54 protein-coding genes, 34 tRNA genes, 1 pseudogene and 1 riboswitch (1 of these 90 running past the window's edge) are annotated in these 57,671 nt (G+C 31.6%); of the genes and pseudogenes, 70 read left to right on the forward strand and 19 right to left on the reverse strand.

Annotated elements, in window-relative coordinates:
- The first annotated feature begins 26 nt into the window (after positions 1 to 26).
- The 35 genes from KA926_RS09325 to fumC all read left to right on the forward strand — a co-directional run bounded on the left by KA926_RS09325 (position 27) and on the right by fumC (position 11,505).
- Positions 27 to 102, forward strand: a tRNA-Val gene (locus tag KA926_RS09325).
- An 8-nt stretch (positions 103 to 110) separates the two neighbouring features.
- Positions 111 to 186, forward strand: a tRNA-Thr gene (locus KA926_RS09330).
- Between the two features lie 6 nt (positions 187 to 192).
- A tRNA-Lys gene (locus KA926_RS09335) sits at positions 193 to 268 on the forward strand.
- 13 nt (positions 269 to 281) lie between these two features.
- Positions 282 to 363 (forward strand) — tRNA-Leu (locus tag KA926_RS09340).
- A 3-nt stretch (positions 364 to 366) separates the two neighbouring features.
- Positions 367 to 441 (forward strand) — tRNA-Gly (locus tag KA926_RS09345).
- A gap of 7 nt (positions 442 to 448) precedes the next feature.
- A tRNA-Leu gene (locus KA926_RS09350) sits at positions 449 to 537 on the forward strand.
- Positions 538 to 549: 12 nt separating this feature from the next.
- Positions 550 to 623: transfer RNA gene (locus KA926_RS09355), tRNA-Arg, on the forward strand.
- 26 nt (positions 624 to 649) lie between these two features.
- A tRNA-Pro gene (locus KA926_RS09360) sits at positions 650 to 723 on the forward strand.
- Between the two features lie 25 nt (positions 724 to 748).
- Positions 749 to 824, forward strand: a tRNA-Ala gene (locus KA926_RS09365).
- Positions 825 to 853: 29 nt separating this feature from the next.
- Positions 854 to 927, forward strand: a tRNA-Met gene (locus KA926_RS09370).
- Positions 928 to 953: 26 nt separating this feature from the next.
- Positions 954 to 1,027, forward strand: a tRNA-Ile gene (locus KA926_RS09375).
- A gap of 9 nt (positions 1,028 to 1,036) precedes the next feature.
- Positions 1,037 to 1,129, forward strand: a tRNA-Ser gene (locus KA926_RS09380).
- A 39-nt stretch (positions 1,130 to 1,168) separates the two neighbouring features.
- A tRNA-Ser gene (locus tag KA926_RS09385) sits at positions 1,169 to 1,261 on the forward strand.
- A 13-nt stretch (positions 1,262 to 1,274) separates the two neighbouring features.
- Positions 1,275 to 1,348: transfer RNA gene (locus KA926_RS09390), tRNA-Met, on the forward strand.
- An 11-nt stretch (positions 1,349 to 1,359) separates the two neighbouring features.
- Positions 1,360 to 1,435 (forward strand) — tRNA-Asp (locus tag KA926_RS09395).
- Positions 1,436 to 1,450: 15 nt separating this feature from the next.
- A tRNA-Phe gene (locus KA926_RS09400) sits at positions 1,451 to 1,523 on the forward strand.
- Between the two features lie 10 nt (positions 1,524 to 1,533).
- Positions 1,534 to 1,609, forward strand: a tRNA-Thr gene (locus tag KA926_RS09405).
- A 7-nt stretch (positions 1,610 to 1,616) separates the two neighbouring features.
- Positions 1,617 to 1,700 (forward strand) — tRNA-Tyr (locus KA926_RS09410).
- An 11-nt stretch (positions 1,701 to 1,711) separates the two neighbouring features.
- Positions 1,712 to 1,785, forward strand: a tRNA-Trp gene (locus tag KA926_RS09415).
- A gap of 2 nt (positions 1,786 to 1,787) precedes the next feature.
- Positions 1,788 to 1,860 (forward strand) — tRNA-His (locus KA926_RS09420).
- Between the two features lie 12 nt (positions 1,861 to 1,872).
- A tRNA-Gln gene (locus tag KA926_RS09425) sits at positions 1,873 to 1,944 on the forward strand.
- Positions 1,945 to 1,951: 7 nt separating this feature from the next.
- Positions 1,952 to 2,025 (forward strand) — tRNA-Cys (locus tag KA926_RS09430).
- 8 nt (positions 2,026 to 2,033) lie between these two features.
- A tRNA-Gly gene (locus KA926_RS09435) sits at positions 2,034 to 2,108 on the forward strand.
- A gap of 16 nt (positions 2,109 to 2,124) precedes the next feature.
- Positions 2,125 to 2,199, forward strand: a tRNA-Gly gene (locus KA926_RS09440).
- 17 nt (positions 2,200 to 2,216) lie between these two features.
- A tRNA-Gly gene (locus KA926_RS09445) sits at positions 2,217 to 2,291 on the forward strand.
- Between the two features lie 41 nt (positions 2,292 to 2,332).
- Positions 2,333 to 2,415 (forward strand) — tRNA-Leu (locus KA926_RS09450).
- 473 nt (positions 2,416 to 2,888) lie between these two features.
- A complete protein-coding gene (locus tag KA926_RS09455) occupies positions 2,889 to 3,956 on the forward strand; it encodes a PTS sugar transporter subunit IIC (protein ID WP_210144176.1) in 1,068 nt (355 codons plus the stop codon).
- Positions 3,957 to 4,284: 328 nt separating this feature from the next.
- The gene (locus KA926_RS09460; RefSeq protein WP_064263714.1) at positions 4,285 to 5,748 is read left to right on the forward strand and encodes an ABC transporter substrate-binding protein/permease; all 1,464 of its coding nucleotides are present in this window, start codon (positions 4,285 to 4,287) and stop codon (positions 5,746 to 5,748) included.
- Positions 5,741 to 6,463: an amino acid ABC transporter ATP-binding protein gene (locus KA926_RS09465; RefSeq protein WP_210144178.1), complete on the forward strand. Its 723-nt coding sequence runs from the start codon at positions 5,741 to 5,743 to the stop codon at positions 6,461 to 6,463. The genes KA926_RS09460 and KA926_RS09465 overlap by 8 nt, the downstream gene beginning before the upstream one ends.
- A gap of 159 nt (positions 6,464 to 6,622) precedes the next feature.
- Positions 6,623 to 7,750, forward strand: a complete 1,128-nt coding sequence (gene queG / locus KA926_RS09470) for a tRNA epoxyqueuosine(34) reductase QueG (protein ID WP_210144180.1) — start codon at positions 6,623 to 6,625, stop codon at positions 7,748 to 7,750.
- 5 nt (positions 7,751 to 7,755) lie between these two features.
- Positions 7,756 to 8,226, forward strand: a complete 471-nt coding sequence (gene trmL / locus KA926_RS09475) for a tRNA (uridine(34)/cytosine(34)/5-carboxymethylaminomethyluridine(34)-2'-O)-methyltransferase TrmL (RefSeq protein WP_107386552.1) — start codon at positions 7,756 to 7,758, stop codon at positions 8,224 to 8,226.
- Between the two features lie 179 nt (positions 8,227 to 8,405).
- Entirely contained in the window at positions 8,406 to 9,005 is a 600-nt protein-coding gene (locus KA926_RS09480) for a sugar phosphate isomerase family (protein ID WP_107384706.1), read from the forward strand.
- Between the two features lie 24 nt (positions 9,006 to 9,029).
- Entirely contained in the window at positions 9,030 to 9,215 is a 186-nt protein-coding gene (locus KA926_RS09485) for an SAS053 family DNA gyrase inhibitor (RefSeq protein ID WP_107384707.1), read from the forward strand.
- A 292-nt stretch (positions 9,216 to 9,507) separates the two neighbouring features.
- Positions 9,508 to 9,921, forward strand: a complete 414-nt coding sequence (locus KA926_RS09490) for a hypothetical protein (RefSeq protein WP_181187692.1) — start codon at positions 9,508 to 9,510, stop codon at positions 9,919 to 9,921.
- A gap of 198 nt (positions 9,922 to 10,119) precedes the next feature.
- Positions 10,120 to 11,505 carry a class II fumarate hydratase gene (gene fumC, locus KA926_RS09495; protein ID WP_210144182.1) on the forward strand — a complete coding sequence of 462 codons (1,386 nt, stop codon included), beginning with the start codon at positions 10,120 to 10,122 and terminating at the stop codon, positions 11,503 to 11,505.
- 168 nt (positions 11,506 to 11,673) lie between these two features.
- Here fumC and KA926_RS09500 read toward each other — a convergent pair whose 3' ends face one another.
- A complete protein-coding gene (locus KA926_RS09500; RefSeq protein ID WP_210144183.1) occupies positions 11,674 to 12,501 on the reverse strand; it encodes an RluA family pseudouridine synthase in 828 nt (275 codons plus the stop codon).
- A gap of 191 nt (positions 12,502 to 12,692) precedes the next feature.
- Between KA926_RS09500 and KA926_RS09505 the strand changes: the two genes are divergently transcribed.
- From KA926_RS09505 to KA926_RS09515, 3 genes are all read left to right on the forward strand, one after another.
- Positions 12,693 to 13,802 carry a GAF domain-containing sensor histidine kinase gene (locus KA926_RS09505; RefSeq protein ID WP_107386063.1) on the forward strand — a complete coding sequence of 370 codons (1,110 nt, stop codon included), beginning with the start codon at positions 12,693 to 12,695 and terminating at the stop codon, positions 13,800 to 13,802.
- 21 nt (positions 13,803 to 13,823) lie between these two features.
- The gene (locus KA926_RS09510) at positions 13,824 to 14,447 is read left to right on the forward strand and encodes a response regulator (RefSeq protein ID WP_210144185.1); all 624 of its coding nucleotides are present in this window, start codon (positions 13,824 to 13,826) and stop codon (positions 14,445 to 14,447) included.
- Between the two features lie 121 nt (positions 14,448 to 14,568).
- On the forward strand, positions 14,569 to 15,852 hold the full coding sequence (locus tag KA926_RS09515) for a dicarboxylate/amino acid:cation symporter (RefSeq protein WP_210144186.1): 1,284 nt from the start codon (positions 14,569 to 14,571) through the stop codon (positions 15,850 to 15,852).
- Positions 15,853 to 16,051: 199 nt separating this feature from the next.
- On the opposite strand, the gene KA926_RS09520 is transcribed toward KA926_RS09515, so the two are convergent.
- From KA926_RS09520 to KA926_RS14195, 4 genes and pseudogenes are all read right to left on the reverse strand, one after another.
- A complete protein-coding gene (locus tag KA926_RS09520) occupies positions 16,052 to 16,366 on the reverse strand; it encodes a hypothetical protein (protein WP_224396796.1) in 315 nt (104 codons plus the stop codon).
- A gap of 184 nt (positions 16,367 to 16,550) precedes the next feature.
- Positions 16,551 to 17,300: a pyruvate formate-lyase-activating protein gene (gene pflA / locus KA926_RS09525; RefSeq protein ID WP_210144188.1), complete on the reverse strand. Its 750-nt coding sequence runs from the start codon at positions 17,298 to 17,300 to the stop codon at positions 16,551 to 16,553.
- A gap of 23 nt (positions 17,301 to 17,323) precedes the next feature.
- On the reverse strand, positions 17,324 to 19,573 hold the full coding sequence (gene pflB, locus KA926_RS09530) for a formate C-acetyltransferase (RefSeq protein WP_210144190.1): 2,250 nt from the start codon (positions 19,571 to 19,573) through the stop codon (positions 17,324 to 17,326).
- A gap of 285 nt (positions 19,574 to 19,858) precedes the next feature.
- Positions 19,859 to 20,051 (reverse strand): annotated as a pseudogene (locus KA926_RS14195) (IS3-like element ISLmo1 family transposase); the annotation flags it as partial.
- 725 nt (positions 20,052 to 20,776) lie between these two features.
- Here KA926_RS14195 and KA926_RS09535 point away from each other — a divergent pair.
- Complete coding sequence (locus KA926_RS09535) at positions 20,777 to 20,974, forward strand: hypothetical protein (RefSeq protein WP_107384716.1); 198 nt, start codon at positions 20,777 to 20,779, stop codon at positions 20,972 to 20,974.
- 598 nt (positions 20,975 to 21,572) lie between these two features.
- On the opposite strand, the gene purU is transcribed toward KA926_RS09535, so the two are convergent.
- A complete protein-coding gene (gene purU, locus KA926_RS09540) occupies positions 21,573 to 22,424 on the reverse strand; it encodes a formyltetrahydrofolate deformylase (protein ID WP_210144192.1) in 852 nt (283 codons plus the stop codon).
- A 413-nt stretch (positions 22,425 to 22,837) separates the two neighbouring features.
- Between purU and xdrA the strand changes: the two genes are divergently transcribed.
- The 6 genes from xdrA (at position 22,838) to yhaM (ending at position 30,789) form a co-directional block, all read left to right on the forward strand.
- The gene (gene xdrA, locus KA926_RS09545) at positions 22,838 to 23,302 is read left to right on the forward strand and encodes an XRE family transcriptional regulator XdrA (protein ID WP_210144194.1); all 465 of its coding nucleotides are present in this window, start codon (positions 22,838 to 22,840) and stop codon (positions 23,300 to 23,302) included.
- Between the two features lie 416 nt (positions 23,303 to 23,718).
- On the forward strand, positions 23,719 to 24,849 hold the full coding sequence (locus KA926_RS09550; RefSeq protein ID WP_210144195.1) for a DUF445 domain-containing protein: 1,131 nt from the start codon (positions 23,719 to 23,721) through the stop codon (positions 24,847 to 24,849).
- A gap of 69 nt (positions 24,850 to 24,918) precedes the next feature.
- Positions 24,919 to 25,263 carry a YlbF/YmcA family competence regulator gene (locus KA926_RS09555; protein ID WP_019468127.1) on the forward strand — a complete coding sequence of 115 codons (345 nt, stop codon included), beginning with the start codon at positions 24,919 to 24,921 and terminating at the stop codon, positions 25,261 to 25,263.
- 465 nt (positions 25,264 to 25,728) lie between these two features.
- Positions 25,729 to 26,913 carry a metallophosphoesterase family protein gene (locus tag KA926_RS09560; RefSeq protein ID WP_210144197.1) on the forward strand — a complete coding sequence of 395 codons (1,185 nt, stop codon included), beginning with the start codon at positions 25,729 to 25,731 and terminating at the stop codon, positions 26,911 to 26,913.
- Position 26,914: 1 nt separating this feature from the next.
- Positions 26,915 to 29,848 (forward strand): ATP-binding protein, encoded by a 2,934-nt coding sequence (locus KA926_RS09565; RefSeq protein WP_210144199.1) that lies wholly within the window; start codon positions 26,915 to 26,917, stop codon positions 29,846 to 29,848.
- Positions 29,848 to 30,789, forward strand: coding sequence for a 3'-5' exoribonuclease YhaM (yhaM, locus tag KA926_RS09570; protein WP_107385246.1), 942 nt, complete (start codon positions 29,848 to 29,850; stop codon positions 30,787 to 30,789). The genes KA926_RS09565 and yhaM overlap by 1 nt, the downstream gene beginning before the upstream one ends.
- Before the next feature lie 346 nt (positions 30,790 to 31,135).
- On the opposite strand, the gene prsA is transcribed toward yhaM, so the two are convergent.
- From prsA to KA926_RS09590, 4 genes are all read right to left on the reverse strand, one after another.
- Entirely contained in the window at positions 31,136 to 32,128 is a 993-nt protein-coding gene (gene prsA, locus KA926_RS09575) for a peptidylprolyl isomerase PrsA (RefSeq protein ID WP_019468046.1), read from the reverse strand.
- A gap of 184 nt (positions 32,129 to 32,312) precedes the next feature.
- Entirely contained in the window at positions 32,313 to 32,879 is a 567-nt protein-coding gene (locus tag KA926_RS09580) for a DUF3267 domain-containing protein (protein WP_107385244.1), read from the reverse strand.
- 280 nt (positions 32,880 to 33,159) lie between these two features.
- Complete coding sequence (locus KA926_RS09585) at positions 33,160 to 33,531, reverse strand: YtxH domain-containing protein (RefSeq protein WP_210144200.1); 372 nt, start codon at positions 33,529 to 33,531, stop codon at positions 33,160 to 33,162.
- Between the two features lie 77 nt (positions 33,532 to 33,608).
- On the reverse strand, positions 33,609 to 34,034 hold the full coding sequence (locus KA926_RS09590; RefSeq protein WP_210144201.1) for an HIT family protein: 426 nt from the start codon (positions 34,032 to 34,034) through the stop codon (positions 33,609 to 33,611).
- 127 nt (positions 34,035 to 34,161) lie between these two features.
- Here KA926_RS09590 and ecsA point away from each other — a divergent pair, with 127 nt between their 5' ends.
- Positions 34,162 to 34,899, forward strand: a complete 738-nt coding sequence (gene ecsA / locus KA926_RS09595) for an ABC transporter ATP-binding protein EcsA (RefSeq protein ID WP_210144202.1) — start codon at positions 34,162 to 34,164, stop codon at positions 34,897 to 34,899.
- On the forward strand, positions 34,896 to 36,119 hold the full coding sequence (ecsB, locus tag KA926_RS09600) for an ABC transporter permease EcsB (RefSeq protein WP_210144203.1): 1,224 nt from the start codon (positions 34,896 to 34,898) through the stop codon (positions 36,117 to 36,119). The genes ecsA and ecsB overlap by 4 nt, the downstream gene beginning before the upstream one ends.
- Before the next feature lie 53 nt (positions 36,120 to 36,172).
- On the opposite strand, the gene KA926_RS09605 is transcribed toward ecsB, so the two are convergent.
- Positions 36,173 to 36,676 (reverse strand): signal transduction protein TRAP, encoded by a 504-nt coding sequence (locus KA926_RS09605; RefSeq protein ID WP_107385222.1) that lies wholly within the window; start codon positions 36,674 to 36,676, stop codon positions 36,173 to 36,175.
- Between the two features lie 259 nt (positions 36,677 to 36,935).
- On the opposite strand from KA926_RS09605, the gene hemE reads away from it, so the two are divergent.
- The 12 genes from hemE (at position 36,936) to KA926_RS09665 (ending at position 42,200) form a co-directional block, all read left to right on the forward strand.
- Positions 36,936 to 37,970, forward strand: a complete 1,035-nt coding sequence (gene hemE, locus KA926_RS09610; protein WP_210144204.1) for a uroporphyrinogen decarboxylase — start codon at positions 36,936 to 36,938, stop codon at positions 37,968 to 37,970.
- An 83-nt stretch (positions 37,971 to 38,053) separates the two neighbouring features.
- Complete coding sequence (hemH, locus tag KA926_RS09615) at positions 38,054 to 38,977, forward strand: ferrochelatase (protein ID WP_181187703.1); 924 nt, start codon at positions 38,054 to 38,056, stop codon at positions 38,975 to 38,977.
- Positions 38,978 to 38,994: 17 nt separating this feature from the next.
- On the forward strand, positions 38,995 to 40,389 hold the full coding sequence (gene hemY / locus KA926_RS09620) for a protoporphyrinogen oxidase (protein WP_210144205.1): 1,395 nt from the start codon (positions 38,995 to 38,997) through the stop codon (positions 40,387 to 40,389).
- Between the two features lie 141 nt (positions 40,390 to 40,530).
- Positions 40,531 to 41,088 (forward strand): alpha/beta hydrolase, encoded by a 558-nt coding sequence (locus tag KA926_RS09625; RefSeq protein ID WP_107385218.1) that lies wholly within the window; start codon positions 40,531 to 40,533, stop codon positions 41,086 to 41,088.
- Between the two features lie 393 nt (positions 41,089 to 41,481).
- A tRNA-Met gene (locus KA926_RS09630) sits at positions 41,482 to 41,555 on the forward strand.
- A gap of 11 nt (positions 41,556 to 41,566) precedes the next feature.
- A tRNA-Asp gene (locus KA926_RS09635) sits at positions 41,567 to 41,642 on the forward strand.
- 18 nt (positions 41,643 to 41,660) lie between these two features.
- A tRNA-Phe gene (locus KA926_RS09640) sits at positions 41,661 to 41,733 on the forward strand.
- A gap of 11 nt (positions 41,734 to 41,744) precedes the next feature.
- A tRNA-His gene (locus tag KA926_RS09645) sits at positions 41,745 to 41,820 on the forward strand.
- A gap of 13 nt (positions 41,821 to 41,833) precedes the next feature.
- Positions 41,834 to 41,907, forward strand: a tRNA-Gly gene (locus KA926_RS09650).
- Between the two features lie 10 nt (positions 41,908 to 41,917).
- Positions 41,918 to 41,992, forward strand: a tRNA-Asn gene (locus KA926_RS09655).
- A gap of 1 nt (position 41,993) precedes the next feature.
- Positions 41,994 to 42,065, forward strand: a tRNA-Glu gene (locus KA926_RS09660).
- Between the two features lie 46 nt (positions 42,066 to 42,111).
- A tRNA-Ser gene (locus tag KA926_RS09665) sits at positions 42,112 to 42,200 on the forward strand.
- 300 nt (positions 42,201 to 42,500) lie between these two features.
- On the opposite strand, the gene KA926_RS09670 is transcribed toward KA926_RS09665, so the two are convergent.
- Positions 42,501 to 42,671, reverse strand: a complete 171-nt coding sequence (locus KA926_RS09670) for a hypothetical protein (RefSeq protein ID WP_181187705.1) — start codon at positions 42,669 to 42,671, stop codon at positions 42,501 to 42,503.
- 602 nt (positions 42,672 to 43,273) lie between these two features.
- On the opposite strand from KA926_RS09670, the gene menE reads away from it, so the two are divergent.
- Positions 43,274 to 44,662 carry an o-succinylbenzoate--CoA ligase gene (gene menE, locus KA926_RS09675; protein ID WP_107384993.1) on the forward strand — a complete coding sequence of 463 codons (1,389 nt, stop codon included), beginning with the start codon at positions 43,274 to 43,276 and terminating at the stop codon, positions 44,660 to 44,662.
- Between the two features lie 12 nt (positions 44,663 to 44,674).
- Entirely contained in the window at positions 44,675 to 45,679 is a 1,005-nt protein-coding gene (gene menC / locus KA926_RS09680; RefSeq protein ID WP_210144206.1) for an o-succinylbenzoate synthase, read from the forward strand.
- Here menC and yidD read toward each other — a convergent pair.
- Positions 45,676 to 45,912 carry a membrane protein insertion efficiency factor YidD gene (yidD, locus tag KA926_RS09685; protein WP_206748476.1) on the reverse strand — a complete coding sequence of 79 codons (237 nt, stop codon included), beginning with the start codon at positions 45,910 to 45,912 and terminating at the stop codon, positions 45,676 to 45,678. The two genes, menC and yidD, sit on opposite strands and share 4 nt — an antisense overlap.
- A gap of 61 nt (positions 45,913 to 45,973) precedes the next feature.
- Between yidD and ytkD the strand changes: the two genes are divergently transcribed.
- Together ytkD and KA926_RS09695 are read left to right on the forward strand one after the other, a co-directional pair.
- Positions 45,974 to 46,456, forward strand: coding sequence for an RNA deprotection pyrophosphohydrolase (gene ytkD / locus KA926_RS09690; RefSeq protein ID WP_107384996.1), 483 nt, complete (start codon positions 45,974 to 45,976; stop codon positions 46,454 to 46,456).
- The gene (locus KA926_RS09695; protein ID WP_181187706.1) at positions 46,440 to 47,243 is read left to right on the forward strand and encodes an alpha/beta hydrolase family protein; all 804 of its coding nucleotides are present in this window, start codon (positions 46,440 to 46,442) and stop codon (positions 47,241 to 47,243) included. Before ytkD ends, KA926_RS09695 begins: the two co-directional genes overlap by 17 nt.
- Before the next feature lie 31 nt (positions 47,244 to 47,274).
- On the opposite strand, the gene pckA is transcribed toward KA926_RS09695, so the two are convergent.
- A complete protein-coding gene (gene pckA, locus KA926_RS09700) occupies positions 47,275 to 48,861 on the reverse strand; it encodes a phosphoenolpyruvate carboxykinase (ATP) (protein ID WP_107384997.1) in 1,587 nt (528 codons plus the stop codon).
- 156 nt (positions 48,862 to 49,017) lie between these two features.
- A riboswitch (SAM riboswitch) is annotated at positions 49,018 to 49,130 on the forward strand.
- 111 nt (positions 49,131 to 49,241) lie between these two features.
- On the opposite strand from pckA, the gene metK reads away from it, so the two are divergent.
- The 3 genes from metK (at position 49,242) to KA926_RS09715 (ending at position 52,733) form a co-directional block, all read left to right on the forward strand.
- Positions 49,242 to 50,438 (forward strand): methionine adenosyltransferase, encoded by a 1,197-nt coding sequence (gene metK / locus KA926_RS09705; RefSeq protein WP_107384998.1) that lies wholly within the window; start codon positions 49,242 to 49,244, stop codon positions 50,436 to 50,438.
- 93 nt (positions 50,439 to 50,531) lie between these two features.
- Positions 50,532 to 51,440 (forward strand): nuclease-related domain-containing protein, encoded by a 909-nt coding sequence (locus KA926_RS09710; RefSeq protein ID WP_019468065.1) that lies wholly within the window; start codon positions 50,532 to 50,534, stop codon positions 51,438 to 51,440.
- A gap of 456 nt (positions 51,441 to 51,896) precedes the next feature.
- On the forward strand, positions 51,897 to 52,733 hold the full coding sequence (locus tag KA926_RS09715; RefSeq protein WP_107385361.1) for an aldo/keto reductase: 837 nt from the start codon (positions 51,897 to 51,899) through the stop codon (positions 52,731 to 52,733).
- Positions 52,734 to 52,817: 84 nt separating this feature from the next.
- Here KA926_RS09715 and KA926_RS09720 read toward each other — a convergent pair whose 3' ends face one another.
- The 3 genes from KA926_RS09720 to KA926_RS09730 are packed head-to-tail and all read right to left on the reverse strand — an operon-like array spanning position 52,818 to position 53,902.
- Positions 52,818 to 53,174: a fluoride efflux transporter FluC gene (locus tag KA926_RS09720; protein WP_210144207.1), complete on the reverse strand. Its 357-nt coding sequence runs from the start codon at positions 53,172 to 53,174 to the stop codon at positions 52,818 to 52,820.
- Positions 53,171 to 53,536: a fluoride efflux transporter CrcB gene (crcB, locus tag KA926_RS09725; RefSeq protein ID WP_107521382.1), complete on the reverse strand. Its 366-nt coding sequence runs from the start codon at positions 53,534 to 53,536 to the stop codon at positions 53,171 to 53,173. The genes KA926_RS09720 and crcB overlap by 4 nt, the downstream gene beginning before the upstream one ends.
- A gap of 60 nt (positions 53,537 to 53,596) precedes the next feature.
- Positions 53,597 to 53,902: a hypothetical protein gene (locus tag KA926_RS09730; protein WP_107521381.1), complete on the reverse strand. Its 306-nt coding sequence runs from the start codon at positions 53,900 to 53,902 to the stop codon at positions 53,597 to 53,599.
- Between the two features lie 285 nt (positions 53,903 to 54,187).
- On the opposite strand from KA926_RS09730, the gene KA926_RS09735 reads away from it, so the two are divergent.
- Together KA926_RS09735 and KA926_RS09740 are read left to right on the forward strand one after the other, a co-directional pair.
- Positions 54,188 to 54,901 carry a transaldolase gene (locus KA926_RS09735; RefSeq protein ID WP_210144208.1) on the forward strand — a complete coding sequence of 238 codons (714 nt, stop codon included), beginning with the start codon at positions 54,188 to 54,190 and terminating at the stop codon, positions 54,899 to 54,901.
- Positions 54,902 to 55,283: 382 nt separating this feature from the next.
- Complete coding sequence (locus tag KA926_RS09740; RefSeq protein ID WP_107384754.1) at positions 55,284 to 55,733, forward strand: hypothetical protein; 450 nt, start codon at positions 55,284 to 55,286, stop codon at positions 55,731 to 55,733.
- Between the two features lie 4 nt (positions 55,734 to 55,737).
- Here KA926_RS09740 and KA926_RS09745 read toward each other — a convergent pair whose 3' ends face one another.
- Both KA926_RS09745 and KA926_RS09750 read right to left on the reverse strand, forming a co-directional pair.
- Positions 55,738 to 56,160 (reverse strand): competence protein ComK, encoded by a 423-nt coding sequence (locus KA926_RS09745; RefSeq protein WP_107505405.1) that lies wholly within the window; start codon positions 56,158 to 56,160, stop codon positions 55,738 to 55,740.
- A 10-nt stretch (positions 56,161 to 56,170) separates the two neighbouring features.
- On the reverse strand, positions 56,171 to 56,650 hold the full coding sequence (locus tag KA926_RS09750; RefSeq protein ID WP_107521422.1) for a sigma-70 RNA polymerase sigma factor region 4 domain-containing protein: 480 nt from the start codon (positions 56,648 to 56,650) through the stop codon (positions 56,171 to 56,173).
- Positions 56,651 to 56,871: 221 nt separating this feature from the next.
- Between KA926_RS09750 and KA926_RS09755 the strand changes: the two genes are divergently transcribed.
- The gene (locus tag KA926_RS09755) at positions 56,872 to 57,096 is read left to right on the forward strand and encodes a hypothetical protein (protein WP_019468074.1); all 225 of its coding nucleotides are present in this window, start codon (positions 56,872 to 56,874) and stop codon (positions 57,094 to 57,096) included.
- Positions 57,097 to 57,260: 164 nt separating this feature from the next.
- Positions 57,261 to 57,671, forward strand: partial view of a peptidoglycan release complex glucosaminidase SagB gene (sagB, locus tag KA926_RS09760; protein WP_210144209.1) — the 5' end (the start) only. Its footprint extends 444 nt past the window's final position; the window shows 411 of its 855 coding nt (coding positions 1-411); the start codon lies at positions 57,261 to 57,263; its stop codon lies beyond the right edge, outside the window.

The following is a 57,671-nucleotide window of genomic DNA, read 5'->3' on the forward strand; positions in this document are numbered from 1 at the left end:
TAGGACGTTGCCAGGCAATTATAAATGGAGGATTAGCTCAGCTGGGAGAGCATCTGCCTTACAAGCAGAGGGTCGGCGGTTCGAACCCGTCATCCTCCACCATTTAATTTGCCGGCCTAGCTCAACTGGTAGAGCAACTGACTTGTAATCAGTAGGTTGGGGGTTCAAGTCCTCTGGCCGGCACCATGTTTAGAGCCATTAGCTCAGTTGGTAGAGCATCTGACTTTTAATCAGAGGGTCAGAGGTTCGAATCCTCTATGGCTCACCATTAAACAAATATCGCGGGTGTGGCGGAATTGGCAGACGCACTAGACTTAGGATCTAGCGCCTTACGGCGTGGGGGTTCGACTCCCTTCACCCGCATTTGCAGAAGTAGTTCAGCGGTAGAATACGACCTTGCCAAGGTCGGGGTCGCGGGTTCGAATCCCGTCTTCTGCTCCATTATTTTGCCGGGGTGGCGGAACTGGCAGACGCACAGGACTTAAAATCCTGCGATGAGAGATCATCGTACCGGTTCGATTCCGGTCCTCGGCACCATCTTTGAATTAAGCGCCCGTAGCTCAACTGGATAGAGTGCTTGACTACGGATCAAGAGGTTATGGGTTCGACTCCTATCGGGCGCGTAATTAATGCTTCATCCTATGAAAAACGGGAAGTAGCTCAGCTTGGTAGAGCACTTGGTTTGGGACCAAGGGGTCGTAGGTTCGAATCCTGTCTTCCCGATATCTGCTAAAATAAATTTTAAAATGGGGGCTTAGCTCAGCTGGGAGAGCGCCTGCTTTGCACGCAGGAGGTCAGCGGTTCGATCCCGCTAGTCTCCACCATTTATTATTGATTCAAACTAAATTACAACGGCGGTGTAGCTCAGCTGGCTAGAGCGTACGGTTCATACCCGTGAGGTCGTGGGTTCGATTCCCTCCACCGCCACTATTATTAGTTGTAAATTATACTCTGGACCTTTAGCTCAGTTGGTCAGAGCTAACGGCTCATAACCGTTCGGTCGCAGGTTCGAATCCTGCAAGGTCCATATAATTTTGGAGGAATACCCAAGTCCGGCTGAAGGGATCGGTCTTGAAAACCGACAGGGGCTTAACGGCCCGCGGGGGTTCGAATCCCTCTTCCTCCGCCATTTTATTACAATTTAATAATTTTATTATCATATATTTATGGAGGAATACCCAAGTTCGGCTGAAGGGATCGGTCTTGAAAACCGACAGGAGCTTAACGGCTCGCGGGGGTTCGAATCCCTCTTCCTCCGCCATTAATATCATTATCGCGGGATGGAGCAGTTCGGTAGCTCGTCGGGCTCATAACCCGAAGGTCGGTGGTTCGAATCCGCCTCCCGCAATTACATAATTTGGTCTCGTAGTGTAGCGGTTAACACGCCTGCCTGTCACGCAGGAGATCGCGGGTTCGATTCCCGTCGAGACCGCCATTATTTTAATATTATGGTTCAATAGCTCAGTTGGTAGAGCAATGGATTGAAGCTCCATGTGTCGGCAGTTCGACTCTGTCTTGAACCATTTTATACAAGCCGGCCTAGCTCAACTGGTAGAGCAACTGACTTGTAATCAGTAGGTTGGGGGTTCAAGTCCTCTGGCCGGCACCATTTTCATGGAGGGGTAGCGAAGTGGCTAAACGCGGCGGACTGTAAATCCGCTCCTTCGGGTTCGGCAGTTCGAATCTGCCCCCCTCCACCATTTAATTTAATAGGGGCATAGTTCAAAGGTAGAATAAAGGTCTCCAAAACCTTCGATGTGGGTTCGATTCCTACTGCCCCTGCCATGGCGGTTGTGGCGAAGTGGTTAACGCATCGGATTGTGGTTCCGACACTCGTGGGTTCGATTCCCATCAGCCGCCCTTATTTATTAATGGGCTATAGCCAAGCGGTAAGGCAACGGACTTTGACTCCGTCACGCGCTGGTTCGAATCCAGCTAGCCCAGTTTTATTGGCGGCATAGCCAAGTGGTAAGGCAGAGGTCTGCAAAACCTTTATCACCGGTTCAAATCCGGTTGCCGCCTCCATGAATTATGCGGGAGTAGTTCAATTTCTAGAACACATTCCTTCCCGGAATGAGATATAGGTGCAAGCCCTATCTTCCGCTCCATTTAATTTAATATCATGCGGGAGTAGTTTAACTCTTAGAACACATTCCTTCCCGGAATGAGATATAGGTGTAAGTCCTATCTTCCGCTCCATTTAATTTTTATATTATGCGGGAGTAGTTTAACTCTTAGAACACATTCCTTCCCGGAATGAGATATAGGTGTAAGTCCTATCTTCCGCTCCATTATCACTTCCTGATTGGAAGTTTTTTGTTTATAACATTGAGCCAGCGTGGCGGAATTGGCAGACGCGCGGGACTCAAAATCCCGTTCCTTTTTGGAGTGTCGGTTCGATCCCGACCGCTGGTATAAATAGCGAATTAGTATTTCTCAGAAACCTCATTATTATGGGGTTTCTTTTTTTATGGATTTCATTAAATACCATTGACTTTAAATATTTTGAACATTGAATAGCTACAAAATATTGTGAAAATTATTGGCCTGCAAGGGTGTAGAAATTTTATTTTTGCTTGATAATCTAATTATCAGTTTAACAATACATACTTACTCTACTGATTTTGTAAATAATAGGAAAGTTTGTTGTACATTTATTACATTGATAGTTTTTTAGTTATTTAAACTTTTTTCGCAAAATTTAAGTTGTCAATTTGTTAGAAGTGAACTGACAATTAAAAATTATTTCTTATTCAAACGGTGAGCTGTTATATATTATAAGATACTGTTAAATATTTAAATCTTGGTTTTTAATATTAAACTTCATATTGTAGTTTAGTCGAAAATATAATATTATAAGTCTAATGTTATATTTGGAGGATACAAGAATGGTAAAATCTAGCACAGCCAAGGTTACAAGGAAAACATTTTTTAGTAATATTTTACAAGCTGTTGGAGCAGGTGTAGTCATAGCATTAATACCTAATGCATTATTAGGTGAATTTTTAAAGTTTTTTAAAGAAGGCAACCAATTACTAGAAACTATTTATCAGTTAGTCGTTTTGATTCAATCATTTATGGCATTTATAATTGGTGTTTTAGCAGCGCATCAATTTAAATTTAGCGGTGCTGGTGCCACGATGATAGGAGTTTCTGCTATGATCGGTAGTGGTGCTGTTAAGATGACACCGGATGGATTTTTACTTAATGGCATTGGTGATATCATTAATACTATTTTAGTTGTAATGATATCTTGTTCTTTATATTTGTTATTACAAAATAAATTAGGGTCACTGGAAATGATTTTGTTACCTGTTATTATTCCTGTTATAAGTGGATTTATAGGTTTGTTTACGTTAGGTTATGTATCAAATGTCACTAAAGGAATTGGTCATGTAGTAAATGCATTTACAGAGTTAAATCCATTGATGATGTCTATATTGATATGTGTCACATATGCTTTGTTGATGGTTACACCAATATCTGTAGTTGCTATTGCAACGGCAATTAGCTTATCTGGTTTAGGTAGTGGTGCAGCTAATATGGGTATTGTAGCAGCTTGTGTGACTTTTTTATTTGGTTCAATTAGAGTTAACGGTGCTGGCGTCAATTTAGTATTGATTATTGGGGCAGCTAAGATGATGATTCCTGTTTATTTTAAACATTTAATTATTGCAATACCATTAATCATTAATGGCGTGATTGGTGGCTTAATAGCTTATTTTATTGGAATTAAAGGTACACCAATGTCTGCTGGTTTTGGTTATACTGGTTTGGTTGGACCTATCAATGCGTTTAATCGAATGGATGGAGATCCGACCATGAATATTATTTTATTAGTATTTGGATATTTTATAATACCATTTGTATCAGCATTCTTTGTGCATGAAATTTGTAAAAAAATGATGCGTAAATATACAGATGATATTTATAAATTTGAAATTCCTAAGCAGTAACAAAGTTTTACAATCACATAGATAATAAATAGTTAAGCGTTTTATCTATCTTTCAATATTATAATGCATGTTTATAACAGTCATTATACATATTAATTGATATAAATTTTGAAATCAGAACGACGAGCTAAAAAACACCTTCATATTAAATGGAGGTGTTTTTTTAATATATATAGAATATAGCTGTCAGTTGACGACATCAAATATACCATTTTATGTAATCATACGAACATGAACTTTTAAAATTAAGAAAAATATACAAACCTCTTATTGAATATTTTTGCGTAATTATGTATAATAATAAATATTATAGAAAGGGGATTAATAGATGAAACAAATATTGAAAGTGATTACTGTTTTTTCATTCCTTATAAGTACTTTAATTATTTACATAAATCCAGAAGTAAATGCTAGTGAAAAAGATCAATGGCATAAAATTAAAGAGCGTGGTGAATTGCGTGTTGGTTTATCAGCTGATTATGCACCATATGAGTTTGAACATAATGTTAATGGTAAATCAAAGTATGCAGGCATTGATATTGATATCGCAAAAAAGATTGCGAAAGATAATCATTTAAAATTAAAAATTGTAAATATGCAGTTTGATAGTTTATTAGGTGCGATACAAACTGGTAAAATTGATATCATTATTTCTGGAATGACACCTACACCAGAACGTTTGAAAGAGGTGGATTTTTCAAACCCTTATATGACAGTCGATCAAAAAATGATTATTAAAAAGTCTGAGGCAGATCGTTTCAAAACAATTGAAGATTTTGCGAATAAAAAAATAGGTGTACAAAAGCAAACACAACAAGAAAAAATTGCGCAAACTGAAATCGATAATGCACAAATTCAATCTTTAACACGTGTACCTGAAGTTATAATGTCATTGAAAAGCGGAAAAGTTAATGGAATGGTAATTGAAGGGCCAGTTGCAGAAGCATATTTAAAACAAAATAAAGATTTAACTTTTGCTAATGATGTTAAGTTTAATGAAGGTAGAAAAGAAACGGCAATTGCCTTACCTAAAAATTCTCCCATGCTTATGGATAAATTAAACACCTCTATCAAAGATGTTAAAAATAAAAATTTGCTGGAAGATTATAAAGCGTCAGCTGCTGATGCAATGCAAAAAGATGACGGTAATTTCTTTACGAAATATGGCAGCTTTTTCTTAAAAGGAATTAAAAACACGATTTTAATTTCTATAGTTGGAGTCGTTTTAGGTGCTGTATTTGGTGCATTTATTGCATTATTAAAATTAAGTAAAGTGAAAATATTGAGATGGATTTCTTCAGCTTATATTGAATTTTTAAGAGGCACTCCTTTATTAGTTCAAGTATTTCTAGTTTATTTTGGTACCACAGCAGTTTTAGGTCTAGATATCTCAGCTTTGATATGTGGTATGATAGCACTTGTTATAAACTGTTCAGCTTACATTGCTGAAATTATAAGAGCTGGTATTAATGCAGTTGATAAAGGACAAACTGAAGCTGCAAGAAGTTTAGGACTTACATATGGTCAAACAATGAAATCAGTTATTTTGCCACAGGCTGTAAAAAACATATTACCAGCTTTAGGTAATGAGTTTGTTACTGTTATTAAAGAATCATCAATTGTATCCGTAATAGGTGTTAGTGAAATAATGTTCAATGCACAAGTTGTACAAGGAGCATCATTTGATCCATTTACACCGCTCATTGTAGCTGCAATATTATACTTTATACTTACATTTACTTTATCAAGAGTGATGTATTTCTTCGAAGGGAGATTGAAAGTTAGTGATTAATATTAAAAATTTATATAAATCTTTTGGAAAAAATGAAATTTTAAAAGGGATAAATCTAACGGTGGATAAAGGTGATGTTGTTGCTATAATAGGTCCTTCAGGTAGTGGTAAAAGTACACTTTTACGCTGTATAAACCTTCTTGAAACCCCTTCAAGTGGTGAAGTGATATTTAAAGATCATAGTTTAACAAATGAAAAAACTAAATTAGAAACACTAAGACAACAGATGGGTATGGTTTTTCAAAATTTTAATTTATTTCCACATAAGAAGGTTATAGACAATATCATATTGGCTCCTAGTTTATTAAAAAAGGGTAATCAAAGAGATTTGAAAAAGGAAGCAATGGATTTGTTGAAAAAAGTTGGATTAGAAGATAAGGCTAATGCATATCCTGCTCAATTATCGGGTGGGCAAAAGCAAAGGGTTGCTATTGCTAGAGCTTTAGCAATGAATCCAGAAGTACTTCTGTTTGATGAGCCCACCTCAGCACTAGATCCTGAAGTGGTTGGTGATGTTTTAGAAGTAATGAAAGATTTAGCCAAAGAAGGTATGACTATGGCAGTTGTAACACACGAAATGAATTTTGCAAAAGACGTGAGTGATAAAGTTGTATTTATGGCTGATGGTGTCATTGTGGAATCAGGTACACCACAAAATATTTTTGAGCAACCACAACATGATAGAACTAGAAACTTTTTAGCACGTGTTTTATAAATATAAAATCAACCAAGGTGTTTGGCAATGGATTATTGTAATTCATTCATAGCACCTTGGTTTTTTTAATAAATATTGAAAATTGGATTATCGAATTCTCTTATTAATAATGAATATGTTAAACTATAGAATGTATGTTTTTAAGGTGGGGTGTGAAAAATGAATGTAGATCAATTGAAACAAGATGTCATAGACTATGCTCACTCAATTGGTATTGATAGTATTGGTTTTACCACGGCTGATCCATTTGATGAATTAAAGCAAAAATTAGTTGATTATCATGAAAAGGGATATGCCTCTGGATTTGAAGAACCAGATATTGGTTTGCGTACTGAACCTAAGTTAACATTGCCTACTGCAAGATCTATTATTGCTATTGCTGTTGGTTATCCCAATAAATTAAAAGGTGCACCTAGAAGCGTGCGTGGAGACAGAAGAGGTATGTTTGCAAGGGCATCTTGGGGCCAAGATTATCATTCAATCATGAGAAAACGTTTAGATAAATTAGCTGAGTATTTAGAGGCTAGAGTCCCAGATGTGGAAATTAAATCTATGGTTGATACGGGTGTGTTGTCAGACCGAGCTGTTGCAGAACGCGCAGGATTAGGTTATGTAGGTAGAAATGGATTTGTCATAAATCCAGATCTCGGTACTTGGACTTATTTAGGAGAAATGTTAGTTAGTGTTCCTTTTCCTCCTGATGACCCAATCATTGATAGTTGTGGAGATTGTACAATTTGTGTTGACCGTTGTCCAACAGGAGCTTTAGTTGGTGATCGACAACTAAATAGTCAAAAATGTATTAGTTTTTTAACACAGACAAAAGGTTACATGCAAGATGAATATCGATATAAAATTGGTAATCGACTTTATGGCTGTGATACATGTCAACAAGTTTGTCCAAGAAATCGTGGTATTAATACACAGCATGATGATATTGTGTTAGAACCAGAAACATTAAAACCAAGGTTAGTACCATTATTACAAATGAGTAATAAAGAGTTTAAAAATACTTACGGTCATTTAGCAGGTGCTTGGAGAGGTAAAAAACCAATTCAAAGAAACGCAATTCTAGCGTTAGCACATTTTAAAGAGGAAACTGCGATACCCGAATTACAAGAAGTCGCATTAAATGACCCAAGGCCTATGATTAGAGCTACAGCTTATTGGGCAATTGGACAAATTCAGGGAGAGCAAGCAAGACCATTTATTGAAGCACACTACGACAGTGAATTAGAGGAAGTCCAACATGAGATGTTAAAAGGACTAGATATGAGGAGAGAATAAAAAGCATGACGAACCACATTGTATTATTTCAACCACAGATACCCGGAAATACGGGTAGTATCGCTAGAACCTGTGCCGGTACATATACACATTTACATCTAATAAAACCATTAGGATTTAGTACAGATGACAAGATGTTGAAAAGAGCAGGATTAGATTATTGGGATTCTGTAAATATTAGTTATTATGAAAATATAGAATCGTTTTTTGAAAGTACGGAAGGTGAATATTACTTATTAACTAAGTTTGGTGAAAAAACTTATTCTGATTTTGATTTTACTGATGAAGATGAAAATCATTATTTTATTTTTGGTAGAGAAACTACTGGCTTACCTGATTGGGTAAAGGAGAAATATAAAGATACAGCATTAAGAATCCCAATGAATGATAATATAAGATCATTAAATTTATCAAATACTGCATCTTTACTTATTTATGAAGCGTTGAGACAACAAAATTTTCCAAATTTACATTAAATTATATATTAATCGATGAAAAACGACTTTGACATTTGTATAATGAAGATAAAGCTAAAAATAGTTTTTGAAAATTTAGTTGATTATTAAAATTATATAGTTTATGAAGATAGCTTCAAGGGTATTATTATAAATAATGCTAGAACGCGTCTTAAAAGATTAAGAGGAGTGTAATAACTATGGCAATGAACTTTAAAATTTTAGAAAACGAAAAAAGTGTGGCAGAATACGCTGCAGATATTTTAAGAAAACAGTTTAACAATAATCCAACTACTATAGCAGGCATACATCTTTCTAATGATAATGCACCAGTATTAGATGAATTAAAGAAAAATGTAGATGATCATGCAGTAGATTTTAGTCAAATTAATATATTAGATTATGATAGCAATAAGTCTTATTTTGAAGCGTTAGGTGTACCAGAAAGTCAAATATATAGTGTTTCATATGGTCAAGATACAGAATCATTTATAAGTGATAAAATCAAAACTAAAGAAAATAAAGGTAAATTGATTACACAAATACTGTCAATAGATACAAATGGTAAACTAAATGTAAGTATCAATCATGGTCTCTTTTCTGCAAGAGAAGTAATTTTAGTGATTACTGGTTCTGAGAAAAAAGATGTTGTGCATAAATTATATGAAGAAAATGGTAAAACTTCATTTGAGCCATCTGATTTGAAAGCACACCGCATGGTGAATGTTATTTTGGATGAAGCTGCTGCAGAAGGACTTCCTGAAGATGTTCGTCACTATTTCACTGCACGTTTCGCATAAAATTAAAAATGTGAGGTGTAACTAATGACAAATGATAATGCTAATAAACAGTATTCTAACCATGAAACAGAACCCAAAAATGAAATGGTCGATGATTTTGAAGATATCGTAGAATTGGGAAAAGAAATGGAACAAATTTCTGAAGAAAATGATGAAGATAAACTAGATAAATCACATGATTCAAATGTACGTTCTGATTTAGATAATTAAAGTGTTACGTTTATTTAATAAGTGATTAAATAGTATCTATCAAAGCCTAAATGACATTCTATGAGTACTACTTACAAACAAAATCATTATTTCTTTTATAAATAATTGGAAGCGAGTAAGTGATGATCAAATATTAAAAAATTTGATGTCCTTCTCGCTTCTTTTTATATTTATTTAATCAATGTGCCAAGTTATTTGCTTATGGTTATATGAATAATAAAAAAACAATGCCAACATAAATTTGATTATGTTATTATTAAATCATTATTTGAATTAAGGAGTTATCATTAATATGTTAAGTAACTATTGGAAATACCTCATGATAAGTGCTGTGATTGTAAATTTAATTTCTATAAAAGGCTTTCCTATGGCCATTGGAGCAATATATCTGCCAATCTTATTTAAAATTATTCAACTACAAATCAACTTGTCACATGGACTGGTAGATAAAGTAAATGCTTCTACATTTGTAAAAAGTAATCAAACTGGGATCATTATTAGTGTATTATGTTGTATTGTTATAACAGTATTGTTATTTAAGCCGCTTGGAGGTTTTTATAATAGTTTAACTGGGTTTTTAGGGCTTCTTGTCACAGTTAGTCCTGTGACTATGATTATTGGAGCAATTCTTTTAGTTTTAACTGCAATAGGTATTATACAAGCAGCAAAGGTGAAATTTAACGATGTAACAATTACAAAAGAATAATGAATAGATGTATAAACCAGGAACTAAAAATTAGTTTCTGGTTTTTTTCATGCTAGCAACTAATTAATTAAGCTTTGTAAATCGTTGTTATTAATCAGACATTTTTTATGTAATGAAAACGCTATATTAAGAGATTGCTCAGTTAAATTAATTAATGCTATACTAAAGTTAAATACATATTGAAGGGGAGATTTTTAAATGTCAGTTAGAATTGAACATGATACATTTGGTGAAATAGAAGTACCTGCAGATAAATACTGGGGTGCACAAACAGAAAGAAGTAAACGTAACTTTCCAGTTGGAAAAGAACAAATGCCAATTGAAGTTGTTTATGGATTTGCTCAATTAAAAAGAGGGGCAGCATTAGCCAATCATGAGTTAGGAAAACTAAGTGACGCAAAAAAAGATGCTATTGTTCATGCATGTGATCGTATATTAAACAAAGAATTGGATGAACACTTCCCATTAGTCGTTTGGCAAACAGGAAGCGGTACACAAAGCAATATGAACGTCAACGAAGTTGTGAGTTATGTTGCGAATATGTATCTCAAAGAACAAGGTAGCGATGAGTCAATACATCCAAATGATGATGTGAATAAATCTCAAAGTTCAAATGATACTTTCCCTACTGCGATGCATGTTGCACTATATAATGAAATTGAAGTAAAACTTGAACCTGCATTAAAATCATTACGTGATACTTTTAAAGAAAAAGAAGCAAAGTTTAATGATATTATAAAAATCGGACGTACTCATTTACAAGATGCTACGCCTATTCGTTTAGGCCAAGAAATAAGCGGATGGCGTTATATGTTAGATAAATGTGAAACATTACTTAGTGAATCAAAAGCGCATATTTTAAATTTAGCAATCGGGGGTACTGCAGTAGGTACCGGTATTAACGCTCATCCAGAATTTGGTGATAAAGTTGCTAAATTTATTTCAAAAAATACTGGGTATCCATTTGTATCATCTGAAAATAAATTTCATGCATTAACTGCGCATGATGAGGTCGTTCAATTACATGGTTCTCTCAAAGCTTTAGCTACTGACTTAATGAAAATTGCAAATGATGTGAGATGGTTAGCGTCTGGACCACGTGCTGGGCTTGCTGAAATTTCTATACCAGAAAATGAACCTGGTTCATCTATTATGCCTGGTAAAGTCAACCCAACACAATGTGAAATGTTGACGATGGTTGCAGTTCAAGTTATGGGCAATGACACTGTGGTTGGTATAGGTAGTTCACAGGGGAATTTTGAATTAAATGTCTATAAACCTGTGATTTTGCATAATACATTGCAGTCTATATATTTATTGGCGGATGGCATGCAAACATTTAACGATAATTGTGCAGTAGGCATTGAACCAATTGAAGAAAACATTGATAATTATTTAAATCAATCACTAATGTTAGTAACAGCATTAAATCCTCATATTGGGTATGAAAAAGCTGCTAGCATAGCTAAAAAAGCCCATCGAGAAGGTTTAACATTAAAAGAATCTGCCATCCAATCTGGATATTTAACTGAAGAACAGTTTAATAAGTGGATTAAACCGGAAGATATGGTTGAACCTAAATAAATTTAAAATCTTAAGGTATATCAATATCTTTGATTAACGACGAAACGTCAATTTCTATTAAAATGAAATAGAAATTGACGTTTTTTCATTTATTTTGAGTCATTTGAACTACAATGTTGTTCGCGCGATAAAAGCTATAGAGAGAATTGAAAATTCAACCTATCTCTTTTAAATTTCATCATCTAAACTAACTGATATTTTTTCTTGTGTTAATGGGTGAATAAATTCAATTTTATAACTATTCAATTGGAGTTGTCTTAAAGTTGAATCACCGTATAGTGGATCTCCAATAACTGGATGTCCAATTTCTGCTAAATGCACACGTATTTGGTGTGTTCGACCCGTGTCTAATTTCAAATCGACTTCACATACATTTTCTTTGACCATATTCGAAGACAAAATGTGTGTAATAGCAGATTGTCCTGTAGTAGATACTCGGCGCTTGTTCGAATGAAATTTATCTTTACCAATAGGCGCATTAATGGTTTGTGGTTTAATAGGTAACAAGCTATGTACCTTTGCTTTATAGATACGGTCTATTTTATTTTCTTCTAACATACGATCTAGGATTTTTTTCATTAAAGGATTTTTAGCAACAATTAATAAGCCCACAGTTTCTTGATCTAAGCGATGTATCGGTTCTGCATAGTTACTATTGATTGTATATATCACATGATTCATTAATGTATTACTTTCTTTTAAATCATTAGGATGCGTTTTAACCCCTTTAGGCTTCATAACGATTGCTAAATCATTGTCTTCATAATAAATTTGTGCATATCGATAACTTGGTAAATAATTACTTTTTTCTTCTGGTGTTGGAATGTAAACTTGATCTCCTGTATGTACTTGTGACGTGAGTTTTGCATTTATATCATTGATTTTAATCTCTTTTGACATATTTAAATTGTGTAAATCTTTTTTTGGTAATTGTAATTGCTGGAAAATTTCTCTAAGTGTTAATTCATCATAATTTTCTGGGATTTGAAATTTCATAATATCCTCCTCTTTAATCAATTATTATCATACCATAAACACGCTGTTAAAAATATTAGACCCAGAGATTGATTTAATAATTTTTTACATTGTTTTAATTCAAGTAAAAAGGAATTATTTATCTATTTTTAAATGTTTTACAAACTTGTATAATGTATGTAAATAGTGTTGTTAAAGAATGGACTGGTTAAATGGAAAAACCGACAAGATTAGCATTATTAAAAGAAATTGCTGAATTTTTAAATGAAGAAACAGAAACATATAGTATGCTACAAGGCGCATTAAAATCGTTGATTGATGGTAGTGAATTTACTACGGGCTGGATTTTCTTCATTGATGATGTGGGGCAACATGAGCTCGTATCATATAATGGTTTACCAGGAGCATTGGAAAATAATCATTGTCAATATATGCGAAAGGGTACGTGTTGGTGTGTTCAAGCATATCAAAATAAAAAGTTAACGAAGGCTTCAAATATTATAAATTGTTCGAGAATTAATTTAGCCAATCGGGCTTATCATGAAGAAACTGACGGTATTACACACCATGCTACTGTACCGTTAAGGTCTGGCGAAGAGCAATTTGGGTTACTCAATGTTGCAACACCTTATACAAGGAGATATAGTGCAGAAAACTTAGAGTTATTAGAATCTGTTGCATTGCAAATCGGATCTGCAATAAAAAGGATTCTCTTAACCGATCAAGAAAAAGAAGCTGCGCGTATTAGTGAACGTAATAGATTAGCTAGAGATTTACATGATTCAGTAAACCAAATGCTTTTTTCTGTTAAATTGACAGCACACGCAGCATTAGGGATGACACAAGAAAAGGTTTCTCGTAAGGCATTCCAAGTGATTGAAGATACAAGCCAACAAGCAGTAAATGAAATGAGAGCTTTAATTTGGCAATTAAAACCCGTTGGTTTAGAACAAGGATTAGTTAGTGCACTAAAACAGTATAGTGAATTACTACAGTTAGAGTTAATTGTTAAAGTGGATGGTTTAATTAAACTTCCAAGTCAAATCGAGGAAAATGTTTATAGAATTGTTCAAGAAGCAATGAATAATACGAAAAAACATAGTGAAACCACTCAAGTTCGATTAGATTTAGTTCAAGCGGACAATTATTTATTGGTAACAATCTCTGATTTTGGCAAAGGTTTTGATAAACATAAGTCAAATCTTTATCATTCGCATGGCTTGAATAATATGAAACAAAGGACTAAACAGATAAATGGTAAATTGACAATTGAAGGTGAACCAAACAAAGGTACAAAAATTCATATCTCAATACCATTATAAAGTTTCGAAAGGAAGGTCAAGATGAATCGAATCATTTTGGTAGATGATCACCATATCGTAAGACAAGGTTTAGAATTTCTATTATCAACAGTTGATGATATAGAGGTTGTTAAAGGCTTTTCAGATGGCAAATTATTTTTAAGTTATTTGGAAGAGCATGAATTACCCGATATTGTATTATTAGATTTAGTGATGCCTAATATGAATGGTATAGAAATCACTGAAATTATGAAGCGAAAATATCCCGAAGTAAAAATATTAGTGCTAACCAGTTATGTAGATGATGAACATGTGATTTCGGCAATTGATAAAGGCGCCGATGGTTATGAAATGAAAGATGTTGAACCTGAGAAGTTGATTAAAACAATTAAAAATGTATTGTCAGGTGAAAAAGTTATCCATCCACAAGCCCAAAGTGTGATGGAATCTGTAAGCAGTAAACCGCACTATACAAACAAACTATCTAAACGTGAATCTGAAGTATTGACAGAAATGGCAAAGGGTAAAACAAATAAAGAAATTGCGGAAACTTTATTTGTCTCAGAAAAAACTGTTAAAACACATGTAAGTCACATATTTGCTAAATTGCAAGTATCTGATCGCACACAAGCGGCTATTTATGCTATGCAGAATAATCTTATATAATATATTAGATGTTATGTAAATATTATTTTACATAGCATTTTTTTATTGAATATATACTTTTGTTTCAAAATGTATAATATTACTATATACTATATCTAATAAACATAAAGGGGATGTTATTATGAAGACTAAAAATCTTTCATTGAAAATTGTTATAGCGTTAATTCTCGGTATAGCAATAGGCTCCATACTTAACATGTTTGCGCAATCGAGTTTTGTAGTCAACGTTGATAAATATGTCTTCAATGTTATTGGGCAAATTTTTCTGAATTTAATTTTCATGTTAGTGGTGCCTGTTGTGTTTGTTTCAATTGTGTTAGGTGTAGTAGGTGTGGGTGATCCTAAATTACTAGGTGGTATTGGGTTGAAAACGATTAGTTTCTTTTTAACTACTACTGCAATAGCTATTATTATTGGGATTACTTTAGCTTTAGTTTTACAACCGGGTGAAGGGAAATCAGATTTATTAAAAAGTGAAGATGTTTCAAGTTATCAAAAAACATTAGATAAAGAAGATAATTCACAAAGTTCTGCTGCAAAGCAATCGTTTGATCAAACACTGATCAATCTTTTTCCTAAAAATCCATTACAAGCCATGAGTGAAGAAAATATGTTGCAAATTATTACATTTGCCATTTTCATAGGGGTTGGTTTGATAATGGTTGGTTCGAAAGCTGAAGCGGTACATCGGTTATTTGAGCAAACCAACGAAGTTTTAATGTATATTGTAACGATGATCATGAGCGTATTTGCACCTATAGGTACTTTTGGTCTTGTTGCACATGCATTTACAGGGGCAGGATTTGGAGCTATCCAACAACTTGGTATGTATTTCTTTATAGTGCTTCTAGCGCTATTTATCCATTTCTTCGTTGTATATGGTTCAGCGGTGAAATTTGTGGCTAAATCAAGTCCACTAAAATTCTTTAAGGGGTTTCTTCCTGCAATAACACTTGGTTTTAGTGCTTCGAGTTCCACTGCAACCTTACCAGTATCACTTAAATGTACAAAAAATATGGGTGTTAGACCAGAAGTAGCATCTTTCGTACAACCTCTCGGTGCAACAATAAACATGGATGGAACGGCAATCATGCAAGGTGTTGCGACAATATTTATTGCACAAATCTCAGGTGTAGAGCTTTCATTTATGCAAATTATAACTGTTGTGGTCATCGCTGTTGTAGCATCTATTGGTACAGCTGGCGTACCTGGGGTTGGACTGATTATGTTAGCAATGGTTTTAAATGCCGTTGGATTAGATCCAGCAGCAATTGGTATTATTTTAGGTATTGATAGATTATTGGATATGACACGAACATCTGTCAATATTACAGGTGATGCCGCTTGTGCGCTTATCATTTCAAAAGCTGAAGATAAAAAATTAGCTGCTAGAAATGAAAGTTAATAAAATAATAGATATAAATATAAAGAATTTAAAATCTGAGAGTGGCTCTAACGTTTATATGTTTTGGCCACTCTTTTTAGTTGATATACATGAGAAGTGTTGCAAAATAGATGTTGATATATAAAAGTAGTATTTGTCTTTATAAAAAAACTAAACTATCACAATGATAGCTTAGTTTCAGATTAACCTAATGAGTTACTTATTCAGAAAGAAGTACATTATATAACTCTACAAATTTTTTGCCATCTTTTCTTGGAACCTGGTCAAAAAGCCAAGGCTCTCCGTCTGATTCCATAATAGTTATTCTAAAAGGGGTTAAGGATAGACCAAATTTAACACTTTGAAGTTCATCAAAAGGGAATAAACTTTTGATTTCATGGTTTTCAATTATTCCTTTTGCTTTAAACGTAATTTTATCATTATACAGCGTCAAAATTCCTGGAATCATTTGAGCATTAATAAATTTCATAGAAGCACTGATAGAAATTAGTTTTGTTGAAGTATGAGTATTCAAATGAACATCCCCTTAAAATTTGTTTCTGTTAATATATCATTTTGAAAAATATTATTCAATTTCATGTTCAATAGCAAAAAATAAAAGTAGCGAATGATATCTACATTTCAAATGATATCATTCACTACTTTTTTGATGTGCTACATTTTAATAACCGCAATAATTTTAATGTGTCAGAATAAAGTTAAATAGGGGTGTAACCTTTAAAATTTACATATTGATATGCTTGTTTTACTTCAGCCTCAGTAGGTGCATCTATATGCTTTAACGCATAAGTTATACCTAGTGATTGCCATTTATGCACACCTAATTGGTGATATGGCAGTATTTCAAAGCGCTCAACGTTATCGAGTGAATTTATAAATTCACCTAACCGCATCAAATCTTGTTTATTATCTGTAAGACCTGGCACTAGCACATGTCTTATCCAAACAGGCTGTCTTTTACGAGAAAGTGTTTTAGCAAAGTTTAATATATGTGTATTAGGTTGGCCAGTTAATTCCTTATGTTTAGCATTATCAATATGTTTAATATCTAATAATATTAAGTCTGTATATTTTAATAAAGCATCTAATTGCTTTTCAAAAGTGGGTGTATTTTTCGCAGTACCAGCTGATGTATCTATACAGGTATGAATATCATATTTTTTTAACGATTGAAATAGGGTGGTTAAGAATTTGATTTGTAGTAAAGGCTCACCACCACTTACTGTCACACCTCCATTTGATGCATCAAAATATGGTTTGAAAGGTATTATTTCGTTTACCATTTCATCAACTGTAACTGCGCGTGTATAGTCATTTATTTTCCAAGTGTCAGGATTATGACAGTATAAACATCTTAGTAAACAACCTTGTGTAAATAAAATATAGCGTAATCCTGGACCATCAACGGTACCCAAACTTTCAACAGAATGTAAATGTCCTTTTAACATATATAGGCCGCCTTAAATTCAAATTACATTTTTTCATGGAAAGTACGTGAAATCACATCTAATTGTTGTTCTCGTGTTAATTTAATAAAGTTAAAGGCATAACCAGAAACACGAATCGTTAATTGTGGATATGCTTCAGGGTGTTCCATTGCATCTAATAGTGTTTCCCTATTAAATACATTAATGTTTAAGTGATGTCCGTGTTGCATTGCATAGCCATCCAACATACTTGTGAGATTTTTACATTGATCATTACTTTCCTTACCTAGTGATTTTGGAACGATGCTAAATGTGTTAGAAATACCATCTTTACAACAATCATAAGGTATTTTTGCTACGGTACTAAGTGAAGAAAGTGCGCCTTTTTGGTCACGTCCATGCATAGGGTTTGCACCTGGTGCAAATGGTTCTCCAGCTTTACGACCATCTGGTGTATTTCCAGTCTTCTTACCATATACAACATTTGATGTTATCGTTAATACACTCATTGTATGTTCCGAATTGCGATAAGTTTTATGACTACGTAATTTTGTCATAAAGCGTTCTACAAGGTCTATCGCTAAATCATCGACACGTGCATCATTATTGCCATATTTAGGAAAATCACCTTCAATTTCAAAATCTGTAACAATACCATTTTCATCTCGAATAGGTTTTACTTTTGCATATTTGATTGCAGATAATGAATCTGCAGCAACAGAAAGACCAGCTATACCTGTAGCCATTGTTCTAATGATATTTGTATCGTGCAATGCCATTTCTATACGTTCATAACTATACTTATCATGCATATAATGAATAATATTAAGTGAATTAATATATACTCCAGCTAACCAATCCATCATTTTATCAAATTTTTCAAATACTTCATCATAATCTAGGATTTCTATTTTTATACTTTCATAGGCAGGCCCAACTTGACGTCCTGATTTTTCATCTACTCCTCCATTAATAGCATATAATAATGTTTTTGCTAAATTAGCACGAGCGCCAAAAAATTGCATTTGTTTACCAATTGTCATAGCAGATACACAACATGCAATACCATAATCATCACCATAAGATTCTCTCATTAAGTCATCATTTTCATATTGAATTGCACTTGTTTTAATACTCATTTTTGCGCAATATGTTTTAAAATTGTCAGGTAGGCGAACTGACCATAATACTGTGAGGTTTGGTTCAGGTGCTGGACCTAAATTATCTAGTGAATGTAAGAATCGGAATGAGTTTTTAGTTACTAATGCACGTCCGTCAATACCTACACCACCGATTGATTCTGTTACCCAAGTAGGATCACCAGAGAATAACTCATTATAGTCAGGTGTTCGCGCGAATTTTACGATACGTAATTTCATAATAAAGTGGTCTATGATTTCTTGCACTTCACGTTCTGTAATCAATCCATTGTTTAAATCTCTTTCAGCATAGATATCTAAAAATGTTGAAGTACGACCTAAGCTCATAGCTGCACCGTTTTGTTCTTTAATCGCTGCTAAATATGCTAAGTACAACCATTGTACTGCTTCTTTAAAGTTATAAGCTGGGCGACTTAAGTCAAATCCATAAATATTACCTAATGTTTTCAATTCATTTAATGCTCGGTATTGTTCAGACAATTCTTCGCGTAATCGAATGACATCTTCTGACGTTTCTTTAGACATATTGTTGAAATCTTCCATTTTTTTCTGCATTAGGAAGTCTACACCATATAAAGCGACTCTGCGGTAATCTCCAATAATACGTCCACGACCGTACGCATCTGGAAGTCCAGTAATGATCCCAGCCTTTCTGCAATTTAGCATTTCTTTGGAGTATGCATCGAATACTCCTTGGTTATGCGTTTTACGATAGTCAGTAAATATTTTTTCAGTTTCACTATTTAAATCATAACCATACGCTTCACAAGCTGCTTTGGCCATGCGAATACCACCAAAAGGTTGCATTGAACGTTTGAATGGTTTATCGGTTTGGACACCTACTATGCTTTCTAATTCTTTATTTAGATAACCTGCCTCGTGAGAAGTGATGGTAGAAGGGATTTTTGTGTCCATGTCCCACATACCACCGCGTTCACGTTCTTCTTTAGACAATTGCATGACTTGATCCCAAAGCTTAGTTGTTGCTTCTGTAGGACTTTCTAAAAATTGATCATCACCTTCGTATAATGTGTAATTTAGTTGAATAAATTCTCTTACATCTACATGATGTTGCCAGCGACCTTTTTTAAAATCATTCCATGCTGTGGATTGCATATTATTTTCTTTTAACATATCATTACCTCCAAAAGTATGTTATTTTTTTCACAATAATTATATCATTTGTTTTGTTAAAAAAATCACAAAGTTTTTGAATAATTTTAATCTAAAATGTGAAAGCTTTTGGAATCTGTATTAAAAAGTAATACACTTAAGGTATGTTATAGGTCTGTTATAGAACAGTTTTAAAAGTGTATAATTAATTAAGATTTAATAGAAAAAGCTAAACATAGTAGTTTTGAAAGTAATTTTCGACAATATCTATGACAATTTAATTAGAGTTATTAAGCCCGTTGTTTAATATAACGTTTCACACTTTAGCGAGGAATGGAAACATTCGATTAAGGCATTATCAGCTGGAATTCCCTTGGGGGGACATGCTTCGGGTAATGATTTTTTCTTCGCATAATTTATAATATTCATATGATGTATACACACTTAATTAATTGCTATGAAATAGGCATCCATTAGGTATTTTTATTTGGTTTAAGGTAAGTAAGTAATATCTAAGGTATGAATACATCACAATTAATGATTGAAGATTATGAAATTAAAGTTGCTAAAGCCCACATACAGAACAACTTAAGTTTAGATAATTGCCATTTATATTAATGAAAATAATAAATATAAATGATTAGATAAATAAAAATTGAAAGGATTTTCAAAAAACCTTTTTACTTTCAGACTTTTCTGATAGTGTTGTATCCAAGTTTCAATGATTTTGTAATATTATTGTGACATAATAGAAAGTGGTTTTTATTTATCATTATAGTAGGATCAGGGGTAAGTAAAGATAATGTTAAATTAAGTCAGCCTACCGAAAGCGCATTGCATATTAAGTAAAGTGACGGGGTTACAAGTACTCAAAATGACAATGGCGTAGTAACTTGAAAAGATCAGAATGGTAAAACTGAAAAGTTACCTACAGAAGCAAAAGATAAAGATGATAAAGACATAGTATTAAAATAAAAAGAAACAAAAGATGGATATGATATCCAAGTTTTAGATAAGAACCAAAAAGAAGGATGGGCTAAATGTACTCTAGGCACAACTGGTGGAACAGGCACTGGTGGACTAGGTGGAGCAGGAGTCAGTTCAGCGGTACCTGGAATTGGTACGGTTGCTGGTGGAATAGTAGGTGGCGTTTCTGGAGCTGCTACTGGAGCTGCTACTGGAGCTGCTGCATCTTGTTTCTAAATAATTATTAGGAGAATTGATATGGAAAATTCTATATTTTGGTCTAAAAAATTCATACCAGTTTATTTTATTGTTGCATTTTTAAGCTTTGCTTTATTTAAGTTTTATATACAAACAGATAATTATTCAGTATATATTCTTATAATTTTAGTATTTGGCTTAGGTATTGCATCATGCATATATAATTTTAAAAAAGATAATAATCAACATTCTAACTAAAGTTGATTTAGGCGCTTATATTAATTTATAAGTGCTTTTATTTATACTGTGATAAATTTGACGAATAGAGTTAATCTCTTAAGTAGTTGAATTAACTTCATCACATTTGTGTTTCTAACGATAATAAGTTGATTTTGAAATATTAAATAATTTTAATACTAGTTTAATTGAATATCTTAAGTTCAATGCTTCAACGACTTGTATAATTATTTTGGCTCAACTTCCTTTCCAATTCCTTGTACTTTTTAAAACATCAATTTCAGCTTTTTGCTTCTGTTTTATATTCTTAACTTTTCTTCATTATTTAATTATCCAATATCCTTACCATATAAATATTGTTTACCAACTTGTTGGTAGAATCTATGGGTTTTATCATTTCCACCAAGTTTTCACTTGTGAACTTTTTCTAATGTTTAATGTTTCCATCATTTCGCTTGAACTGTAACCTTCATTTTCATTTCTAATGAGTAAGCAACTCCTTTCATAGAAAAAAACACCTCCGTATTTTTCATTTTAAATGAATTCAACAGAAGTGTTTTTATTTTATTCCCACAAATTATGTTCAGCGCAAAAAGCTATTTCAGGTTTTTTATGAATATTAATTAAAAACAATTGTCTTACTATTCGCAGTCACAATCACCTTATGAAGCACATGATATTCTACAGCTTGAGCTAACACACTTGATTCAACATGCCGACCAATTTTACGTAAATCTTGTACATTGTACCGATGATTAATTCGGATAACGTCTTGATCTATGATTGGACCTTCATCCAGGTCAGAAGTAACATAATGACTTGTTGCTCCAACTAATTTGACACCGCGTTCCCATGCTTGTTTATAAGGATTTGCTCCTATAAATGACGGTAGGAATGAGTGATGAATATTGATGATTTGATTTGGATAGTGACTGACAAAATGATCGGATAGTATTTGCATATATTTTGCTAACACGATGAGTTCAACTTGATGCTCAGAACAAACATCTAGTATTTTTCTTTCTACGATTTCTTTATCTTCGTTGCTCGGTATGTAATAAAAAGGGATATGAAGTGTTTCTGCGAATTGTCTATTGTTTTCGTGATTACTAACGATACACACAATTTCGGCAGGCAATTCATTTCTGTTAACACGTAATAAAATTTCGTTGAAAGCATGATCTTCCTTAGAAACAAAAAGTGCTATTTTTGTATGTTGTTGATTGTCAAAGAGTTTAAAATCTATTTGATGTGTTTGCAACGTTGTTTCTAAATCTTCTTTCAATGATGGTACATTTTCAAATTCTAATCTCAAATATAATTGACCTGTAGATTTTGGTGAATGGTCGTATTCTGTAAAATGATCTAAATGTAGAATATTAGAATGATATTGAGCAATTTTATTAGTAATTAATGAAGTAATACCGACTTTATCTGTACAAGTTGCAAGTAAAATATATTTCTCTGTCATCTTTTACACCTCAATTATTAAAGTAACCCTGATTATAATGAAAATTCTGAAAAAAGTAAATAAATGATCATTTTCAATTGTTTAAGGCAAAGTATATGCCAAAAAGTAAAAATTAAGATATAATAATGAATAGTGTTTTTATATCAAAAGAGTAATAAGTAAAAAATATAATCACATTTCATGCTTGTTATGCGCTTACAATAAAAGTGGTATAAGTATTTAAGTTAATTATAGGATATAAGATTGATTATTTAGATAATTTCGCAAATAACAAAAAACAACGAAAATATCATTTCGCTCTTTTATTTTATCGCAAATTGTATTAAGATGTAATTTGTGTTTCAAGAAACGTGTATTATTGCAATTTCTTGTGTCCGGATAAAATATTCTTTTATGAAAGGTAGATTAAAGTAATGGATAGACAGAGTTTTACAGATTTAATTCAAACAAAATTTAAAATGGTGCGTATTGAAGCAGGTTACACGCAAGATACAATGGCACAAACGATTGGTCTTTCAAAAAAGACACTAGTACAAATTGAAAAAGAGAGAGTATTGCCCAACTGGACAACATGTGTGTCAATTTGTGCATTATTTAGAGATTCTGATGTTCTAAATAGTACTTTCGGTTGCGATCCATTAGAAATGGTACAAACAATTTCACGTAACCATTGTGCGTATCCAAATCATTCTACAACTAGTGATATATATTGGAACACAGTTGATACTCGTAACGGCTATATTCTACAAAGCAATAAAGTAAGTGATATCTACCGTGTACTAAATGAGGAAACACAACCTATTTTTGGTACTTCTAAATTAAGAGAAGCTGAAACATATTTTGGTAGAGTTTCTAAAGAAGAATTAATGCACGTATAAATAAATGCATTTTGTGATAGAAGAATCATTATTTATAACATTAACTAATAAAGTTATAGCTTATATATTGAATGGTTTAGTCACTAAAGTTTAATTGAAATCGGTCATGAACAAATGAACTGAACTTAATAGGCAAGTTGATACAGTTTTTGACCTATGATAAAAAAGAATACATCATTGTAAGAGCGAACACGGGAAATCAAATGTTGATTGATTTCTAAATCGCTCTTTTTTTATTTTTGAATTTATACTAATACAAATTGAATATACTCATAATTATTGCTGCCAAGCAATTTTGTTTTTAAAAAATAACAAATAGTATACACATTTTTTTGATATATGTTATACAATGTAAAAATGACTGATATGAATGTACCTTCAGTTTATAACAAATTTTATTTGAAGGAGAATTAACTATGCACGCTTTTTTAATAATTATAGCGATGATGAATATTGGAGCAATAATAGGTGGCGTCACAAATGTAATTGCTGTAAGAATGTTATTTCATCCGTTTAAAACTTACTATATTTTTAATAAACGTATTCCTTTTACACCTGGGTTAATACCTAAAAGAAGAGCAGAAATTGCAGATAAAATTGGACAAGTTATTGAAGAACACCTATTGACTGAAACGTTAATTAAGTCAAAATTAAATGCACCTAAATCAAGAGAAGCAATCGAATCATTAATCTTAAAACAGATTCAAAAATTAAAAACAGACCATGTGACGGTTCAATCGTTGACGAAAAGTTTCGATGTTGATGTTGTACAGGTTACTAATGATAAAATGTATTCAGTTATCAATAATAAATTAGAACAATATTATGCTGAACATAAAGAAACTCCTATAAAACAAATGATTCCTTCAGATATTGAAAAAAATATTGATGCAAAGGTAGATGGAGTACCAGAATTATTGTTTGAACGTGCACGCGTCTATCTTAAATCAGAAAAAGGCACTGCTGATATAGCATCAATGTTAGATACTTTCTTTAATGAGAAAGGTAAAATTGTAGGTTTGCTACAGATGTTTATGACAAGAGAAAGCATTGCAGATCGAATACAACATGAATTGATTAGATTAACAAATCATCCTAAAGCTAAAGCAATTGCAAAGCAGATTATTGAAAATGAATACGCAACATTTAAATCAAAAACGTTAGTAGAAATCATCAATGAAGATCAATTCGATTCGCTTAAGGTAACGGTTGCTGATTTACTTATGAACTATGCAAACATAGATAATATATCGAATCGACCACTGAAAGAAGTAATGCCAGAATTTATAACATTCTTAGAAACAAAAATTTCAAAACAACTTACAGAATTGATTATTGATAAAGGTTCTAAACATATTTCTCCAATCATGAAAAAAATCAACCTAAGACAAATGGTTGAAGAACAGATAAATTCATTTGATTTAGCATATATTGAACGCTTAATCATAGATATCGCAAATAAAGAGTTGAAATTAATTATGCTTTTAGGCTTTTTATTAGGCGGCATCATAGGTTTATTACAAGGTGTGATTGCAATTTTTGTATAACATATTAAATTATGTTATTGTAATATCGATGTGGTTATAACACATATACAAATAAAGGAGTGAAGCACAGTGGCAGTAAATTTATACGATCATGCAAATCAATTAGAACAAGCTTTAAGAGAAAGTGATGAATATCAAGCAATTCAAAAAGCTTATGCTAAAGTAAAAGAAAATGATGAATCAAAAGCACTTTTTGATGAATTCCGTGAAACACAATTAAACTTCCAACAAAAACAAATGCAAGGTGAAGAAATTGGTGAAGAGGAATTACAAAAAGCTCAAGAACAAGCACAAAAAATCGAAAATGATTCTAACATTTCAGAATTAATGGCTGCTGAGCAAAACATGAGCCAAGTATTCCAAGAAATTAATCAAATCATTGTTAAACCTTTAGATGAAATTTACGCTGACTAATTAATCAGAATGTTTATTTTTAAAAATAATCTAAAGTTTTTATAAAAAGTTAAAAATATTTAATGTGTTGCTATGTAAAAATTGATTTTTGAAATCAATACATGGCCACAACCATAATTGAAAGAAATATATGAACTTTTATTCAAGCATATGTATGATAAACTCAATATATTGAGAAGTGATATACAAAAGAATTGATTCCGATAAATGAGTTCTTTAATTGCTGGATAATAGTTCATTTTTTATTCAATGAACCATGGTTAATATTGAATTTCAAGCTGAGACATTTATTTATGTTTCAGCTTTTTTGTTTTATCGACTGTACAATAGTCGGTGTGGTAAAATAAAGAGATACAAGGTATTAGCATGTACATAGGTATTAGTAGAGTTTTTTAAATCTCAAAATAAATGCCTAGTTTTCATGCTTTTTATAAAAACCTTTAAATAAAGGAGAACTATAACAATATGGTTAAATTTATTCATTGTGCAGATTTACATTTAGATAGTCCATTTAAGTCTAGAAGCTACTTAAGTCAATCGATATTTGAAGATATGCAAAAAAGCGCATATGAAAGTTTTAAAAAAATCGTGGATTTAGCGTTAAATGAAGAAGTAGATTTTATGATTATAGCAGGGGATTTATTTGATAGTCATAATAGAACACTCCGTGCTGAAGTGTTCTTAAAAGAGCAATTTGAACGACTATCAAAAGAACAAATATTTGTTTATCTTTGTCATGGTAATCATGATCCGCTTTCTTCATCTATAGGTACTGAATGGCCAGAGAATGTTTCTGTTTTTTCTGAAAATGTAGAAACATATCAAACAATTACCAAAAATGGCGAAGAAATATATTTACACGGTTTCAGCTATCAAAATGAAGCGAGTTACGAAAATAAGCTTGATGCTTATCCATCAAGCCAAGGCCAAAAAGGTATCCATATAGGTATTTTACATGGTACATATAGCAAAACGAACACAAAAGACCGTTATACGGAATTTAGATTGGAAGATTTAAACAATAAACTTTATCATTATTGGGCACTTGGTCATATACACGAGCGACAACAACTAAGTGATATGCCTCAAATTCATTATCCTGGTAATATTCAAGGTCGTCATTTCAAAGAAACTGGAGAAAAAGGCTGCCTATTAATAGAGGGAGATGATTTACATCTAAATGCTAAATTTGTGCCAACCCAGTTTATTCGTTTTGAGAAAGCTGAAATAGATACAGACATGACTTCAAAACAAGGTTTGTTTGACGCAATACAAGACTTTAAATCACAAGTTAGAGCTCACGGTAAAGCAATTTATCAATTAGTAGTACATGTCAATTCAGACGAAATTATTTCTGATCAAGATTTAATGCAAGTACATGAAATGATTAGCGAATATGAAGAAAATGAGCATAATTTTGTGTTTATAGAAGATTTAAAAATAAAGAATAAAGATGATGATAAAACGACTCTTGTTAAAGAATTTTCACCAGATTTGATTGAAGATAATTCAGTTTATGAGCAAGCTATGAATGATTTATATCTTAATCCAAAAGCTTCCAAATACCTAGAAAATTATGATGATTTTGATCGTCGTGAATTAATTAAGCGAGCGGAATTATTATTAAAATCAGATATGAGGGGGGGATAAAATGAAGATTAAATCATTAGATATATATGGTTATGGTAGATTTATTCAAAGAACCATTCAATTTGATGAACATTTCACAGAAATATATGGAGAAAATGAATCAGGAAAGTCTACGATACAGGCATTTATACATTCTATCCTATTCGGTTTTCCAACTAAGAAAGAAAATGAACCACGACTAGAACCACGTTTAGGTAATCAATATGGCGGAAAACTTACATTGATTCAAGATGATGGTTCTTTGATAGAAATTGAACGTATCAAAGGTGCAGCAACTGGAGACGTTAAAGTTTATCTACCAAACGGCGCCATCAAAGATGAAAGCTGGTTAAAAAAAGAACTTAATTTTATCTCAAAACGTACATACCAAGGTATATTTTCATTTGATGTATTAGGTCTACAAAATATTCATAAAAATATGGATGAAACGCAATTACAAAACTATTTACTTCAGGCTGGTGCATTAGGATCAACAGAATTTACTAGCATGCGTGAAATTTTGAATGATAAAAAAGAAATGTTGTATAAGAAAAATGGTAGAAATCCAATGATTAATCAACAACTTGAAGAATTGAAGTCATTAGAGCGTCAAATTCGAGAAGAAGAAGAAAAGCTATCCTCTTATAAACGCTTAGTAGATGATAAAGATAAAGCTGATCGACGTTTAGAAAATTTGAAACAAAATTTAAATCAACTGTCTAAAATGCATGACCGTAAGCAAAAAGAATTAGCTTTACATGAACAAACACAAGAGTGGAAAACGCTAGAAACGCAATTAAATATCGAACCTGTCACATTTCCTGAACAAGGTATTGATCGCTATGAATCTGCAAAAATTCAAACGCAAAATTTAAAAAGAGATATTGGTTTAAGAGAAGAGCGATTAGCACACTTGAAAAGTGAAAACGAAAAAATCAATGTCCCTAAGCAATCTGATTTAGATGCTTTTAACCATATACAGCAACAAGAAAATGAAATTAAACAAAAAGAATACGAATTAAAATCAGTTGAAAAAGAAATTCAAGATAAAGAACGTGAGAAATCAGGCTTAAAGTCTAATATTGGATGGCAAGATGTATACCATGAAGTAGACAGTTCAGAGGCAATGAAGAGTCACGTAAGTAATCAAATTAAAAATAAACAAGAACAGACTGCTTTTATTCAACAATTAGAACGCAATATTGAAGAAAATAAAATTGATAAAGAAACAAATCAAACTGAGATGGATGCATTAGAAAAAGATATTGTGTCTGATGAAAATTATGAAAAGAAAAAGCAATATAACAATCGTGTGTTTGAACTTCAAGAGAAGAATAATTTATATCAAAAAATGAAAGAAGCGTTTGATAAAGAACAACAAGAAAATGAACGCAAGCAGAATATTTTCAGATTTGCTTTGATTATATTAGCGGTTGTTGGTATTGGATTAACAATCTTTTCATTTATTTCTGCTAATTTGGTCTTTGGTATTGTATTTGCAATACTTTCTCTTATATTTATCGTAGGAATATTTTTAGTTAAATCAAAAGAGATTGGACATAGTGAAACATTTTCTAATGAAATTGAAGATTTGCAACACCAAATAAATGATTTAGAAGCTAATTATAATTTGGATTTTGATTTAGATGATCAAAATAGGATTCGAGAACAATTTCATAATGCTATTAAAACGAAAGAAGCTTTAGATAAAAAAGCAAATTATTTATCTTCTAATTTAGAAGCGGCTCAGCACCAATATTCAAAATCAGATAATGAGATTAACCAAATTAAAGATGAATTACATTTATCTGATAAAATTTCAGACGAACTCATTATTGATAGTATTGCGACGATGAATAAAATTAAGGATTATGACAATCATACGGTTGAATTGAACGATCAAAAAATTGAGTTACAACAAGCATTAGATACATTTTATGAACATGCCAAAGCAGTAACTCAAAATCAATTTACGACTTTTAACACGCTATCTTTATTTCATGATGTAAATCAATGGTTAAAAGAAGAAACAACGAATTTAGATAAATGGAATAGGAATCAAGAACAAATCGCTTTAATAGAAAGTGAATTATCACAGCTTAAACATCGTTTAAATGAGAATAGTAATGTGATTTCACAGTTATTTAACTTTGTAAGTGCAAATGATGAAGAATCATATTATTATCAACATGCACAATACCAAGCTTATCACCAACAATTAAATCGTTTTAATGATTTAACAAAATATCTGGAAAACCAAAATTATAATTACGAAGCTAGTTCCATGTTAAGCCAAAAAACATATGCACAATTATCTGAAGAAGATGAAGTGTTGGAAAGACAAGTAGATAATTATAATGACCAGTATTTAGAAATGCAATCAGAAGTCAGTGATTTAAACGCTAAAATCACGGATATGGAAACAGATAAGACACTAGCGGATTTACGTCATAAGTTCCATATTTTGAAAAATAGAGTGAACGATGAAGCGAAAGATTGGGCAAGTCTCAGCTACTTACAATCTTTAGTGGAAGGACATATTAAACAAATTAAAGACAAGCGTTTACCACAAGTGATAAATGAAGCAACAGAGATCTTTGCACATTTGACAAATGGAAATTATGTACAAGTTACTTATGCGAATGAAGATTTAATGGTAAAACAAGTGAATGGTCAAATGTACGAACCAATTGAATTAAGCCAGTCTACTAAAGAAATACTATATATCGCATTGCGTTTAAGTTTAATTAAAACATTAAAACCTTACTATCCATTCCCTGTAATTATTGATGATGCATTTGTACATTTTGATAAACATAGAAAAGAAACGATGATGAATTATCTAAGACAAATGCCTAATGATTATCAAATTTTATACTTTACATGTGTCAAGGATACAAGTGTGCCTTCAAAACAAATTATTACTTTGAATAAACCTGAGGAAGGCGGTAAATAATGAGAAATGTAGAAAAATTAAATCCTGGAGATTCAGTTGATCACTATTTCTTGATTCATAAAGCGACACAAGGTGTGACTGCTCAAGGGAAAGACTATATGACGATATATCTTCAAGATAAAAGTGGAGACATAGAAGCCAAATTATGGACTGCTACTAAGGAAGATATGCGCGTGCTAGAACCAGAAAAAATTGTACACGTAATTGGTGATGTTATAAATTATCGTGGGCGTAAACAGATGAAAATTAATAAAATTAAATTAGCTTCAGATGAAGCAGATTTAAACATACATGATTTCGTAGATGGCGCCCCGCTGACACCAGAAGAAATCAAAGAAGAAGTCTCTCATTATATTTTGGAAATTGAAAATGCAAATTTACAACGTATTACAAGACATTTATTGCGCAAATATCAAACGGAATTTTTTACATTCCCTGCAGCAAGTACACATCATCATAATTTTTCAAGTGGGTTAAGTTATCACGTATTAACAATGTTACGTGTCGCAAAATCTATTTGTGATATATATCCACTGTTAAACCGTAGCTTGTTATATAGTTCTATTATTTTACATGACCTTGGTAAAGTTAAAGAATTAAGTGGTCCTGTTGCAACAACATATACAGTTGAAGGCAATTTATTAGGTCACATTTCTATAGCAAGTGATGAAGTAGCAGATGCTGCTCGAGAATTAAAAATAGAAGGCGAAGAGGTATTATTACTACGTCATATGATATTAGCGCATCATGGAAAAATGGAATTTGGCTCTCCAAAACTACCACATATGAAAGAAGCGGAAATTTTATATTTCATCGATAATATTGATGCAAAAATGAATATGTTTGAAAAAGCATATAAAAAAACACCAAAAGGTCAATTTACTGAACGTATATTTGGACTTGAGGGTAGACAATTTTACAATCCAACATCATTGGATTAAACAAAAAATAATATACGTTAAAAAAATAAATTCTTAAAAAGGACTAATCCAATTTTGCATGGACTAGTCCTTTTTACATGTAAACTCATTCGGTTCAGACCGTGAAAACTTACATGTAACATATTGTAGTAGGGATGAGTCAACAGTTTTTTATTCATGGGATAATTTGGCTTAGCCTGAGTAGTTTAAACATGTATTTATCATATGTTGAATATTAATACAAAAAATAAAATACTATCGTATCAATTATGTACCTAATTAAGAAATATGAGTACGTTTCATTGAAAAAATAAGGCAAATGCTATCTATAATAGCATTTGCCTTATCTATGTTTTGAGATATGATTTTATTGTCCAGAGGTCATACCAGCTCCACCTTGTTGCATCGCTTGCTGTTGTTGTTGCTGCTGTTGTTGTTGTTTGATTTTATCTGGATCTAGAATGGAATCTTCGATAGCTTTTTTGATATCTCGATCTTTATAATCTACTTTGTATTCATCTAACAATTCTTTATAAGCGTCTGTTAATAATTTAGGACTTTTTTGTACTTTTTGTTGGATTAATTGTGATTTTAGCTTACCTTTTTCTTTATCAAAGTCATTTTCTTTATCTGCTTTAATAATATGATAACCATAATCCGTTTTAACTACTTTTGAAACGTCGCCTTCTTTAAGTTTGAATAGTGCTTTTTCAAAATCTTTTTCCATTTGTCCTTTGATAACATAGCCTAAGCTACCATCTTTTTTAGCTGAAGATTTATCCATGGATTCTTTTTTGGCAATTTCTCCAAACTTATCAGGATTTTCTGATACTTGTTTTTGGATTTTTTCTGCTTTTGCTTTCGCATCTTTATCTGATAAACCTTCTTTGTCATCTTTATTCTCTTTAACTTTAATTAAGATATGTGAACCTTTTTTCGTAGATTCTTTGATTTCTTTATCAGAAATATCCACTTTATCATTTAGTAGTGCTTTTTGATAAGATTGTAATTTTTTCTGCTCTTTATAGTCACTAAGTGACATTTTTTGTTGTTTCAACATACTTTCAAATTGATCTTTACCACCATATTGCTTCTGTTCTTTCTCAACCTCTTTATCAATATCTTTAGTATCTATTTTATCTTTATACTTATCTGCTAACAATTTATTTAATAAAATTGAAAAAGACGTATTTGCAACTTGCTCATCGCCCATTTTATTCATTACATCTTCAACTTTAACATCGCCAGCTTTTGATGAAATGATTGTATCTTCTTTAGAATCTGTAGCACTATTACCACAAGCACCTAATAGTAATGCACTGGCAGTAACAGGAATTATAACTTTTTTAAATGTTTTCATGTTTGGGAACTCCTTTTGTAAGAATAACAACGTAAATATAACATATAAAGTCGTTTTCACCAATTAGAAACCCAATATATACGACTATAGTTGTAAGCTTTTTATGTGGAAAGCGTGCATAAAAAAACTGCCAACAAAGTCGGATACTTTGACGACAGTCTGAAAAGCAAACATTGCTGTTTGCTTAATCAAGTTCATTATTCCAATGTGGGGATACTTTATTTAAAATATTAATACCTGTTTGATGTTCTTCAACATAAGCGCCTTCATTTGAAAATAATATAATTTTTAAATAAAGAAAATCCATGACCGAATAGCCTAAATTTAAAGCAATTAAAAACATCAAATAATGACCATATTGCGGAATTAAAGTACTTATATAACCACAGATAATTGTAATAAATAAAGCAGGCGTGATTAAATCAAAACAAAAGTAATATTTATTAACTGGTGTATTTACATACACATTATAAAATGGCACAGGTTTACGTTTTACTAATTTATATTTTTTAAATGATTTACGATAGGGATAGAAAAATAATAAATGGATTAATTTATGCAATGGGTACAAAAGTACCACTAAAATTAAAAATATCAAAAAGTGATCATCTGTTAACTTGGTATTTGAAAAGAAGTATAATAGTTCGTATGCAATTAAAAATGTAATAATTGTAGTAGCAAAACTAAGGAAAGCAATTCTAGGTATGCCAAAACGAGCGTTAATATCTATTTGACGTGTACATAAATACATTACGCAATCATACTCCTTTTAAAATATATTGAATATACTTTCGTATTATCTAACGTATTACTACAATCGTCAAGTTTAACTTTATGCTAGTTTTAGAGTTTGAAAGATTATTTAGAAACACACTGGCTGAACATTATAGTTCTTGAGCAAAGAAACTTATGAGATTAAAAATTAGTTATGAATTAGTATTATTTCAAATGCTTAAAGAATCTATTATAAAAAATAAAAGAGTTATAACTCTTTTGAAAACTAAGTCATAACTCTTATTTAACCAAACTTATTATTTATCTTTTTCAAAGGCTTTTGAAATTTCTTCGCCACGATTTTGTAAATTCTCAATATGAGATTGCAAATTTTCAATATTAGGATCGATATCAGATTTGAAATCGCCAATCATCGTTTTTACTTCATCACCGATAGTGCTTCCAATTTCAGTACTTTCGGACTTGATTTGAGCAATGTAATTTACAATATCATTGACGTTTTGTTTTATTGTATTGATTTCTCTATCAACTTCAGATTCAGCACCTGTAGGCTTACGCGCTTCTGTCACGTATTGGTTTGAATTTTTCTTATCACGATTCATTAATGCAACACCAATTCCAGTTGCAACACCAGCACCAAGACCTAGTAATAATTGAGCTGTTTTCATAAAAATTCTCCTCATTTCTAAAATTTCTGAGTCATTAATAATTTTAATATACCCTAAATCATATCAGCTAAGCATAATTAATTAAATTGAGCTGAAATTTCTTGTGCAATTTTTTCCTTCTGATCATCGTCTATGCTTTCTTCATGTGTTTCCCATTTATAACCAAAACCATCTACTTCATTTTCATATCTTGGTAATAAGTGGAAATGTAAATGGAAGACAGATTGATCGGCAAATTCACCATTATTTTGTATAATATTTAGACCATCAGGGTTAAATGCGTTTTTAATTGCGTTTGCTACTTTAGGTAAAGCAACACCTATATGTTTCATTGTTTCACTATCTGTTTCAAAGATATTTGCAGAGATTTTTTTAGGAACTAATAAAGTATGACCTTTAGTCACTTGAGAGATGTCTAAAAATGCATAAACATATTCATCTTCATATACTTTATAACTAGGAATCTCACCATTTATTATTTTACTAAAGATTGTTTCAGACATAAATCTTCACTCCTTGTCAGATATTTAATAACCATTATAGCATTACTGATTAATTTCCGTCATTTTTTGCAGTAACTTTATGAACAATGTTTGATTTTTGATACAATACTATTTGTGGAGGTGCCTTATGACAGTAAAAGTAGAGCATTTAACAGGTGGATATGGCAAAAGACCTGTGATTAAAGATATAAATTTTGAATTGAGAAAAGGAGAAATTGTTGGTTTGATAGGTTTAAATGGTGCTGGGAAGAGTACAACTATTAAACATATGTTAGGTTTATTAACGCCTATGGAAGGGCAGTTAACAATTTCAGATATTAATATCAAAAAAGACGTAGAAACTTATAGACGAAAATTATCATATATTCCAGAAGCACCAGTAATATACGATGAATTAACGTTACAAGAACATATTAACATGACTGCAATGGCGTATAATATTGATAAAGAAGAAGCTATGAAAAGAGCAAATCCATTATTAAAAACATTTAGGTTAGAAAATGAGTTAGATATATTTCCAAGTCATTTTTCTAAAGGTATGAAACAAAAAGTAATGATTATTTGTGCATTTATTGTAGAGCCAGAACTATATATCATTGATGAACCATTTTTAGGTTTAGATCCTTTAGGTATTCAATCTATGCTTGATTTAATGGTTGAAAAAAAAGAAGAAAATAGAACTGTATTGATGAGTACACATATTTTGGCAACTGCTGAAAAATATTGTGACAGATTTTTAATAATGGACAAAGGTCAAATCGTGGTATTCGGTAATATAGATGAATTAAGAGAACAAACAGGGCTAAGTGGTAAAACTTTAGATGAAATCTATATACATGTTACTCAAGGTGGCCAGAACTCATGAGACATGAAGCTAAACAATTATTTGAATTAAGGAAACAAGAAATCACAAAGGAGAAAAGTTATTATAATAAGTTTATATTTAATGGTCATTTTTCCGTATTTCTTGTGATTTTATTAGGTGCATTTATTTTAGGCTATGGAGATTGGTTGAAATCAATACCTAAACATATTAATTATCCATTAATTGCTAGTATAATCACAGCCATTACTTCTATGTTCCCAATTAGGACTTTATTGAAAGATGCAGATAAATTATTTCTCTTGCCATTTGAAAAACATATGTTTGAATATATGAAAAAAAGTTTGTTGTATAGTTATGTTACTAGATTACCTATACAAATATTATTAATTATTATATTATTTCCGTTATTTTATGTGCTTAATAACAAAACGTTTGGATTTTATATTGTCTTTGCTGGACTAGCAATTATATTCCCGCTCCTAGGTTTATTATTAAAATGGCAGTGGTATAAATTTCGACTTGAACGTTGGTCATTATTTAGCATTTTGTTTGTGATATTTACATCTGGTTATTATGTAGCCTTAGATCCTAAAAATATCTCAAGTATTTTTTCAGTTATTATACTTGTTGCTCTTACTCTGTTAATAAGATATTTAAACAAAGACTATTTGTTCCCATGGGAGCATATGATTAATACAGAACAACAACATCATATGAATTATTATAAATTTGTAAATATGTTTACGGATGTAAAACAATTAGAAGAGAAAGCAGTAAGGAGAAGTTATTTAGATCCGTTATTGTGGAAACCGAAACCTAAAAAATTTAATGACAACTATATGTATCTTTATTTATTTATTAGAAGTTTTGCTAGAGGTAAAGACGCATTTAATATTATATTACGCTTGATTATTATAGCTTTAGTTATGATGATATGGTTACATCAAGTCATCGTAATTTTATTAATTGGTAGCCTGTTTATGTATATTATTTTGTTACAAATGTCTCAATTTTATACACAACAAGCATATGGTTTATGGCCTCAAGTTTGGCCGGTATCTGATAGTAAAGTGATAAAAGGGTATGAACAATTTTTAAATAGATTAATGTGTTTTATAGGCGTGGTATTTATTGTTACTTTTGCTATTATTCTCCCACAATATAGTTTCTTTGGATTGATATTCTTTCTTGTAGGGTGGTTGACGATTAGAAATATAACTAAAAAACTAAAATATCAAGAAAGTTTGCTAACAGATTAAAAAATCGCTACTCAAGCTTTAGCTTAATGCTAATTTTGAGTAGCGATTTTTATTTAATAGTCATCAATTGGGAATAAATATCTTTCAAAATAACTAGAATGTTGACCACTAGAACCAAAGAATTGACTTAGTGCAAGTTTATCAAAGTTGTCTTGGAAGACAGTAGAGGCTTTGAAATCTTCATAGTCTGTACGACTATTAAAGCCAAAATAAATTTTGTATGTTAACCCTTGATTTGGTTTTAAAAAACGATAACTTCTGTAACCTGCAAATTGTTTAAAATCAGTTGTTACATTTTCTAATTTCTTTTCTAATTGATAAGCATGATCTTCTGATGTTGGTATGAAAATAACAGAATAGAAGTAATTTTCATCTAAGTTCCCTTCAGATTTAATGATGTCATAAGCTAACGGATGTTTTAAAACAGTTTCACCTTCTGTTTCTTCTATAATGACTGAAGAGTCAGAAGCTGAAAATTGTAATAGATTATGTGTCGGATTATTTAGCTTAATTTGATTCAAATAACCAAATGTACCGTAAGATGCGTATATTTTCATAAATTTTCCCCCTTGAATTGTTTAAGAAACATTGGATAACTATTATAATTTACTATATATACTTCTAATATTTCAAATAAATGTAAAATAGACTTTAACAGTATTATAATTGATTTCTGATAGAAAACAATAGTCAAATAATTAAGATCATAAAGTGACACACTTTGTCATTTTTATGACATTTCTATACATTGAATACGGTAAATTAATGGATATGGTAATATTAATAAGAATGATTATAATGTAGGAGGATTACAAGGTGCATAATAAAAATAATACAATCCTAGATATGATTAAGGGCAAAGAAGTTAAACACACACCTGTGTGGTTTATGCGTCAAGCTGGTAGATCACAGCCTGAATATAGAAAATTGAAAGAGCAATACTCTTTATTTGAAATTACACATCAACCAGAATTATGTGCATATGTAACACATTTACCAGTAGATAACTATAATACGGATGCCGCGGTTTTATATAAAGACATCATGACACCGTTGCAACCGATAGGCGTTGATGTAGAAATTAAGTCTGGGATAGGTCCAGTAATTCATAATCCGATTAAAACTATTCAAGATGTTGAAAAATTAGGGGAAATTGATCCAAAACGAGACGTTCCATATGTATTAGATACAATAAAATTGTTAACTGAAGAAAAATTAAATGTGCCATTGATAGGTTTTACAGGTGCTCCATTTACATTAGCAAGCTATATGATTGAAGGTGGTCCTTCTAAGAATTATAATTTTACAAAGGCGATGATGTATAGTGATGAAGCAACATGGTTCGCACTTATGGATCATTTAGTTGATATGTCCATCACTTATACGACTGCCCAATTAGAAGCTGGTGCAGAAATTATCCAAGTATTTGATTCTTGGGTTGGTGCATTAAACGTACATGATTATAGATATTATATAAAGCCAGCAATGAAAAAGTTGATTAATGGAATTAAAGCGAAACATGATGTGCCAGTTATTTTATTTGGTGTAGGTGCAAGTCATTTAGTACATGAATGGAATGATTTACCAATAGATGTATTAGGTTTAGATTGGAGACTATCTATTAAGGAAGCTAATGATTTAAATATAACTAAAACCTTACAAGGAAATTTAGATCCTTCTTTACTGTTAGCACCTTGGGAAGTTATAGAAGCAAGACTAAAACCTATTTTAGATCAAGGTTTAGCTCATGGTAAACATATATTTAATTTAGGTCATGGTGTTTTTCCACAAGTTAAACCTGAAACTTTAAAAAGAATTACTACATTTGTTCACGAATATACACAAAGATAGTTAGACATAAATATAGTGAGCAAGATTTACAATTAATTATGTCATCTACATCTAAAAAATTTAAATAAAAGGATGATTTTAAAATGGCAAAAACAGTAGGCTTATTAGTAATGGCTTATGGTACACCTTATAAAGAAAGTGATATAGAAGCTTATTACACAGATATTAGACATGGAAAAAAACCTACAGAAGCAGAATTACAAGATTTAAAAGATAGATATAAATTTATTGGTGGTTTATCACCGCTCGCAGGCACTACGAATCGACAAGCTGAGGCTTTATGTTCAGAGCTGAATAATCAGTATACAGATGTTAATTTCAAGTTATATATAGGCTTGAAACACATACATCCATTTATCGAAGATGCTGTAAAAGCTATGAACAAAGAAGGCATAGAAGAAGCGGTTACTGTAGTACTCGCACCACATTATTCTAGTTTTTCAGTGGGCTCTTATAACAAACGTGCACAAGAAGAAGCAGATAAATATGGTATTACTTTAAAACATGTTGAACATTATTACCAACAACCTAAATTTATCCAATATTGGACTGAAAAGGTAAATGAAACTTTAGAGCAAATACCAAAAGAGGAACATGATGAGACAGTTTTAGTTGTATCAGCACACAGTTTACCCAAAGGTCTTATAGAAAAAAATAACGACCCATATCCAAACGAATTGCATGATACTGCTGAATTATTAAAAGCTAAATCAAACATCGCTCATGTAGCTGAAGGATGGCAATCGGAAGGTAATACAGGTACACCTTGGTTAGGACCTGATGTTCAAGATTTAACAAGAAATTTATACGAAAAATATAATTATAAAAACTTTATTTATACACCTGTAGGCTTTGTATGTGAACATTTGGAAGTACTATACGATAATGATTACGAATGTAAAATAATTTGTGATGAATTAGGAGTTAATTACTTCCGTCCAGCAATGCCTAATACAGATCCACTATTTATTGGTGCAATCGTTGATGAAATAAAAAATGTTTATTAAAGGAAGCGTGAATTACATTGACTAAGCGTATCGCAATTATTGGGGCAGGCATCACTGGTCTATCTAGTGCTTATTTTATAAAATCTAAACGACCTGATATCGATGTCACAATTTATGAATCTTCTAATAGAGTAGGCGGGAAAATTCAAACATACCGAAATGAAGGTTATACCATTGAATTAGGTCCAGAATCCTATTTAGGACGCAAACAAATTATGACAGATATAGCCAAAGACATAGGGCTTGAAGATCAACTCATTACTAATAAAACTGGGCAATCGTATATATATGCCAAAAACAAGCTCTATCCGATTCCTGGAGGTTCCATATTAGGAATACCGACTGACATCAAACCATTTCTAAAAACCAAATTAATTTCTCCGTTGGGTAAATTAAGAGCTGGAATGGATTTGTTTAAAAAAACAGTAGACATGAATAGCGATATGTCGGTAGGTAAGTTTTTTAGAACACGATTAGGTGACGAAGTGTTAGAAAATCTAATAGAACCATTGATGGGTGGTATTTATGGTACAAATATCGATGAGCTCAGTTTAATGAGTACTTTTCCTGAATTTAAAGAGAGAGAAGAACAATTTGGAAGCCTTATTAAAGGAATGCGATATGAGAAAGCTCAAAGAATCAAACAACGTGAACTTTATCCAGGTGCACCTAAGGGACAATTTAAACAGTTTAGACATGGATTGAGTTCATTTATAGAACATTTAAAAGACGATTTGGAAGCAAAAGGTGTTAATATTAAGTATCAAACCGCTGTTCGCGATATTACTGCTTCACAGAAAAAATATGAAATAAAAACAGACAACGAAAAGCATATTTATGATAGTGTTTTAGTTACAACGCCACATCAAAAATTCTTACAATGGTTTGGTAATGATCCTGCTTTCGATTATTTTAAAAACATGAATTCTACTACAGTAGCAACAGTTGTACTTGCATTTGACGAAACAAATATTATCAATAACTATGATGGCACAGGATTCGTTATTGCTCATACAAGTGATACCAATATTACAGCTTGTACATGGACAAGTAAGAAATGGCCATTTACAACACCTGAAGGTAAAGTGTTAATTAGAGCTTATGTTGGTAAACCAGGTGATACTGTAGTTGACGATCACACAGACGAAGAAATCGTGAAAATCGTAAAAAAAGATTTGAGTAAAATGATGACCTTTAAAGGTGCACCTGATTTCAGTATTGTAAATCGTTTGCCAAAAAGTATGCCGCAATATCAAGTAGGACATATTGAACAAATTAAAGCGATACAATCACATATTAGAAATAATTATCCTAAATTACGTATTACCGGTGCATCATTTGAAGCTGTAGGGTTACCTGATTGCATAAAACAAGGTAAAGATGCAGTGGAAGAGATTTTAAATGAAATTTAAATAGATAATAAAAAGTCATTTTCTACTTGAGAATTTTTAATTATTGTAGAAATGGCTTTTTTTATTAAGATGAAAATTACAATACATGTGAAATATATGAGATACTTTAATAGTAATATTTGTAAAGTGGGGGACTGATTTATGACAGATATAGTAATAGTACACTCAAAGTTAGGTGATTCAACGAATCACTGGTATGAATGGTTAGCAAATAATCTTACCTTGGAAGGTTATGTAGTTACACTTTTTAATATTCCTGAAGAACAAAATAGTGATATACGTAAATGGATTAATGTTATGAATGAACAAATTCATATCCGTAAACAAGATACTTATTTTGTAACTCATGGTTTTGGTACAATTGCATCACTTGAATTTATCCAAAGTAAAAACTTAAGCAATATAGAAGGCTTATTTAGTATTTCAGGGTTTAAAGAGGATGCACAAGAGATTGATGAGTCGTTAAAATTAGATGATAAAATCATCGACTATGATAAAGTTAAAGAAAAAGTGAATGAATTTTATGGTTTGTGTGCAAAAGATGATAAACATGTTTCTTACAAAGAAACAAAGCGTTTAATGGACGCGTTAGATGGCAAGTGTAAAGTCACTGATTTTGGAGGACACTTCATGGAAGATGACGGTTTCACTACATTTACAAACTTGCAAAGTAAAATGATGGGTATTATGAGTAAATAGATTGGATAGTGATAAACATCGCGCATAGAGCAAGAAAAATAATTTCCATATTTTAATTATAAAGTGAATAACTCTTTATAGCTTGCCAACAATTCTGGTGAATAAACTTCGGCAAGCTATAAAAATAAATAAATTTGTGTCATTTCTCAACTAAAATTATAATATTATAGTTATATTCCGTTTTTACACAAAATACTTTAGTGAAAGCATTGACGAAAGTAATAAAAGTTTATATACTAAATAAGTATTCAGAAATGAGGTGGGCTTAACCACCAATTATGACATTTAATTTTTAATTAACAATTAATTATTTGTAAACTAATTTTAAAATAATGTTGATTTTGTAATGACATTATGGTATATTTGTTAGGTAGGCGTCATTAATAATATTAACGCGGGATGGAGCAGTTCGGTAGCTCGTCGGGCTCATAACCCGAAGGTCGGTGGTTCGAATCCGCCTCCCGCAATTACATAATTTGGTCTCGTAGTGTAGCGGTTAACACGCCTGCCTGTCACGCAGGAGATCGCGGGTTCGATTCCCGTCGAGACCGCCATTATGATTTTATCATTAGGGTTCAGTAGCTCAGTTGGTAGAGCAATGGATTGAAGCTCCATGTGTCGGCAGTTCGACTCTGTCCTGAACCATTTTATTTTTGGCGGTTGTGGCGAAGTGGTTAACGCATCGGATTGTGGTTCCGACATTCGTGGGTTCGATTCCCATCAACCGCCCCATAATCGTTAACAAGCGGGTGTAGTTTAATGGCAAAACCTCAGCCTTCCAAGCTGATGTTGTGGGTTCGATTCCCATCACCCGCTCCATTCAAATTAATCCACAGTAGCTCAGTGGTAGAGCTATCGGCTGTTAACCGATCGGTCGTAGGTTCGAGTCCTACCTGTGGAGCCATGGCCCCGTGGTCAAGCGGTTAAGACACCGCCCTTTCACGGCGGTAACACGGGTTCGAGTCCCGTCGGGGTCATACAAACAGAAGTGAAATATCGCTTCTGTTTTTTTAATTCTATATTGGAGAGTTGTCCGAGTTGGCCGAAGGAGCACGCCTGGAAAGTGTGTAGGCGCCACAAGCGTCTCGAGGGTTCGAATCCCTCACTCTCCGTTAATTACATAATTTGAGTTTTTCTAAAACACCGTAACCTTTGATATATTAGGGTTACGGTGTTTTTATTTTGCATAGGCTACTAATATTTTGGCCATTTCATGGTCAAGATGACCACAAAAAATACAATACTACGCCACTAACCAAAGCGTTGACCAATAAATGCTGTATTACATGTGGCGCAAGGCCTTCTAGTATTATTATTTTGTTATTGATAGATTATAAATCGTTGTTTAGCCACGTTCTTTTTTCAAAAAGGGGAGTGCCGTTTCTTTATTAGATGATTAATGATACCAAGTATTATGGTTTATCAATTTTAATTGCAATGTCTTCTAATTTATCTTTTACTTCTTTTAGAGTATGGCTCTCTGAAAAAGTGAAATGAAACGGGGTATTTTTGTTTGTTTTTGCATATATTGTTATTAAGTCATAATATAAGCCTTGCTCAATTTCGTATTTAATAAATTTCATTTTATTTTAACTCCTTCATCATATATAAAATTAAAAACGCTTACTTTTCCTTTTCATTTAACAAGATTTAAGTAAACGGAGAGTGAGGGATTCGAACCCACAATGGATGATTGCAATAAGATATTGAAAAGTGCTTTCGTAGAGAAAGTTATGTTTAAGCATTTGTTATTATCTGAAAATGAATTCGTTTTCATTATCATATCATCATAATTTGTGGTATACAATATAAATTATCACAATTTTATACATGATTTGATATCAATTAGTGTGAATATTAGTTTTGTATTATCAGTAGGTTACAAAACACGAATTTTTGGCTTCTCATAGTCATGCACTTATTCAATTTTTAAGATTTTGCTTTTTTGTATATAGCTCAATTTTATGTTTTGTTATTTTTTTGCTTATACGATAAAATAAGTTACTTTTTCGTTAACTTTTGTTTATGCTTTAAGTGCACTACTAAGTATTTATTTGAATTTATAAATTTTAATAGCTTATAATTCGTTCACTACAATTTAGGTTAAACACACAAGAAGATGCATCAACACTGTTAAAACAGAGTAAAAACGTTATAATAGTCAATGAGATGGAGGAATGACAGATTGGAATTTTGGTTGAAAACACAAGCAAAACAAAATGGAGATAAAATATTTATTGATGATGGTACCAATAAAATCACCTTTGCTTCAATGTATTACGAGGCAAGTCGATTAGCTTATCAAATAAAACAATTGAAAAAAAAACGTATAGGTATATATATAGAAAATCAAATTGAATCTATTACTTTGATTAATGCGTTGTGGCTAGCAGGTGTAGAAATAGTGATGCTAAACACGCGTTTAACCAAAGAAGAAATGCAAAATCAGTTATACTCTATTGAAACCGATACAGTTATTACTACTAACAATTTAATGTTACAAGATATAGCCATAATTGACTTTAATGAATTAAAAAAAGAGGTTTCTGACAACACGTATGAGGCTATATTCAATTTGGATCGAATTGCTTCAATTATGTTTACATCTGGAACAACTGGACCACAAAAAGCAGTTCCTCAAACATTTAGCAATCATTATGCAAGTGCAGTTGGCTGTAAAGAAAGTTTAGGATTTGATCAAGACACAAAATGGTTATCTGTGTTACCTATTTACCATATATCTGGTTTAAGTGTCATACTAAGAGCGCTTATGGAAGGTTTTACAGTACGTATTGCAGCGAAGTTCAATTCACAAGTAATTCTTGAAATAATCCAAAAAGAATTACCGACACATGTGTCATTGGTTCCGCAAACTTTAAAATGGTTAATTGATGAAGGTTTGGATCAACCATTTAATATACAAAAGATATTGTTGGGTGGGTCTAAACTTTCTAGTACATTAATTGAAAATGCTTTGAAATCAGAATTGCCGATTTATAATTCATTCGGAATGACTGAAACATGCTCTCAATTTTTAACAGCATCACCAAATATGTTAGCTAAGCGATATGATACTGTCGGAAAACCAAGTGAAAATGTTTTTGTTAAAATAAAAGACCCTAACGATCAAGGACATGGAGAACTGCTTATCAAGGGTGAAAATGTTATGAATGGGTATCTATATCCTGAGAATTTAATGGATACTTTTGAAAATGGCTATTTTAAAACGGGAGATATTGCAGAAATTGATGAAGATGGTTATGTAATGATTTATGACAGACGAAAAGATTTAATCATTAGCGGTGGCGAAAATATATATCCATATCAAATAGAATCTGTGGCAAAACTTCATGCATCAATTATTGATGCAATGTGTATTGGGGAACATGACAGTACATGGGGAGAAGTACCTTATTTATATTATGTTTCAAAAACAGAATTATCAAATGAAGAATTATTGGCACATTTTAAAACGCATATAGCGAAGTATAAAATCCCCAAATATTTTAAACATGTAACAGAATTACCTTATACATCAACAGGTAAATTGCAACGAAAACATTTAAGAAATTAGGCGTGAGCAATTATGAAATTGAGCGAAATGAAACTTTATATTTGTAATAATTATTTTAAGCATGCAATCGTTACTCCTAAAGTAAAAATGGACATGCGTAAAGCACTTTTTGTTGAGTTTATAACTGATAAACATATACATTATTTTGGAGAGTGTAACGCTTTTGAAACAGATTGGTATGCAGATGAAACGATAGAAGTAGTTTATGACCAAGCAATAAAGTGGTTTGAAACATTTAAAAACCATGAGTTTGAACGCTTTTCGGATGTACAAAATGCACTTCAATGTTTGGAGATATATCCTGCTACACGAAGTATGATTGTGATGGCCTGTTATCAGGCTTTTTACGAATTAGAAACGTTTAATGTACCCTATGGTGCAACAGTTAGTGGTCTAACATATAAGCATATTTTCAACTTAAAAGTCACACAACCACATCGCATAAAAATAAAATGGTCTGAAAATATTTTAGAAGATGTAAAACAATTGAAGAGATTGCCATTTAAACCTCAGATCGTCATTGACGCTAATGAATCGGTTAAAAATAGTGAAGTTGAGAAAGTTATGCTCCTTTCAAGCAGCGATATACTTTATTTAGAAGAACCTTTTAAAGATATAGAAAAAGTAAATGATTTTAAAGATTCTGAATTACCTCCTATAGCTATTGATGAGAAGGCAGTATCATTGAAAGCAATTTTATATTATGTTGAAAATTATAAAATTGATGTTGTGGTATTAAAACCATTCAGACTAGGTGGCATTGATAAAGTCTTGGAAATAATTGAAATATTAAAACAAAAACATGTGAAATTTGTCATTGGTGGTATGTATGAATATGGATTAAGTCGTTATTTTACAGCTTTATTAGCACGGTATGCTACTTATCCAAGCGATATTACACCACACGGATTTTATTTTGAAAATGATATTGTAGCGCATTCGGGCATATTAAAAAGAGGCTCAATTTATTTTGAACCTCCTTTTGTAAACAAGTTTAATTTAACTCAGATTAATTAATGTTTATGCTTTTTATCTTTTTTTAAAGGTACTGGATCAAATCCACCTTTATGGAGTGGATGACATTTTGAAATACGTTTAACACCTAACCAAGTACCTTTGATGGGTCCGAAAACTTCTATGGCTTCTCTAGTATATTCAGAACAAGTGGGGTAAAAACGACAAGTAGCCGGGGTCATAGGAGAAATGAAATGTTGATATATATAGATAAGTCCTAGAAAGATTTTTTTCATAAAATTTTGCCTCCAACAATTTACATAGCAATGATAGTTTAACATATATAAAGGGAGTTTGATGTTTGTGAAGTTTAAAGATAAAGAAAATGATGATGTCTATTTATCATTTAAGGATGAAAATGACATCCCAGATGGTGATCATGTCTTGGTTATTCCTATATATCAAGGACAATTGCTTTTCACCAAACATAAATTAAGGGGCATAGAATTTCCAGGAGGCAAAAGAGAAGAAGGAGAATCGAGTGAACAAGCGTGTGAAAGGGAATTGTTTGAAGAAACAGGGGCGCTTATAAATATTAAAGACAAACATTATATTGCTCAATATTGTGTTAATCGTCAAAATGGTATACCGTTCACAAAAGATGTTTTTATGGTTAAAGTAGATCGATTACAAACAAAAAATGATTATTTAGAAACTGACGGACCATTAATTTTCAATAGTATTTCAGACATTGCAGAAGAACGTAAAAGTTATTTATTGAAGGATACTGCAATCTTACAATGTTTAGAGAGAGTGATCGAGCTTGGATTTTATGCATAAAAAAAGAATGCCTATAGAAGTACCTGACCATATTTTTGAAGAAGTCACTTATAAAGTAGATGGCATTAATGTTAGAGGTTTATTAATGCAACCACATAAAAGTGTAAAGCGAATTGTTGTATATTTGCGAGGTGGTAAAGGGCAAGTCGGTAAAGTAAGAGCAGGGCGACTAATGCAATTTTCAGATGCGCAAACACTTGTATTTGGGCCGTATTATAGAGGTAACAATGGTAGTGAAGGCAAAGATGAATTTTATGGTAGAGATTTAAATGATGTTACGGTTGCTATTCGAATATTAAATACACTTTATCCAGAAGCTTATATTCATATGATAGGCTTTTCTAGAGGTGGATTACAGGGGTTACTTACATTTCAGGATTTGCCTATAGCTAGTTATATTATTTGGGGTGGTGTGTCCGATATTCGTCTCATGTACGAGGAAAGAATAGATTTAAGAGGTATGTTGAGAAGGATGGTTGGACATCCAAAGAAAAAAGAAAAAGCATATAAGCAAAGAGATGCGTTAATTAATATACATGCCGATAGTCCTCCAATACTTATAGTACATGGAGGGAAAGATAAACAAGTTGGGATTCACCAAGCCTATTATTTGGAAACACAATTGAAACATATTGGCACAACTTATCAAACATTTTATCAAATGGATGAAGGCCATGTACCAAGGCCATTTGCGATGAAAAAAGCATTATCTACAGTTAAACAATGGATGGTAAAAGTGGAAAAAAATAAAACAGTCACTAATAAAGCACATGGACCACAATTGTAATGTGGTCCATGTGCTTTATTTAGTATTTTATTTAAAATCCGCCGTTTTGTGCTAAATCAGAAACTTCATCGCCAAATTTTTCGAAATTATGTTTAAATCTGTCTTTTAAATCTTGCGCTTGTTCTCTATATGCCTCTGGCTTACTCCAAGCATTTATAGGATTTAGTAATGTTTGAGGTACATCATCAACTTCCACTGGTATATTTAATCCAAACATGTCATCTTGAATATACTCTGTATCTCTTAACTGACCAGTAATTGCCTGATTAACCATTTGTCTCGTATAATTTAAGCTAATACGGCGTCCTGTGCCATATTTACCACCAGTCCAACCGGTATTTACTAAGTATACATCTACATCGTGTTTATCTATTAAGTTGCCTAGCAAGTCTGCATAAACTTTTGCGTGTAATGGTAAGAAAGGTGAACCGAAACATGTTGAGAAAGATGGTTCAGGTTCAGTTATACCTCTTTCTGTTCCTGCAAGTTTAGCTGTGAATCCACTTAAAAAGTGATACATTGCTTGATCTTTGCTGAGTTTTGAGATAGGTGGTAACACACCAAAAGCGTCAGCAGTTAAGAAAATAATCGTATTTGGATGTGCTGCTTTGGAAGGTGTAACGATATTATCTATATGATTGATTGGATAAGCGGCTCTCGTATTTTCAGTATAATAGTTATCATCAAAGTCGACATCGCCTTCTTCATCTACAACAACATTTTCTAAAATCGTACCGTATTTAATTGCTTCATAAATTTGAGGTTCCTTTTTGTAAGAAAGGTTGATTGCTTTTGCGTAACAGCCACCTTCGATATTAAAAATACCATTTTCATTCCATCCGTGTTCATCATCACCAATTAACTTTCGAGTTGAATCTGCTGAAAGCGTGGTTTTACCTGTTCCAGAAAGTCCAAAGAATAGAGCTACGTCACCTTTTTCACCAACGTTTGCGGAGCAGTGCATACTCATAATATTATCTTTAGGTAGTAAGTAGTTCATTACGGAGAAGATACCTTTTTTCATTTCACCAGCGTATTCTGTTCCACCGATTAAAATGACCTTGTGTTTAAATGAAGTAATAATAAATGTTTCTGAATTTGTACCATCTTTACTTGGATCAGCTTTAAAATATGGTGCCGATACAATAGTAAAGTCAGATTTGATTTCTTCTGCTTCTTCTTTTGTTTCAGGACGAATAAACATATTTTGTGCGAATAGATTATGCCAAGCCAATTCATTTACAACTGTTAGTTTAAGTTGTGAATCTTGATCACTACCGGCATATCCTTTAAATACATATAATTCATCTTTTTCATTTAGATAATTTAATACCTTATCATATAACTTTAAAAATGTGTCCTCTTCAATAGGTTGATTGATATTTCCCCAATCAATGTCATCTCTGTATGATGGTTCATTAACAATAAACTTATCTTTCGGTGAACGACCAGTGTATTTACCTGTTTTAGCGTTAATTGCACCTAGTTCGGTTAATTCTCCTTCATTGTTATTAAGAATTTTCTTATACAACTGTGTTGTGGATTGTTGAAATAATGAAGACTTCTTGTCCAAAATATTTTGGACTTTTTTTGTGTAAGTGTATGTATCTACCGCCATACTAAATCCCTCCAACGCTATTAAATTAATGTAAGCCTTTACAATTACAGAGTATAACACATATGATTGATTAGTCCACACCATTTTTAAAGGAAATTAAATAAATATCAAATTGACATTACTACTTAGTTTCGGTACTATAGTGATTAACGGATTCTCTTATCCTGAGTGGCGGAGGGACATGGACCCAATGAAGCCCAGCAACCTCTTCTTACAATGAAGAAAGGTGCCAAACCGTTTGCGGACAAATAGCGTCTGAACGATAAGAGCGAATGGACGTATAAGGGCCTTCTCTCTATTCATATAGTGAAGAAGGCTTTTTTTAATGAGCTCAATCAAAGAGAATTTTCGTAATCAAAGACAAAGGAGCAAGTTAATTTATGACTTATAATAGAAGATTATTTACTTCAGAATCGGTTACAGAAGGGCACCCAGATAAAATCGCTGACCAAGTGTCTGATGCAATTTTAGATGAAATTTTGAAAGACGATCCTAATGCGCGGGTTGCTTGTGAAACAACGGTAACTACAGGTATGGCATTAATTTCCGGAGAGATTTCTACTGCTACTTATGTAGATATACCTAAAGTTGTAAGAGAAACAATTAAAAATATCGGATATACACGTGCGAAATATGGATATGATAGCCAAACGATGGCTATATTAACAGCAATTGACGAGCAATCACCTGATATTGCACAAGGTGTCGATAATGCTTTAGAATATCGTGACAATTTATCAGAAGAGGAAATTGAAGCAACTGGTGCTGGTGACCAAGGTTTAATGTTTGGTTATGCGACGAATGAAACGGATACATATATGCCGTTACCAATATTTTTATCGCATCAATTAGCTAAACGATTATCAGATGTGCGAAAAGATAATATTTTAAAATATTTGCGCCCAGATGGAAAAGTTCAAGTAACAGTGGAATATGATGAGCAAGATAAACCACATCGTATAGATACAATTGTCGTTTCAGCTCAACATGCAGAAGATACTACTTTAGAACAAATTCAAGCTGATATCAAAGAACATGTTATATATCCAACAGTACCTGAAGGATTAATCGATGAAAATACAAGATTTTATATTAATCCGACTGGACGATTTGTAATCGGCGGACCCCAAGGTGATGTTGGTTTAACAGGTCGTAAGATTATCGTAGATACATACGGTGGTTATGCACGTCATGGAGGAGGTTGTTTTAGCGGGAAAGACCCTACAAAAGTAGATCGCTCAGCAACTTATGCTGCTCGTTACGTAGCCAAAAATATTGTTGCTGCTGATTTAGCTGATAAATGTGAAGTTCAACTCGCTTATGCAATTGGTGTAGCGGAACCAGTTTCGATTGCGATAGATACTTTTGGAACAGGAAAGGTAAGTGAAACAGAACTAGTAGAGGCTGTTAGAGAACACTTTGATTTAAGACCAGCAGGCATTATTAAAATGTTAGATTTAAAACATCCAATTTATAAACAAACGGCTGCGTATGGCCACTTTGGACGAACAGATATACTGTTACCATGGGAAAAATTAGATAAAGTTAATTTATTAAAAGATAGCGTAGAAATATAAGCGCGAAGTATTTATTTTTTAACTTTACTATCGAATGATGAGCTCATATCTATTATAATTAAGTTACTGAACACATAAAGGAGCGTTGTTGTTATGAATTCATTTGGCCCGATAGAAATAGGTTTAATCGTGGCAATAGTCGTAGCAGTTATTTGTTTAATCCTATTTTTAGTTGCTTTGAAAAGTAAGAAAAAAGCACAGCAAACCATCGAGGAGCAATATAAATCAAGAGAACAAAAACTTAGCGATGAACATGATGAAGAGTTAGAAAAAGAAAGAATTGAAAATAAAAAGCAAGTTACTAAACAAAAAGAGGACTACGAAGCTACAGTAAATGCGAAAGATCAAGAAATAGATGCATTGAAACTTTTCTCTAAAAATAAAAGTGAGTACGTAACGGATATGAGATTAATTGGTATTCGTGAGCGTCTAGTTAATGAGAAACGCATTCGACCAGAAGATATGCATATCATGGCAAATATTTTCTTACCTAAAAATAACTTCAGTGATATACGTCGTATAAGTCATTTAGTACTTACGCGTACAGGACTATATCTCATTGATTCTCAGTTGTTAAAAGGTCATGTGTTTAATGGCATTAATGCTAACCAATTCAAAGAACAACCGATGATGGAACAAGTGTTTGACACGTTAAACCTTGATAAACAAACGGCACAAACATTAGTAATGGATCAAAATGATGATAAAGATTCTTTATCATTTGTGAATTATACAAATTATTTAAATGAAATTGAAAAACTAGCTGGTGAATTACAAACAGAGTTAAACTTGAAGTTCACACCGACATCAATCCTATATTTCAACCCTAAAGATGAAGGTGCTGTGACTATTTCAAATTATGCACAAAGTACCAATTCTAAAGTGTTAGTTGGACCAGAACAACTTGATGAATACTTTAATAAGTTTGTTTTTCATGGTCGTATCCAGTACAATGTTGAAGATTTACAACGTGTGATGGATGAAATTGAAACATTTAACTAATAAAGTATCAAGAATATAAATCTAGATACAATAGGCTCATAAATGAATTTTTTGAAAATTTATTTATGGGCTTTTTTTATATCAAAATTTCATACGTATTAGCTTGTATTTCTTTAACACAAGCTTCAATTTATCGTGTTTCAGTTTTACTTGCGTAACAGTAGTAGTGTATCCAATACACTATTTATTAATGTTATTCTAATTATGTACAACACCATAGAGGCATGAATCTTAGAATAAATCTGCTTAAACTAAATTTTTAAGGTGTTTTTGTTTAAGTAAAGTGATTAAAGATATTTTAGTCTTTTAAGTCTATATTTTTTAAGTTTTAGTCGAAAATTAATGACATAAATAACTATTTTAAACAAATTAATTAAAATTTAGGCATTTTAATTTAATAGTTTGCCAATTTTGATTATTATTATAGTTAGTTTAATAGTAAAGGGGAGCTCAAATTTGGAATTTGTAACTTTTTATAATGGTAATGAAATGCCTATCATAGGTTTAGGTACTTTCCGAGTTGAAAATAATGATGAATGTAAGAAGGCAGTTAAACATGCAATTGAAAATGGATATAGACATATTGATACTGCAATGATATACGAAAATGAAGAAATGGTTGGACAGGGTATTGCAGAAGGATTAGCTTCTACAGGTTTAGATAGAAGCGATCTTTTTATTACATCTAAATTATGGCTCGATGATTACGGTCGTAATAATGTAGCTGAAGCTTATGAGACTAGTTTAAGTAAACTTGGATTAGATTATTTAGATTTATATTTAATGCATTGGCCAGGTCTAGATGAAGCATTAATGATAGATACTTGGCAAGGTATGGAAGATTTGTATAAAAATGATAAAGTTAAAAATATTGGTGTTAGTAATTTCAATGCAGAACATTTAGAAGCATTATTAGCTCAAGTTTCGATTAAGCCTGTAATTAATCAAGTTGAATTTCATCCTTATCTCACTCAGTCAGAATTGAGAAGATATTTAGAAGTTCAGAATATACATGCAGAATCATGGTCACCATTAATGAATGCACAGATTTTAGAAGATGATACAGTTAAGGCGATAGCATCAGAAATTAATAAAACACCTGCACAAGTTATAATTAGATGGAATATTGAACATGATGTAGTGGTGATACCTAAATCTGTCACACCAACTAGAATTGAAGAAAATTTAAATGTATTTGATTTTGAGTTAACTAAAGCACACATAGAGCGATTAGATAGTTTAAACGAAGATAAAAGAATAGGCCCAAATCCTTCAGAATATAGTGGCCATTAAAATCAGAAATAAAATATTGAAAAAGACCGTAAGTATAGTGGTTTATACCTATATCTACGGTCTTTTGTTATGTAAGTATGTGAGTTAAATCATTAAATATCCTAATAAACATGCGACGAAGGACACTACATATTGTAAAATTGAATAAACAATAAAGTGAAATACGTGCTTGTTTACTGTTAACATTTGAACTAACTCTGATGACAAAGTTGAAAAAGTTGTTAGTCCACCTAGAACGCCAACAATTAAAAATGCGTTAATCCAAGAAATATTTAAAGTAAGTCCCATGAGCAAACCAATCAAAAAACTACCTAAAATATTTACGACAGGTGTTGCAATAGCTAATGTACTATCAATTTTATTGTTAAAGAAGTTAGTAACAACAGCACGAATAACTGCGCCTATTCCGCCACCTAACATAACTAAAAATATTTGACTCATGATAAACGTTCCCCCATTTTAACTCCGACATAACAAACCCATATACCTATGATGTAACTGAGTAAAGCATAGGTTATGAACATTACATATGCTTGTTGTTGTAATATGCCGACAAGCTCGAATTGAAACGTTGAAAAAGTGGTAAGCGCACCAAGAAACCCAGAAGTCATTCCTTTTTTAAGTAGTGGACTGTTTCTAAAATACTGTATCGCTAAGGAACCTAACAAGCCCATTAAAAATGCACCTATAATATTTGCAATAAACGTGCCAGATGGAAATCCATTAGTAGTATTTAAAAAAGATAATAGATAACGAATGAATGCACCAAGGGCACCGCCAATAAAAATATATAAATATTGCACGATGATTTCTTCCTTTCAAAAAAATAAACTACAAAAGTAGTATAACTTTTGTAGTAAAAATTAGAAAATAATACCAAATGTTGAAAGAGAAGCTATAATATGAATTGCGATCACAATTAATATGATATAAGGTAAAATTTTACTAACTGGTCGAATCCAGCCTGAATCTTCATGTAAATGCTTAATAGATTTATCAGAAAAGATAATAGCAATTATTAAAATAATAGCATTGATAATACTACAAACAAAAATAAGTTTAATCATTGAATTAAAGTGCATATTTAATAGAGGGTTTCTAGTATTAAAATAAAAGCTAATAATAATTAAAATGCATGATAAATAAAAATAAAGTTTTGAACGTGCCATAATAACCTCCTAATGCAATTCATTATGTAATAATACCATAAATTAACTTAAAGTTAACTAAATTTACAATAAGAAAAAAATTTAATGAATAATAATATAGCTTATAAGGCCTGTCTATAGTGAATCTAGAGAAATTATCAATTATTGTATTTTTAATAAGCCATCATCTATAAGCAGAAAAATAGAATTTATGAAATAAAGGTGGTATAAATAAAGTGTATGGTTTAAACCGTTATAAAAATAATTCTTTATAGAATTATTTATTTTAGTCAGGAGGAATTAGTAATGGCAAATTTAAATGTTGAAGTGTTTGCAGATGGTGCAGATATTGAAGAAATGAAAGCTGCTTATAAAAATAAACAAGTAGATGGGTTTACTACAAACCCAAGTTTAATGGCAAAAGCAGGTGTAACAGATTATAAAGCATTTGCTGAAGAAGCTGTGCGTGAAATTCCTGATGCTTCAATTTCATTTGAAGTATTTGCAGATGATTTAGAAACAATGGAAAAAGAAGCAGAAATTTTAAAACAATATGGAGATAATGTTTTTGTTAAAATTCCAATTGTAAACACTAAAGGCGAATCAACTATTTCTCTAATTAAAAAATTATCAGCAAACAATGTTCGTTTAAACATTACTGCTATTTATACATTAGATCAAGTTAAAGAAATTACTGACGCTGTAACTGAAGGTGTGCCAACTTATGTTTCTGTATTTGCTGGACGTATTGCAGATACAGGTGTAGACCCAATTCCATTGATGAAAGAAGCGGTTGAGGTTACACACAGTAAAAAAGGTGTGAAATTATTATGGGCAAGTTGTCGTGAAGTCATCAACGTTATCCAAGCTGATGAAATTGGTGCTGATATTATTACATGTCCTGCAGATGTAGTTAAAAAAGTGAATAATAATTTAGGACGTGACGTTAACGAATTATCAGTAGATACAGTCAAAGGCTTTGCGAAAGACATCCAAAGTTCTGGACTTTCTATTTTATAATCGTAAGCTCAGTAAGTTCATTTCTGGGTTAATGCTAATCTAAGAGAAAAACACTTTCGTAGAATTCATCGCTTAATGAATTGATACGGAAGTGTTTTAATTTTTATCAACATTGCTGACACACTGTAAAATTTAAAGTCCGGTTGTTGAAATAATGACGATGAGTGCACAGAAAAGTTGTATTAAATAATACATTGTTGAGTTGATTTGAGTTAATTGAGTTTTCTGGTCACAATGGAAACAAAAATTATTGGATAGTCCACTTAGATTAAGAAAATGTAATTTGATTAAAAAAATTTTATAATTTCATTGAAACCATGAGATAAATAACTTATCCTTTATAATGATAGTATAAGTGTTATACATTTAAGGAGAAACTTTAATGAAGGCAAATATTTTTAAACAGAAAGTTAAAAAGCATTTATGGTTTTTAAATAAAAAAGAAAAACATCAACTAGACCAAGTATTAACAAATGTCTTGGATAAACACCATGAAGAAGAACTCAATCGACCGATTGCGTTTTCCAATCAATTTTTGAAAAATTATATCTTTGAAGAAAAAGTAGTGTCATCAACGTATTTCTTCATGTTATTAATTAGTATTTTATTTACATATATTATTTTATTAGGATTATTCTTATTTGCTTTATTGACAAGTTTGTCATCAGTCCAATTTTTTATTAAACCAGAAGTTGATTTATCTAGTGTTATAGTTATATTGACACTTATTGGTGCAGTATTATTATTGATAATTAGTCTGTATTTAATTAAGGTAGTAACAGGTTATTTTACGAAAAAACTATTAGAATATAAACACAATAGGGCATTATGATGCGTTAAATTAAAAGGTGAGAAAGTGTAATACTTTCTTGCCATTTTTTATATACAAAAGTGTAGGGAGCATCAACGATGATGAATGTAGCATTTTCAAAATAAATCGTTGTTTGATCATTATTTGATTTAATGCCAACAATCGCATTTGCATTAATGTAGTATTGCAAGGGCGCACGCCTCGCTTTAAGAGGAAATAAAGTGATTTGTGGAGTAATAAATATGGGGACCATCTTTCTTATTTTTAAAATTTGTTTAGCCTGTTTTGTTTGATAAGAAAGAGATAAGCCATAGGTTTCAAGTAGATAAGTAATTGTAGGCATTATTGAAGTAGGATAGTGAAATTGATGTGTGGTATATTGTCCTATTGTTATGATTTCATTTCCAGCAACTGATTTTAAGTATAATAATTTTGTAAACTGTGTCATTTTCCAACTCCTATTTTTGATTTAGTCCGTAATATTTAATGTATTTTACTTGAACCTTTTTTCGATAATTTTTTATTGTAGAAATAGAGCAGTTTAACATCGAAGCAATCTCAAATTGTTTATAACCAAGCAATTTTAATCTAAGCCAGTTTTTTTCGTTAGTAGTTAATAGTTGTAAAAACTGTTCATACATGAGTTGATAGTTACTATGATCAATCACATTAATTTGCTGTTCTATTAAATATTGAGAATGTATTGTGATTTCTGTTTGTTTTTGACTGCGAAACAAATCAATCAAATAGAAATTTAAACGAAAGAATAGAAATTGTTGTAGCGTTGTAGAATGATGTGGTGAATATTTCTGTGTTAATTCCCACATTTTGATAGTGAGTAATTGAGTATATTCTTCTCGATTATATTCAATACGGTATTTTTTTAATAACACAAAAATAATATGTTTGAATTGAAAATAAGTTTGTTCGAAAGACATGCTGTAGCTCCAATGTTATATATATAACTTTGATTTCCGGATGAAATCATTTTATTTTAAATTATAGTAATTTTCATTTGCTAAATAATGATAATAGGTGTTAAATAGAGTTAATAAGATAGATAAAATTTAAGTTTTATAACATCAACGCGTATTCAACTTAAAGATATAACACTTTAGAGTTTTAGTATTATCTTCGGACAACAAATCAGGAGGTTTATATGGATTACGCACATTTAAATTTAGAACATTTTTTTGCAAGACATGATGATTTAGATATGATTAAAGATAAATCAGATTTTGTTATGATAAATAATCTAACAAAAGAAATGATGTACCGTGATGGTGAAATTGAAGGAACAATTGATTTAAATCGTTATTATTATAAAAACAGATCTCAAGCAGTAAGCTTTGTAATGATGGAATATAATAAAAGTCAAGAGTAATGAAATTAAAATTTCATTACTTTTTTTATGAATATGTAACAACAAACATATTAAATTGTACGTTAAACTATTTAGTGTTAGAATTTAAATTTAGATAGTCTCTTATAATATATTTGTATAAATAGAGAACTTAATATTCTTATTATTACCTATGAGGTGTGGACATGACGAAGCATAAGAAAGGCTCAATACTATCGATTATTGGCTTATTGGTAGTGTTAGTGATAGCTGTTATCGTTGTATTTTCAATGATTTCAGATCAAATCTTTTTTAAAAAAGTTAATCAACAAGAAAAAGTAGAACAGCTCAATATTTCTTTAAATAAAGCATCAAAAAAACAAATCGATAATTATACTAGCCAACAAATTTCAAATAAAAATAATGATTCGTGGAGAGATGCATCTTCAACAGAGATTAAAGCAGCGATGGATAGTAAAGAATTTATCGAAAGTGATACGCAAAAATACCAATTTTTAGAATTAGATAAATATCAAGGTATTGATGAAAATAGAATAAAAAGGATGTTAATTGATAATCCAATATTATTAGAACATTCAGATGATTTCATAAAAGCA

Source organism: Staphylococcus sp. GDY8P94P, assembly GCF_017892255.1.
In the GTDB taxonomy this organism is placed as follows: domain Bacteria; phylum Bacillota; class Bacilli; order Staphylococcales; family Staphylococcaceae; genus Staphylococcus; species Staphylococcus cohnii.

Bases quoted from the DNA above. Each gene is read 5' to 3' on its own strand.
- KA926_RS09455 (WP_210144176.1), top strand. From the start codon at position 2,889: ATGGTAAAATCTAGCACAGCCAAGGTTACAAGGAAAACATTTTTTAGT.
- KA926_RS09460 (WP_064263714.1), top strand. From the start codon at position 4,285: ATGAAACAAATATTGAAAGTGATTACTGTTTTTTCATTCCTTATAAGT.
- queG (WP_210144180.1), top strand. From the start codon at position 6,623: ATGAATGTAGATCAATTGAAACAAGATGTCATAGACTATGCTCACTCA.
- trmL (WP_107386552.1), top strand. From the start codon at position 7,756: ATGACGAACCACATTGTATTATTTCAACCACAGATACCCGGAAATACG.
- KA926_RS09480 (WP_107384706.1), top strand. From the start codon at position 8,406: ATGGCAATGAACTTTAAAATTTTAGAAAACGAAAAAAGTGTGGCAGAA.
- KA926_RS09485 (WP_107384707.1), top strand. From the start codon at position 9,030: ATGACAAATGATAATGCTAATAAACAGTATTCTAACCATGAAACAGAA.
- KA926_RS09490 (WP_181187692.1), top strand. From the start codon at position 9,508: ATGTTAAGTAACTATTGGAAATACCTCATGATAAGTGCTGTGATTGTA.
- fumC (WP_210144182.1), top strand. From the start codon at position 10,120: ATGTCAGTTAGAATTGAACATGATACATTTGGTGAAATAGAAGTACCT.
- KA926_RS09500 (WP_210144183.1), bottom strand. From the start codon at position 12,501: ATGAAATTTCAAATCCCAGAAAATTATGATGAATTAACACTTAGAGAA.
- KA926_RS09505 (WP_107386063.1), top strand. From the start codon at position 12,693: ATGGAAAAACCGACAAGATTAGCATTATTAAAAGAAATTGCTGAATTT.
- KA926_RS09510 (WP_210144185.1), top strand. From the start codon at position 13,824: ATGAATCGAATCATTTTGGTAGATGATCACCATATCGTAAGACAAGGT.
- KA926_RS09515 (WP_210144186.1), top strand. From the start codon at position 14,569: ATGAAGACTAAAAATCTTTCATTGAAAATTGTTATAGCGTTAATTCTC.
- pflA (WP_210144188.1), bottom strand. From the start codon at position 17,300: ATGTTAAAAGGACATTTACATTCTGTTGAAAGTTTGGGTACCGTTGAT.
- pflB (WP_210144190.1), bottom strand. From the start codon at position 19,573: ATGTTAAAAGAAAATAATATGCAATCCACAGCATGGAATGATTTTAAA.
- KA926_RS09535 (WP_107384716.1), top strand. From the start codon at position 20,777: ATGGAAAATTCTATATTTTGGTCTAAAAAATTCATACCAGTTTATTTT.
- purU (WP_210144192.1), bottom strand. From the start codon at position 22,424: ATGACAGAGAAATATATTTTACTTGCAACTTGTACAGATAAAGTCGGT.
- xdrA (WP_210144194.1), top strand. From the start codon at position 22,838: ATGGATAGACAGAGTTTTACAGATTTAATTCAAACAAAATTTAAAATG.
- KA926_RS09550 (WP_210144195.1), top strand. From the start codon at position 23,719: ATGCACGCTTTTTTAATAATTATAGCGATGATGAATATTGGAGCAATA.
- KA926_RS09560 (WP_210144197.1), top strand. From the start codon at position 25,729: ATGGTTAAATTTATTCATTGTGCAGATTTACATTTAGATAGTCCATTT.
- KA926_RS09565 (WP_210144199.1), top strand. From the start codon at position 26,915: ATGAAGATTAAATCATTAGATATATATGGTTATGGTAGATTTATTCAA.
- yhaM (WP_107385246.1), top strand. From the start codon at position 29,848: ATGAGAAATGTAGAAAAATTAAATCCTGGAGATTCAGTTGATCACTAT.
- prsA (WP_019468046.1), bottom strand. From the start codon at position 32,128: ATGAAAACATTTAAAAAAGTTATAATTCCTGTTACTGCCAGTGCATTA.
- KA926_RS09580 (WP_107385244.1), bottom strand. From the start codon at position 32,879: ATGTATTTATGTACACGTCAAATAGATATTAACGCTCGTTTTGGCATA.
- KA926_RS09585 (WP_210144200.1), bottom strand. From the start codon at position 33,531: ATGAAAACAGCTCAATTATTACTAGGTCTTGGTGCTGGTGTTGCAACT.
- KA926_RS09590 (WP_210144201.1), bottom strand. From the start codon at position 34,034: ATGTCTGAAACAATCTTTAGTAAAATAATAAATGGTGAGATTCCTAGT.
- ecsA (WP_210144202.1), top strand. From the start codon at position 34,162: ATGACAGTAAAAGTAGAGCATTTAACAGGTGGATATGGCAAAAGACCT.
- ecsB (WP_210144203.1), top strand. From the start codon at position 34,896: ATGAGACATGAAGCTAAACAATTATTTGAATTAAGGAAACAAGAAATC.
- KA926_RS09605 (WP_107385222.1), bottom strand. From the start codon at position 36,676: ATGAAAATATACGCATCTTACGGTACATTTGGTTATTTGAATCAAATT.
- hemH (WP_181187703.1), top strand. From the start codon at position 38,054: ATGGCAAAAACAGTAGGCTTATTAGTAATGGCTTATGGTACACCTTAT.
- KA926_RS09625 (WP_107385218.1), top strand. From the start codon at position 40,531: ATGACAGATATAGTAATAGTACACTCAAAGTTAGGTGATTCAACGAAT.
- KA926_RS09670 (WP_181187705.1), bottom strand. From the start codon at position 42,671: ATGAAATTTATTAAATACGAAATTGAGCAAGGCTTATATTATGACTTA.
- menC (WP_210144206.1), top strand. From the start codon at position 44,675: ATGAAATTGAGCGAAATGAAACTTTATATTTGTAATAATTATTTTAAG.
- yidD (WP_206748476.1), bottom strand. From the start codon at position 45,912: ATGAAAAAAATCTTTCTAGGACTTATCTATATATATCAACATTTCATT.
- ytkD (WP_107384996.1), top strand. From the start codon at position 45,974: ATGTTTGTGAAGTTTAAAGATAAAGAAAATGATGATGTCTATTTATCA.
- pckA (WP_107384997.1), bottom strand. From the start codon at position 48,861: ATGGCGGTAGATACATACACTTACACAAAAAAAGTCCAAAATATTTTG.
- metK (WP_107384998.1), top strand. From the start codon at position 49,242: ATGACTTATAATAGAAGATTATTTACTTCAGAATCGGTTACAGAAGGG.
- KA926_RS09710 (WP_019468065.1), top strand. From the start codon at position 50,532: ATGAATTCATTTGGCCCGATAGAAATAGGTTTAATCGTGGCAATAGTC.
- KA926_RS09720 (WP_210144207.1), bottom strand. From the start codon at position 53,174: ATGAGTCAAATATTTTTAGTTATGTTAGGTGGCGGAATAGGCGCAGTT.
- KA926_RS09730 (WP_107521381.1), bottom strand. From the start codon at position 53,902: ATGGCACGTTCAAAACTTTATTTTTATTTATCATGCATTTTAATTATT.
- KA926_RS09735 (WP_210144208.1), top strand. From the start codon at position 54,188: ATGGCAAATTTAAATGTTGAAGTGTTTGCAGATGGTGCAGATATTGAA.
- KA926_RS09740 (WP_107384754.1), top strand. From the start codon at position 55,284: ATGAAGGCAAATATTTTTAAACAGAAAGTTAAAAAGCATTTATGGTTT.
- KA926_RS09745 (WP_107505405.1), bottom strand. From the start codon at position 56,160: ATGACACAGTTTACAAAATTATTATACTTAAAATCAGTTGCTGGAAAT.
- KA926_RS09750 (WP_107521422.1), bottom strand. From the start codon at position 56,650: ATGTCTTTCGAACAAACTTATTTTCAATTCAAACATATTATTTTTGTG.
- KA926_RS09755 (WP_019468074.1), top strand. From the start codon at position 56,872: ATGGATTACGCACATTTAAATTTAGAACATTTTTTTGCAAGACATGAT.